The sequence below is a fragment of the Shewanella sp. ULN5 genome, from assembly GCF_030731885.1.
GTDB classification, from domain to species: Bacteria; Pseudomonadota; Gammaproteobacteria; order Enterobacterales; family Shewanellaceae; genus Shewanella; species Shewanella holmiensis.
In genome coordinates this window covers 57,672-115,342 of record NZ_JAPJEE010000008.1, presented here as the reverse complement: position 1 = coordinate 115,342, position 57,671 = coordinate 57,672, and the positions used below count along the sequence as shown (strand labels likewise).

At 40.7% G+C, this 57,671-nt stretch carries 54 protein-coding genes and 1 pseudogene (2 of these 55 cut by a window edge); 16 read left to right on the top strand and 39 right to left on the bottom strand.

What is annotated here, in order from left to right; all coding sequences use genetic code 11:
- From rseP to rpsB, 8 genes are all read right to left on the bottom strand, one after another.
- On the bottom strand, positions 1–662 hold the beginning of the coding sequence (rseP, locus tag ORI98_RS09835; RefSeq protein ID WP_306135101.1) for a sigma E protease regulator RseP. The gene continues 709 nt to the left of window position 1, outside the view; the window shows 662 of its 1,371 coding nt (coding positions 1–662); it begins with the start codon at positions 660–662; the stop codon falls past the left edge of the window.
- Positions 663–673: 11 nt separating this feature from the next.
- Positions 674–1,864 carry a 1-deoxy-D-xylulose-5-phosphate reductoisomerase gene (gene ispC, locus ORI98_RS09830; protein WP_306135100.1) on the bottom strand — a complete coding sequence of 397 codons (1,191 nt, stop codon included), beginning with the start codon at positions 1,862–1,864 and terminating at the stop codon, positions 674–676.
- Between the two features lie 5 nt (positions 1,865–1,869).
- A complete protein-coding gene (locus tag ORI98_RS09825; protein WP_306135099.1) occupies positions 1,870–2,727 on the bottom strand; it encodes a phosphatidate cytidylyltransferase in 858 nt (285 codons plus the stop codon).
- 19 nt (positions 2,728–2,746) lie between these two features.
- Positions 2,747–3,571 (bottom strand): isoprenyl transferase, encoded by an 825-nt coding sequence (locus ORI98_RS09820; RefSeq protein WP_261296840.1) that lies wholly within the window; start codon positions 3,569–3,571, stop codon positions 2,747–2,749.
- An 80-nt stretch (positions 3,572–3,651) separates the two neighbouring features.
- Entirely contained in the window at positions 3,652–4,194 is a 543-nt protein-coding gene (frr, locus tag ORI98_RS09815; protein WP_188840002.1) for a ribosome recycling factor, read from the bottom strand.
- Positions 4,195–4,339: 145 nt separating this feature from the next.
- Complete coding sequence (gene pyrH, locus ORI98_RS09810) at positions 4,340–5,071, bottom strand: UMP kinase (protein ID WP_188839379.1); 732 nt, start codon at positions 5,069–5,071, stop codon at positions 4,340–4,342.
- A gap of 69 nt (positions 5,072–5,140) precedes the next feature.
- Positions 5,141–5,992 (bottom strand): translation elongation factor Ts, encoded by an 852-nt coding sequence (gene tsf, locus ORI98_RS09805; RefSeq protein ID WP_261296841.1) that lies wholly within the window; start codon positions 5,990–5,992, stop codon positions 5,141–5,143.
- A 118-nt stretch (positions 5,993–6,110) separates the two neighbouring features.
- Complete coding sequence (gene rpsB, locus ORI98_RS09800) at positions 6,111–6,839, bottom strand: 30S ribosomal protein S2 (RefSeq protein ID WP_188839377.1); 729 nt, start codon at positions 6,837–6,839, stop codon at positions 6,111–6,113.
- Positions 6,840–7,191: 352 nt separating this feature from the next.
- On the opposite strand from rpsB, the gene map reads away from it, so the two are divergent.
- From map to dapD, 3 genes are read left to right on the top strand one after another with little or no spacing between them, the layout of a single operon-like run.
- On the top strand, positions 7,192–7,989 hold the full coding sequence (gene map / locus ORI98_RS09795; RefSeq protein ID WP_261296842.1) for a type I methionyl aminopeptidase: 798 nt from the start codon (positions 7,192–7,194) through the stop codon (positions 7,987–7,989).
- A gap of 24 nt (positions 7,990–8,013) precedes the next feature.
- On the top strand, positions 8,014–10,587 hold the full coding sequence (glnD, locus tag ORI98_RS09790) for a bifunctional uridylyltransferase/uridylyl-removing protein GlnD (RefSeq protein ID WP_261296843.1): 2,574 nt from the start codon (positions 8,014–8,016) through the stop codon (positions 10,585–10,587).
- Positions 10,588–10,611: 24 nt separating this feature from the next.
- Positions 10,612–11,436 (top strand): 2,3,4,5-tetrahydropyridine-2,6-dicarboxylate N-succinyltransferase, encoded by an 825-nt coding sequence (dapD, locus tag ORI98_RS09785; RefSeq protein WP_261296844.1) that lies wholly within the window; start codon positions 10,612–10,614, stop codon positions 11,434–11,436.
- Positions 11,437–11,833: 397 nt separating this feature from the next.
- Here the strand turns inward: dapD and ORI98_RS09780 are convergent, their stop codons facing one another.
- The 6 genes and pseudogenes from ORI98_RS09780 to ORI98_RS09755 all read right to left on the bottom strand — a co-directional run bounded on the left by ORI98_RS09780 (position 11,834) and on the right by ORI98_RS09755 (position 18,061).
- Complete coding sequence (locus ORI98_RS09780) at positions 11,834–13,753, bottom strand: HD domain-containing phosphohydrolase (RefSeq protein ID WP_306135098.1); 1,920 nt, start codon at positions 13,751–13,753, stop codon at positions 11,834–11,836.
- A gap of 120 nt (positions 13,754–13,873) precedes the next feature.
- Positions 13,874–14,755, bottom strand: coding sequence for a formyltetrahydrofolate deformylase (gene purU, locus ORI98_RS09775; RefSeq protein ID WP_261296846.1), 882 nt, complete (start codon positions 14,753–14,755; stop codon positions 13,874–13,876).
- 153 nt (positions 14,756–14,908) lie between these two features.
- A pseudogene (locus ORI98_RS09770) lies at positions 14,909–16,219 on the bottom strand (PTS transporter subunit EIIC).
- Between the two features lie 128 nt (positions 16,220–16,347).
- The gene (locus ORI98_RS09765) at positions 16,348–16,809 is read right to left on the bottom strand and encodes a flavodoxin (RefSeq protein WP_261296847.1); all 462 of its coding nucleotides are present in this window, start codon (positions 16,807–16,809) and stop codon (positions 16,348–16,350) included.
- A gap of 92 nt (positions 16,810–16,901) precedes the next feature.
- Positions 16,902–17,738, bottom strand: a complete 837-nt coding sequence (gene truC, locus ORI98_RS09760; RefSeq protein ID WP_306135097.1) for a tRNA pseudouridine(65) synthase TruC — start codon at positions 17,736–17,738, stop codon at positions 16,902–16,904.
- Between the two features lie 2 nt (positions 17,739–17,740).
- Positions 17,741–18,061, bottom strand: coding sequence for a YqcC family protein (locus ORI98_RS09755; protein ID WP_261296849.1), 321 nt, complete (start codon positions 18,059–18,061; stop codon positions 17,741–17,743).
- Between the two features lie 109 nt (positions 18,062–18,170).
- Between ORI98_RS09755 and ORI98_RS09750 the strand changes: the two genes are divergently transcribed.
- Positions 18,171–19,184 (top strand): DUF3549 family protein, encoded by a 1,014-nt coding sequence (locus tag ORI98_RS09750; protein WP_261296850.1) that lies wholly within the window; start codon positions 18,171–18,173, stop codon positions 19,182–19,184.
- On the top strand, positions 19,181–19,567 hold the full coding sequence (locus tag ORI98_RS09745; protein WP_261296851.1) for a DUF3301 domain-containing protein: 387 nt from the start codon (positions 19,181–19,183) through the stop codon (positions 19,565–19,567). The genes ORI98_RS09750 and ORI98_RS09745 overlap by 4 nt, the downstream gene beginning before the upstream one ends.
- Before the next feature lie 2,112 nt (positions 19,568–21,679).
- Here the strand turns inward: ORI98_RS09745 and ORI98_RS09740 are convergent.
- The 7 genes from ORI98_RS09740 to ORI98_RS09710 form a co-directional block, all read right to left on the bottom strand.
- Positions 21,680–22,009, bottom strand: coding sequence for a YbaB/EbfC family nucleoid-associated protein (locus tag ORI98_RS09740; protein WP_188843134.1), 330 nt, complete (start codon positions 22,007–22,009; stop codon positions 21,680–21,682).
- A gap of 183 nt (positions 22,010–22,192) precedes the next feature.
- Complete coding sequence (dnaX, locus tag ORI98_RS09735) at positions 22,193–25,024, bottom strand: DNA polymerase III subunit gamma/tau (protein ID WP_306135096.1); 2,832 nt, start codon at positions 25,022–25,024, stop codon at positions 22,193–22,195.
- A gap of 137 nt (positions 25,025–25,161) precedes the next feature.
- On the bottom strand, positions 25,162–25,713 hold the full coding sequence (apt, locus tag ORI98_RS09730; RefSeq protein ID WP_306135149.1) for an adenine phosphoribosyltransferase: 552 nt from the start codon (positions 25,711–25,713) through the stop codon (positions 25,162–25,164).
- A gap of 105 nt (positions 25,714–25,818) precedes the next feature.
- Positions 25,819–26,187 (bottom strand): YbaN family protein, encoded by a 369-nt coding sequence (locus ORI98_RS09725; RefSeq protein WP_306135095.1) that lies wholly within the window; start codon positions 26,185–26,187, stop codon positions 25,819–25,821.
- Between the two features lie 369 nt (positions 26,188–26,556).
- Positions 26,557–27,309, bottom strand: coding sequence for a DUF2063 domain-containing protein (locus ORI98_RS09720; RefSeq protein WP_306135094.1), 753 nt, complete (start codon positions 27,307–27,309; stop codon positions 26,557–26,559).
- A complete protein-coding gene (locus ORI98_RS09715) occupies positions 27,309–28,166 on the bottom strand; it encodes a DUF692 domain-containing protein (protein WP_306135093.1) in 858 nt (285 codons plus the stop codon). The genes ORI98_RS09720 and ORI98_RS09715 overlap by 1 nt, the downstream gene beginning before the upstream one ends.
- 204 nt (positions 28,167–28,370) lie before the next feature.
- Positions 28,371–28,817, bottom strand: coding sequence for a hypothetical protein (locus ORI98_RS09710; RefSeq protein ID WP_306135092.1), 447 nt, complete (start codon positions 28,815–28,817; stop codon positions 28,371–28,373).
- A gap of 289 nt (positions 28,818–29,106) precedes the next feature.
- On the opposite strand from ORI98_RS09710, the gene ORI98_RS09705 reads away from it, so the two are divergent.
- Entirely contained in the window at positions 29,107–30,051 is a 945-nt protein-coding gene (locus tag ORI98_RS09705) for a tRNA-dihydrouridine synthase (protein ID WP_306135091.1), read from the top strand.
- 190 nt (positions 30,052–30,241) lie between these two features.
- A complete protein-coding gene (locus ORI98_RS09700) occupies positions 30,242–30,610 on the top strand; it encodes a TraR/DksA C4-type zinc finger protein (protein ID WP_306135090.1) in 369 nt (122 codons plus the stop codon).
- 103 nt (positions 30,611–30,713) lie between these two features.
- On the opposite strand, the gene ORI98_RS09695 is transcribed toward ORI98_RS09700, so the two are convergent.
- The 12 genes from ORI98_RS09695 to trmJ form a co-directional block, all read right to left on the bottom strand.
- Positions 30,714–33,470, bottom strand: coding sequence for a TonB-dependent receptor (locus ORI98_RS09695; protein WP_306135089.1), 2,757 nt, complete (start codon positions 33,468–33,470; stop codon positions 30,714–30,716).
- A 363-nt stretch (positions 33,471–33,833) separates the two neighbouring features.
- Entirely contained in the window at positions 33,834–36,692 is a 2,859-nt protein-coding gene (locus tag ORI98_RS09690) for a TonB-dependent receptor domain-containing protein (protein ID WP_306135088.1), read from the bottom strand.
- 1,180 nt (positions 36,693–37,872) lie between these two features.
- On the bottom strand, positions 37,873–38,304 hold the full coding sequence (gene ndk, locus ORI98_RS09685) for a nucleoside-diphosphate kinase (protein ID WP_188843114.1): 432 nt from the start codon (positions 38,302–38,304) through the stop codon (positions 37,873–37,875).
- Positions 38,305–38,850: 546 nt separating this feature from the next.
- Complete coding sequence (fdx, locus tag ORI98_RS09680; RefSeq protein ID WP_188843112.1) at positions 38,851–39,186, bottom strand: ISC system 2Fe-2S type ferredoxin; 336 nt, start codon at positions 39,184–39,186, stop codon at positions 38,851–38,853.
- An 8-nt stretch (positions 39,187–39,194) separates the two neighbouring features.
- Positions 39,195–41,054 (bottom strand): Fe-S protein assembly chaperone HscA, encoded by a 1,860-nt coding sequence (hscA, locus tag ORI98_RS09675; RefSeq protein ID WP_306135087.1) that lies wholly within the window; start codon positions 41,052–41,054, stop codon positions 39,195–39,197.
- Between the two features lie 103 nt (positions 41,055–41,157).
- Positions 41,158–41,682 carry a co-chaperone HscB gene (gene hscB, locus ORI98_RS09670; protein ID WP_306135086.1) on the bottom strand — a complete coding sequence of 175 codons (525 nt, stop codon included), beginning with the start codon at positions 41,680–41,682 and terminating at the stop codon, positions 41,158–41,160.
- A gap of 46 nt (positions 41,683–41,728) precedes the next feature.
- A complete protein-coding gene (gene iscA / locus ORI98_RS09665) occupies positions 41,729–42,052 on the bottom strand; it encodes an iron-sulfur cluster assembly protein IscA (RefSeq protein WP_261296864.1) in 324 nt (107 codons plus the stop codon).
- Between the two features lie 15 nt (positions 42,053–42,067).
- Entirely contained in the window at positions 42,068–42,451 is a 384-nt protein-coding gene (gene iscU / locus ORI98_RS09660) for a Fe-S cluster assembly scaffold IscU (RefSeq protein ID WP_188843104.1), read from the bottom strand.
- Positions 42,452–42,507: 56 nt separating this feature from the next.
- Positions 42,508–43,722, bottom strand: a complete 1,215-nt coding sequence (locus tag ORI98_RS09655; protein ID WP_306135085.1) for an IscS subfamily cysteine desulfurase — start codon at positions 43,720–43,722, stop codon at positions 42,508–42,510.
- 97 nt (positions 43,723–43,819) lie between these two features.
- Positions 43,820–44,281, bottom strand: a complete 462-nt coding sequence (iscR, locus tag ORI98_RS09650) for a Fe-S cluster assembly transcriptional regulator IscR (RefSeq protein ID WP_188843100.1) — start codon at positions 44,279–44,281, stop codon at positions 43,820–43,822.
- A gap of 280 nt (positions 44,282–44,561) precedes the next feature.
- Entirely contained in the window at positions 44,562–45,383 is an 822-nt protein-coding gene (gene cysE / locus ORI98_RS09645) for a serine O-acetyltransferase (RefSeq protein WP_261296867.1), read from the bottom strand.
- 19 nt (positions 45,384–45,402) lie between these two features.
- Positions 45,403–46,122, bottom strand: coding sequence for a tRNA (cytosine(32)/uridine(32)-2'-O)-methyltransferase TrmJ (gene trmJ, locus ORI98_RS09640; protein WP_261296868.1), 720 nt, complete (start codon positions 46,120–46,122; stop codon positions 45,403–45,405).
- 148 nt (positions 46,123–46,270) lie between these two features.
- Here trmJ and suhB point away from each other — a divergent pair, with 148 nt between their 5' ends.
- The 6 genes from suhB to ORI98_RS09610 all read left to right on the top strand — a co-directional run bounded on the left by suhB (position 46,271) and on the right by ORI98_RS09610 (position 49,637).
- Positions 46,271–47,074: an inositol-1-monophosphatase gene (gene suhB, locus ORI98_RS09635; RefSeq protein WP_261296869.1), complete on the top strand. Its 804-nt coding sequence runs from the start codon at positions 46,271–46,273 to the stop codon at positions 47,072–47,074.
- Positions 47,075–47,207: 133 nt separating this feature from the next.
- Entirely contained in the window at positions 47,208–47,612 is a 405-nt protein-coding gene (locus ORI98_RS09630) for a phosphate-starvation-inducible protein PsiE (protein ID WP_261296870.1), read from the top strand.
- 130 nt (positions 47,613–47,742) lie between these two features.
- Positions 47,743–48,045 (top strand): PilZ domain-containing protein, encoded by a 303-nt coding sequence (locus ORI98_RS09625; RefSeq protein WP_261296871.1) that lies wholly within the window; start codon positions 47,743–47,745, stop codon positions 48,043–48,045.
- A gap of 140 nt (positions 48,046–48,185) precedes the next feature.
- Positions 48,186–48,854 (top strand): AAA family ATPase, encoded by a 669-nt coding sequence (locus ORI98_RS09620; protein WP_306135084.1) that lies wholly within the window; start codon positions 48,186–48,188, stop codon positions 48,852–48,854.
- On the top strand, positions 48,841–49,182 hold the full coding sequence (locus ORI98_RS09615) for a replication protein RepA (RefSeq protein ID WP_306135083.1): 342 nt from the start codon (positions 48,841–48,843) through the stop codon (positions 49,180–49,182). The genes ORI98_RS09620 and ORI98_RS09615 overlap by 14 nt, the downstream gene beginning before the upstream one ends.
- Before the next feature lie 77 nt (positions 49,183–49,259).
- Entirely contained in the window at positions 49,260–49,637 is a 378-nt protein-coding gene (locus ORI98_RS09610) for a VF530 family protein (protein ID WP_261296874.1), read from the top strand.
- Between the two features lie 425 nt (positions 49,638–50,062).
- Here the strand turns inward: ORI98_RS09610 and ORI98_RS09605 are convergent, their stop codons facing one another.
- From ORI98_RS09605 to ORI98_RS09595, 3 genes are all read right to left on the bottom strand, one after another.
- Positions 50,063–50,953, bottom strand: a complete 891-nt coding sequence (locus ORI98_RS09605; RefSeq protein WP_261296875.1) for a hypothetical protein — start codon at positions 50,951–50,953, stop codon at positions 50,063–50,065.
- Positions 50,937–51,551 carry a GTP cyclohydrolase II gene (ribA, locus tag ORI98_RS09600; RefSeq protein WP_261296876.1) on the bottom strand — a complete coding sequence of 205 codons (615 nt, stop codon included), beginning with the start codon at positions 51,549–51,551 and terminating at the stop codon, positions 50,937–50,939. Before ribA ends, ORI98_RS09605 begins: the two co-directional genes overlap by 17 nt.
- Positions 51,552–51,683: 132 nt before the next feature.
- Complete coding sequence (locus ORI98_RS09595; protein ID WP_261296877.1) at positions 51,684–52,040, bottom strand: YibL family ribosome-associated protein; 357 nt, start codon at positions 52,038–52,040, stop codon at positions 51,684–51,686.
- Positions 52,041–52,274: 234 nt separating this feature from the next.
- On the opposite strand from ORI98_RS09595, the gene ORI98_RS09590 reads away from it, so the two are divergent.
- Entirely contained in the window at positions 52,275–52,754 is a 480-nt protein-coding gene (locus ORI98_RS09590; protein ID WP_371931146.1) for a hypothetical protein, read from the top strand.
- Positions 52,702–52,995 carry a hypothetical protein gene (locus tag ORI98_RS18145; RefSeq protein WP_371931149.1) on the top strand — a complete coding sequence of 98 codons (294 nt, stop codon included), beginning with the start codon at positions 52,702–52,704 and terminating at the stop codon, positions 52,993–52,995. Before ORI98_RS09590 ends, ORI98_RS18145 begins: the two co-directional genes overlap by 53 nt.
- A gap of 208 nt (positions 52,996–53,203) precedes the next feature.
- On the opposite strand, the gene nrdG is transcribed toward ORI98_RS18145, so the two are convergent.
- From nrdG to rssA, 3 genes are all read right to left on the bottom strand, one after another.
- A complete protein-coding gene (gene nrdG, locus ORI98_RS09585; protein WP_306135082.1) occupies positions 53,204–53,686 on the bottom strand; it encodes an anaerobic ribonucleoside-triphosphate reductase-activating protein in 483 nt (160 codons plus the stop codon).
- Positions 53,686–55,803: an anaerobic ribonucleoside-triphosphate reductase gene (gene nrdD, locus ORI98_RS09580; RefSeq protein WP_306135081.1), complete on the bottom strand. Its 2,118-nt coding sequence runs from the start codon at positions 55,801–55,803 to the stop codon at positions 53,686–53,688. The genes nrdG and nrdD overlap by 1 nt, the downstream gene beginning before the upstream one ends.
- Before the next feature lie 223 nt (positions 55,804–56,026).
- Complete coding sequence (rssA, locus tag ORI98_RS09575) at positions 56,027–56,992, bottom strand: patatin-like phospholipase RssA (protein WP_261296882.1); 966 nt, start codon at positions 56,990–56,992, stop codon at positions 56,027–56,029.
- Between the two features lie 426 nt (positions 56,993–57,418).
- Here rssA and ORI98_RS09570 point away from each other — a divergent pair, with 426 nt between their 5' ends.
- Positions 57,419–57,671 carry the 5' portion of a DEAD/DEAH box helicase gene (locus tag ORI98_RS09570; protein ID WP_261296883.1) on the top strand. Its footprint extends 1,103 nt past the window's final position, so the window shows 253 of its 1,356 coding nt (coding positions 1–253); its start codon is at positions 57,419–57,421; its stop codon lies off the right edge, out of view.

Here is a 57,671-nt window from a genome sequence, read left to right as displayed (position 1 = left end):
CCTAAACCTAGCGCGGTGATCGGTGATTCTTTTTCAGGATCAAATCTCCACTCACGGGTGTCGAGTTGATAAGTTTTACCTTTATCATCAATACCGTCCATTCTTGACAATGGCGCCAAAGTCACATCAACACTGTCATTACCAATATGTCCAACCAAGGCTAAATTAACCTCTTCCCAGTTGCGAACATCTTGACCTGAAATAGCGATAATTTGCTGTGGTTCCGATAACTGAATCACAGCTGCGGGCGAATTAACTTTAGTTGAATCTATAACGGGTTTAATCGACGGAACACCGATTAAATACATGGCATATAAAGCAACAATCGCAAAGGCAAAGTTAGCTAATGGCCCTGCAGCAACAATGGCAATACGCTGCCAAACTGTTTTACGATTAAACGCTTGATTTAGCATATCGGCAGGTACATCTTCAACCCGCTCATCAAGCATCTTTACAAAGCCACCCAAAGGGATCATGGCAACCACATATTCGGTACCATCTTGACCGACTTTACGCCAAATAGCTTTGCCAAAGCCAATGGAAAATTTTTCGACTTTAACGCCACACTTTCGTGCAACCCAAAAATGACCATACTCATGGACGGTAATTAAAATACCAAGAGCAATAATAAATGAACCTAAATTCCACAAAAAATCGAACATTTTACTCCTAGTTACACTAACGCTTTAATTTTAGATAAAGCCAATCGGCGTGCTTCGCTGTCTAAAGCAATAATATCTTCTATCGTCTTTAAAGCTGACGGATTGAACGATACAAGGCATTGTTCATTGACGACAGCAATATCGGTAAATTTAATTATTCCCTGTAAAAAAGCGTCAACGGCAATTTCATTAGCCGCATTTAATACCGTGGTAGCTTCTTGCCCTTGTTGGCACGCCTCTATCGCTAACTTTAAACACGGAAAACGATCAAAATCAGGTTTTAAAAAGCTTAACTCTCCGACTTTGAAAAAGTCTAAAGGTTCAACACCAGCTAAAATTCTTTGTGGATAGCTCATACAATGGGCTATTGGCGTACGCATATCGGGATTACCCATCTGCGCGAGAACCGAACCATCTTTGTATTGCACCATGGAATGAATAACACTTTGAGGGTGAATAACCACTTTAAGCTGCTCAGGCATGGTATTAAATAGCCAACGCGCTTCGATGTATTCTAAGCCCTTATTCATCATCGATGCTGAATCAACAGATATTTTTCTGCCCATTGACCAATTCGGATGCTTACAAGCCTGATCGGGTGTCACACTTGGTAAAATAGATAGGTCAGTCGTTAAAAAAGGACCGCCCGAACCTGTTAATAGGATATGCGAAATGCCTTCAGCAGCCATATCGCAAAAACCTAAGTTATTTTGAACGGCTTGAGGCATGCATTGAAAAATCGCGTTATGCTCGCTATCGACGGGGAGTATCGTCGCTCCCGATGCCTTTGCGGTTTGCATAAACAGTTCACCAGACATCACTAAGGCTTCTTTATTGGCCAGTAGTACTCTTTTACCAGCCTTAACAGCGGCAAATGTAGGCACTAACCCGGCAGCGCCTACAATGGCAGCCATAACAGTATCAACGTCACTGTGGGTAACTAAAGCCGTTAATTCCTCAGGGGTTGAGGTAACGATAGTTTTACAAGATGAGGGTAACGCACGCTTAAGTTTCAGCGCAGCTTGTTGATCAACCATATGAGCAAACACAGGTTGATGTGTCTCGCATAAACCGAGCATTTTATCAACGCTAGCATTTGCAACAAGCGCATAAACAGCATATTTATCTGGATTTTGAGTGACCACACTCAGGGTGCTTGCGCCAATTGATCCTGTGGCGCCTAGGATAACCATGTTTTGCATTGGCATCACATCCACATGGCAATATAGATTAACGTAAACACAGGAAACGCAGCTGTTAAGCTGTCGATTCGATCAAGTATGCCACCGTGTCCTGGTAAAATGGTGCCTGAATCTTTAATAACCGCAACGCGTTTAAACATACTTTCAGATAAATCGCCAAATGCTGATGCCAAGGCTGTAATTAGGGTGACAACAACCAACAAGCCTAACTCTTGTTGAGGAGAAACATACATCACCCCAGCAACAATTAACAGGGTTGTCAGTAACCCACCCGCTAATCCTTCTAGCGTTTTAGCTGGGCTGACGTTAGGCATTAATTTATGTTTGCCAAGCGTTCTACCAGCAAAATAAGCGCCAGTATCTGTTGCCCAAACGATTAACATCACAATCAGCACTAATATTCCACCAAAATACGGATCGGCTTGGCTACTTAATGATTTAAGGGTAATTAAAGATACAAAACAAGGGATTAAGGTTAACTGGCCAAACATCGATTTTAGCATATGGCTATTGCGCCATAGTGCTGCGCTCTTAGGGAAACTAAATACCAGCAAAGTGCTAACAACCCACCACACGACACCAATGCTAATAATCGCTAAAAACATCGGTTGCAAATGCCCTTTGAACCATAAGCTGTCTGCTGGAAATAACACGTTAATCGCAATCAACAATACGGTTACTGTGATGGTAAAAGACCATTGAGTGATATTGCACTCTTTATCGATAAAGCATCCCCACTCTTTCGCTGCAATGGCAAAAATAGGGACTAAACACCATGCAAAATACACAGAAGGAACCCAAAATATACCGACTAACACAAGTGGGATTAAACAAAGTGCTGTTATTATTCGTTGTTTTAGCAAAAAAATAATCCTCTTAAGATTAAAGCGCCCGTATTTCTTCTATTTGACTCCCAGTCAAACCGAAACGGCGCTGACGGCTGGCAAAAGTTGCCAGTGCATGATGAAAAGCCTTCTCATCAAAATCAGGCCAAAGTGTTTCTGTGAACACTAACTCAGCATAGGCGGCCTGCCATAAAATAAAGTTACTAATGCGGTAATCACCGCCCGTTCTTATCATTAAATCAACTTCGCTTTGATTTTGCATGCTCAAATGTTGATTTAATGCCTCTTCGGTCATCTGACTGCTGCTGATTTCGCCACTTTCGACTTTTTCAGCTAATTTTTGAGCAGCCTGGATGATATCCCAACGTCCGCCGTAGTTAGCAGCAACATTAAGAATTAACCCTGTGTTATCTTGTGTCTTGTCTTGAGCCTGGGCGATTTGAGCTTGTAAACGTGCTGAGAATCGACTGATGTCGCCAATAATATTGAGCTTAACTTGATTTTTATCTAAGCGCTTAATTTCACGTTGTAACACACTGAAAAAAAGCTCCATCAACAAATTAACTTCTTTATCTGGTCTGCGCCAATTCTCACTCGAAAATGCAAACAGCGTTAAAGAGGCAATACCTAATTGGCTTGCTGCACTCACTATGCGTCTAACAGCTTTAACACCTGCTTTATGACCTACCACTCGAGGCATACTCTTATTCTGAGCCCAACGACCATTGCCATCCATAATGATAGCCACATGCTTGGGCAAAGACTGCCTAACGATATCCGATAATTGTCCAGGTAAGACTTCAGACGTCACTAACTCAGAAGAAGTTGTAACACCTGATCCATAATCATTTGTAGATGACATCAACAACGACCCTATAAAAAACAAACGCCGTGTAGTATACCCTTACACGGCGTATTAACTCTAGCGTTGAACGCTGAAGTTTAGACTTCCATTAACTCTTTTTCTTTTGCAGCTAATAGCTGATCAACATTTTTAATTGCTGCATCAGTAAATTTTTGTACGCTATCTTCACTACGACGTACATCGTCTTCAGTGCATTCTTTGGCTTTTTCTAACTTTTTAACTTCGGTAATAGCATCACGACGCACATTACGGATGGCAACACGGCCGTTTTCAGCTTCATTACGGACAACTTTAATGAAGTCTTTACGACGTTCTTCAGTTAATGCCGGTAACGGAATACGCATTGAAGTGCCCGCTGTCATTGGGTTCAAACCAAGATCAGATGACATAATGGCTTTCTCAACAGCTTGAACTAAAGTTTGATCAAATACCGTTACGTTCAATGTACGAGAATCTTCAATACCAATGTTAGCCACTTGCTTAAGTGGAGTCATTGCACCATAGTAAGAAACTTGAATTGAATCTAATAAACTTGGGTGTGCACGACCGGTACGCACTTTAGCCATTTGATTTTTAGTTGCATCTACACATTTACCCATACGCTCTTGCGCATCTAACATAATTGTTTCAATCACAATAATTTCCTTTTTAACCAATATTCATTGAGTTCGAGCCGATAGATAAAGAATTGTACAGACAATGGATCAGCTCAAACAATATTTGCAGTTTATTTTACGACACACAGTAACAGATGTGATAGCGCAATTATTTCTGGCTGCTAATAATTGTACCTTCACTTTCGCCCATAATAACACGGCGTAAAGCACCTGGCTTATTCATGTTGAATACTAAAATTGGGATGTTATGGTCACGGGCCATAGTAAAGGCTGCAAGATCCATTACTTTTAATTCAGACTCTAAAACTTCATTAAAGCTTAGGGTATCGTATTTAACCGCTTCAGGGTTTTTCATTGGATCGGCAGAATAAACACCGTCTACTTTAGTACCTTTTAATACCACTTCCGCTTCGATTTCAATACCACGCAGACATGCTGCAGAGTCAGTCGTACAAAATGGATTACCTGTACCAGCGGCAAATATCACTACTCGACCAGATTTTAGTAAGCTAATAGCTTCAGCCCAATTATAATCGTCACACACCCCTTTTAATGGGATAGCTGACATCAGGCGCGCATTAACATAGGCACGGTGCAATGCATCTCTCATGGCTAAGCCATTCATGACAGTTGCTAGCATACCCATGTGATCGCCCACCACACGGTTCATGCCAGCTTGTGCTAGCCCTTCACCACGAAATAGATTACCACCACCAATTACCACACCAACTTGAATACCCAGTTCAACAAGTTCTTTCACTTCTTGAGCCATGCGATCAAGTACTTTTGGGTCGATGCCGAAGCCTTCTTCGCCCATTAATGCTTCACCGCTTAATTTAAGCAGAATACGTCTAAATGCAGGTTTTGGATTGGTGCTCATAATTTTTATCCTGATTATAACAAGACCGCAGCGATTGCTGCGGTCTTAGGGTATATAGAGAAAAAGCGATTACGCCTTTTTAGTAGCAGCGATTTGAGCTGCAACTTCAGCAGCAAAATCTTCTTCTTTCTTCTCGATACCTTCACCCACTTCTAAACGAATGAAGTTAGATACTGTCGCTTTTTTCTCTTTAAGAATTTCGCCAACAGTTTTCTTTGGTTCCATGATGAAAGCTTGACCAGTAAGAGAAATCTCACCAGTGAACTTCTTCATACGACCAACAACCATTTTCTCAGCGATTTCAGCAGGCTTGCCTTCATTCATCGCGATTTCGATTTGAAGAGCTTGCTCTCTTTCTACAAGTTCAGCAGGTACGTCTTCAGGGTTTACGAACTCAGGCTTAGAAGCAGCAACATGCATAGCGATGTGCTTTAACGTTTCTTCGTCAGCTTCACCGGCAACAACAACACCGATGCGCTCACCGTGACGGTAAGACGCTAGGTTAGCCCCATCGATATACTCAACGCGACGAACATTGATGTTTTCACCGATTTTGGTTACTAGTGCAACACGCGTTTCTTCAAACTGTGCTTTTAAGTCTTCGATAGTCACTTTAGATGCTGCAGCAACATCTAAAACAGCATTAGCGAAACCTAAGAAGTTAGAATCTTTAGCAACGAAGTCAGTTTGACAGTTAACTTCTAAAAGCGCAGCGAAACCTTCACCGTTCTTAATTAGAATTGTACCGTCAGCAGCGATGTTACCGGCTTTCTTAGCCGCTTTAGCCGCGCCGCTTTTACGCATGTTATCAATCGCTAGTTCGATGTCACCGTTAGTTTCAGTCAGTGCATTCTTACAGTCCATCATGCCAGCGCCAGTGCGGTCACGAAGTTCTTTAACTTGGGCAGCAGTAATTGCCATTGTTAAATCCTCTATTTAAATTCGTCTAATATTGCATTTGTAAAACAGGGGCCCAAAGGCCCCTGTTTACCAATTATCTTATTGGCAAATAAGGGGGGATGAAAAACATCACGCCTTATTAAACAGCTTCTACGAAACCGTCTTGTTCAGCTTGAACAGCTAAATCTTGACCACGGCCAGAGTTGGCAGCAGCAGCAACAGATGAAGTGTACAAACGAATTGCACGCATCGCATCGTCGTTACCAGGAACGATGTAGTTAACACCGTCTGGAGCAGAGTTAGTATCAACAACTGCAACAACTGGGATACCTAGGTTGTTAGCTTCTTTGATTGCGATATGCTCATGGTCAGCACCGATAACGAATAATACGTCTGGTAAACCGCCCATGTTCTTAATTCCGCCTAAAGACTTTTCTAACTTGTCTAATTCGCGTGAACGCATTAAAGCTTCTTTCTTAGTAAGCTTGTCGAAAGTACCGTCAACAGACTGGCTTTCTAGTTCTTTAAGACGCTTGATTGACTGACGAACAGTTTTCCAGTTTGTTAACATACCGCCTAACCAGCGGTGATCAACATAGTACTGGTCACAAGAAATTGCAGCTTCTTTGATAGCTTCGCCAGCAGCGCGCTTAGTACCAACAAATAATACTTTACCTTTCTTAGAAGCAACGTTGCTAATGAAAGCTAAAGCTTCGTTGAACATTGGTACAGTGTGCTCAAGGTTGATGATGTGTACACCGTTGCGAGCACCGAAGATGAAAGGCTTCATCTTTGGGTTCCAGTAACGTGTTTGGTGACCGAAGTGAACACCAGCTTGAAGCATGTCGCGCATTGAAACAGTAGTCATTGTATATACCTTAATGTAAGGGGTTAGACCTCCACGCATCCCATGTTTCGACTCTTCTTAGCCATTATGGCGTTAAGAGCACCCCGAAAAATGTGTCGATACGTGTGTGATTTAGTATTTAAGTTAATTGCCATGTATAATAGCCGCAAATTCTGACAGTTTGTTGAAACATTGAACAATTAAAGCACAACGAAGTGATTTTTTATTCAGTGAGATAAAACAAACCAAGAAACACGAACTCACACATAACGGCGCGCTTTATACCATAAACAGCGATCAAACACAACTTTTTACGTGTAATTGATTAGTTTGAACGTGCCCATTTTGAACGTTAAAAACCAAGAGAAGATCCATGAGTATTGTCATTAAAAATGCCGACGAAATTGAAAAAATGCGCGCTGCAGGCAAGCTAGCAGCACAAGTACTGGAAATGATTGCACCGCATGTTGTAGCGGGGATCACAACGGATCAATTAAATACCATTTGTGCGCAATATACTGAAGAGCAAGGGGCCATATCAGCCCCGCTAAATTACCATGGTTTTCCCAAGTCTATTTGTACCTCGGTCAATGACACCATTTGCCATGGCATTCCATCAGATTACATACTCAAAGATGGTGACATTTTAAACATCGACATTACTGTAATCAAAGATGGTTATCACGGTGACACCTCAAAAATGTTTTTAATTGGTGATGTCAATCCTAAAGACAAACGCTTGTGTCGCATAGCTCAAGAAAGTCTCTACTTGGCGATTAAAAAGGTGAGACCTGGTGCAAAATTAGGCGAAATCGGTACAAGTATCGAAAAATTCATCAAAGCAAGTAAAACTGGACTTGATAAGTATTCTATCGTGCAAGATTATTGTGGTCATGGAATTGGTGCTGTTTTCCATGAAGAGCCTCAAGTGGTGCATTATAAAAATAATGACAAAACCGTGATTAAGCCGGGTATGTGTTTTACTATCGAACCTATGATTAATGCGGGCCGCCATACCACCATATTAGATAAAAATGATAACTGGACAGTGACAACCTCTGATGGCAAAAATTCAGCCCAATGGGAACACACTTTATTAGTCACTGAAACGGGTGTTGAAGTGTTAACGCTTCGTGATGAAGAAGACTTCCCAAGAATAATTAACTTTTAATCTATAAAACAATCAAGGATATCGATGAATACCGCGCTGGCAGCTAAAAATACCTTACTTGAACTTAACCAGCGCTTAGTTGAGCAATATAAAGCGAAGCACTCCATCGCTGATATAGTCAAACAACGTAGCGCATTCATCGATAACCTACTCCAAGAAGCTTGGATAGAATGTAAGCTAAACCTGTATCCTATGTCATTAATCGCTGTCGGTGGTTATGGACGTGGCGAGCTGCTCCCCTATTCTGATGTCGATTTACTGTTTTTAATTGAACAGGATGAAGTCTGCCAAAACACCCAAGCAAAGCTGAGTGAATTGATCACATACCTTTGGGATGCTGGGCTTGAAATCGGCCACAGTGTGCGCACTGTTTCGCAAACCATTGACCAAGGTCTAGCTGACATTACAATCGCAACCAATTTAATTGAAGCGCGGTTTTTATGCGGAAATACCCAACTTTTTGACGAATTATATCAACGTATTCGTCAAGATGATTTCTGGCCTTCTGCCGAGTTCTACAACGCAAAAAAAGAAGAACAAACCCTCCGCCACTCAAAAGCCAGTGCTTTTGACCTCGAACCCAACATAAAAACCTGCCCAGGTGGTTTAAGGGATATCCAAACCATTGCCTGGGTGGCGATGCGTCACTTTGATGCCGCTAATTTAACTGAACTGGTTGAGCATGATTTTCTTGAACCTTCTGAGTTAGAAGAGTTGCTGGAATGCCAAAACTACCTGTGGGAAATTCGATTTGCATTACATATTAGTGCTAATCGCAATGAAAACCGTTTGTTATTCGACTTACAACGCCAAGTTGCTAGCCTGCTAGGCTATGAAGATGCAACTCAACTGGCGGTTGAACAGATGATGAAACGCTATTATCGCACGGTCAGACGCATAATGGAGTTAAATCAAATGCTGTTGCAGTTGTTCAAACGCGCAACACTCGGGCAATTTAAAGCATTAGAGATCCAACCCATCAATGAGCGATATCAACGTCGCGGTTATTACATTGAAGTGCTCGATAATGAGTTATTTAATCAGCATCCAGAAGAAATATTAAATTTGTTTTTACATGCCGTTAAAAACTCTAATATTCAGTATATCTATGCTCCAACATTGCGATTACTTCGCAAAGCTCGTCGCAGCTTAACCGGTCCACTACAAGATAACCCAGATTGCCGCAAGGTATTTATGGATATTCTGAAGCATCCTCGTGGCATAGTCGCGTTTTCGATGATGCACAAACACGGCATTTTATCGTCTTACCTACCCGCTTGGCGAAGCATTGAAGGTCAAATGCAGTTTGACCTTTTTCATGCTTACACTGTCGATGAGCATACTCACAGATTATTGCTAAACATAGAAAGATTCGCTCAGGCCGAGCAAAAAGATGAGTTTCCATTAGGCGCTGTGCTTATTAACCAATTACCCAAAAAAGGGTTATTGGTTTTAGGCGCAATATTCCATGATATAGCGAAAGGCCGCGGTGGTGACCACAGCAAATTGGGCGCGAGCGATGCGATTGATTTTTGTAAATTACATGGGCTGAATGATCACGACGGTCGCCTAGTCGCTTGGTTAGTTGAAAACCATTTAGTCATGTCGGTAACCGCACAAAGACGTGACATTTCGGATCCGGATGTCGTCGCTGAGTTTGCTGACAAGGTGCATGATGCTATTCATTTAAGTTATTTATATTGCTTAACCGTTGCGGATATCTGTGCCACCAATGAAAAAACCTGGAATAACTGGAAAGGTTCATTATTAAGAGACTTATACTTTTCAACTCAACGCGTACTTGCTCGTGGTAAAGAAAAACCGGTTGATGAACAGGCTCGTGTAGAAGAAATCCAAGCAAAAGCCCAAAAAGAATTATTACGCCGAGGCATCAAAGATAAAGACATGCAATCTTTGTGGTGTCGATTTAAACCTGAATATTTTTTACGTCACCAGCCTAATCAGGTTGCGTGGCACACTGAGGCGATAATCAAACATGATCAGAATGAGCCCTTAGTTTTAATGTCAAAGCACATGACACGTGGCGGCACTGAATTATTTGTATACAGCCAAGACAGGCCTAAGCTATTTGCTACCGTAATGACGGTTTTAGATAACAAAAATATAAACGTACATGATGCAAATATCATGACGTCAATTGATAATTATGCACTAGACACTTTTGTCATTTTAGAACAAGATGGCGAGCCTATCGTGCAACTGTCACGAATACATAGCATCAAAAAAGCGCTTGAAAAAGCCTTAGCCAGTGAAAATCCTAAATTGCCCAAGTTCAGAAAGCTTGCGCGAATTATGAAGCCGTTTAACGTGCCAACACAGGTGAGCTTTTTACCCAGTATTCGTCAAGACACCAGCATGATGGAGCTAATAGCCCTTGATACACCAGGTCTTTTAGCAAAAGTAGGTGATATTCTTTACCGCTGTGAAGTTACCTTGTTAGCAGCCAAGATCACTACTATCGGCGAGCGTGCAGAAGATTTTTTCATCTTGCAAACACAAGATGGTCAATCACTCAATGAAGCACAACAACAGCATTTATCTTCATCGCTGCATTTAGCGTTGAACCAAATTAGTTAATTAATATGATATTGGGAGAGTTCCATGGAGGCATTACGCCAACGCATTGAGGCGGCATTTGAAGCACGTCAAACTATCACCCCTAGCACAGTTGAACCAAGTATTCGTGCTGACGTAGAGACAGTGATAAGCATGCTTGATAAAGGTCAAGCACGTGTTGCTGAGAAAATTGATGGCGAGTGGCATGTCCACCAGTGGCTAAAAAAAGCCGTTTTGTTGTCTTTTCGCATTTTCGACAACGGTGTAATTGAAGGTGGTGACACCAAATACTTTGATAAAGTACCGCAAAAATTTGCTGATTATGACGAAGCACGTTTTAAAGAAGAAGCGATTCGTGTCGTCCCGCCAGCAACGGTTCGTAAAGGCTCATTTATCGGTAAAAATACCGTACTAATGCCATCTTACGTTAATTTAGGTGCTTATGTAGACGAAGGAACCATGGTTGATACGTGGGCAACCGTTGGTTCATGCGCGCAAATTGGTAAAAATGTGCATCTATCTGGCGGTGTGGGTATTGGCGGTGTGTTAGAGCCATTACAAGCCGGCCCAACGATTATTGAAGATAACTGCTTTATTGGTGCGCGCAGTGAAATCGTTGAAGGCGTCATTGTCGAAGAAGGCAGTGTGATTTCAATGGGTGTTTACATCGGTCAAAGCACACGTATTTTTGATCGTGAAACCGGCGAAGTGCATTATGGTCGCGTACCTGCAGGGTCTGTTGTGGTATCGGGCAACTTACCGTCAAAATGTGGTACTTATAGCTTGTACGCTGCAATCATCGTTAAAAAGGTTGATGCTAAAACACGTGGTAAAGTCGGTATTAACGAATTATTACGCATTGTTGATTAATCAAGATTGAACTTAGTTGAAAAGGCTCTTAGGAGCCTTTTTTATTAGCCAATTTGTAACTTATTCCTTTATTAAATCATTGTTATACAAATTAATAGATGAATAAAGACAGACAGATAATCTACATTGAAAATACAGTTAAGCTTAAAATTTATACTGAAAAAAACCAGACTTACGCATAAACAGCTCGCTTCCTGCATTTAAAAAAATGCCCAGCCCTAGACAAACAACTTTCTGATAAAAACTTATTATCAACAACCGCAATTTAACAAACATTACTTAATAATAAAAATATCGAAATGGCTTGAACTATTCACTATTCAAAAATGTCACGCCAACTTTAAAAGTTTAACTTAATGTTTAAATGCAGAACCTTAACTATCTACTTAATGGTTTTTTAACTTTGCATAGAACGCTCTTCATCTAACTCATTCATCAATGCATTCGCTAAAATCTTCCACGTTACGATACCAATCACCTGATTATCGAGATTTTGTACCACAAGATAATCAATTGCATGTTTTTCCATGAGGACTTTCGCATCTTTCAAAATAGTGTTTTCAGCAATAATATTAATTTTATGCTCCATTATTTGATGAGCACGTTTATTAAGTAAACTTCTGTCGGCCGCACGCTCTGCGGCTGTATTTATAAATGGGCTATGCCAAAAAGCCAGAATGTTTTTATCAATAACACCAATGGGTAAACGATTTTGTTCCGATAAAACAACGGCAACATTCATTTTCGCTTTTAACAGCATAGACTCTACATGCTCAAGCGTATGATATTCTTCTATAATAACAGCAGGATCTAAATTAAGACTTCCCACGTACTCTGCGGTTTTAAGGTCATGGATAGCTAAAATATCTAAACAAGCATCTACGACATTTTCATCAAAAATTTTACCTCGGCCATCCATTAATACATCATTTAACGCTTCCATTCCCATTGAGGGACGATATGGTCTATGACTTAAAATCGAATCAGCAACATCCGCAACAGCAATAATTTTAGCTTCGATAATAATATCTTTACCTTTTAAGCCATCAGGGTAACCAGAGCCATCCAATCGCTCATGGTGCTGTAAAATCATCTGCTTAATCGGCCAAGGAAACTCGACCTCATCCACAATTAATGCTCCTTGTAATGGATGCTGTTTGACTAATTCGTACTCCGTCGGTGTGAGTCTTGATGGTTTAGCTAAAATTTGGCTAGGAATAGCAAGCTTACCAATGTCATGGATCAAAGCACCAAGCTTTAATCCCTCTAATTGATCAGTTGGCAAACCTAACTTTTCCCCCATTAAATAGCTTAATTGCGCGACTGATTTTTGATGGCCCGCGGTGTAAGCATCTTTTAGCTCTAAGGCTTCAGAGATTGCGCCAATTAATTGCACCAAGATTTGGGTCATTTTCTCTTTTTGATCTTTTATAATGACCGACTGTTTCATCATGGTATTCATGGTGCGAGGCAGCTCAACACAATGCCATAAAATAGTGGCGTATATGCTCAAGGATTTGGCATCGACATTGGTAAACGGTTTATCTCGGTTGCCAACGCCAATTATACCAACCAGTTTTTTACGGTATCGAATTGGCACGCATAAATGGTTTTTAAATGCAAAGTAACCGTCTTTTTGCAGCTTCACTGAATTGTCTAACGGTTCGTTATGAATGGTGGCTTGCTTAGTATGAATCGTTTCTGCCCAGATACCCGATTCAGCCAAATAAATTTGATTATCAGGAATGGCAAAGTACAGTTTCACTTTATCAGTCCAAGCTGTACGAAGAATTTTATTATGTTTTTCATCATAAATATGAAGATAGCCTACTTGACTGTGGGTTAACGCAAGCCCCTGTTGTAAAGCCGTTTTAAATATCATATCTGGTTTAGCTGTCATCACAGCTTCTATCTGCTGCAACCAATCATCACTTGATTGTATCGCCAAGTTATAATCAGGGTGCAACTCCATCAGCCACTGTTCATCTAAACTTAGCCTGGTAAACACAATACACCACTGATCATCCGTACCTTCAATTGCAGCAATTGAGGCTTGTAATGCATGACCATGCGTATCAATAAAATGCAGTAATTGCTCTGAGTCCCTGCACTGTAAGTCGATAAGATCGACATCCATATTGGGAAACGTCGCGCTCATCGGCTGTTTTACGATAGCTGCAATAGGTTTTTTGACTTGCGAATATAATGTCTCACTTAAACGGATGATTTCAAGGCGATCATTAAAAATCGCCCAAGATAAGTTGAAACCTTTTGGTAGTTCACCATGCTTCAAAAAGAAGTCTTGTCTTTGGCGCATTTAATACCGTTCCTTGTTATTATCAACTTATATTAATATTAGTCCAAACAAATGATTTTGCTAGTAATTAAATTTTAATATGGTACCTGATGTTCAACAAACACTATGACTTAACTAAGATTAAAACACCACGGTTTTATTACCATAAACCACAACCTGTTCATTCAACACCAGTTGTAGCGCTTTACTCAATACGCTTTTTTCCACATCACGCCCCTGATGAGCGAGCTCTTCAGCGCTGTAACTATGATCGACAGAAATGACATCCTGTTTAATGATAGGTCCTTCATCTAAACAGTTATTCACAAAATGGGCTGTGGCGCCAATAATTTTTACGCCTCGATCCCATGCTTGTTTATAGGGGGAAGCGCCGATAAAAGCAGGCAAAAATGAATGATGAATATTAATGATACGATCGGGAAATTGTGCAACAAATTCTGGTGTTAACACTCGCATGTACTTAGCAAGTACTAAATAATCAGCCTCATAGGGCTTGATTACATTAAGCATAGCTTGCTCATGTTCTTCACGGTTTAATCCATCATGGCTAATAAAATGAAAAGGTATATCGAATTTTTCTGTTAAATTTTGTAATACATCATAATTACCAACCACAGCGGCTATTTCAACATCCAAGCCTCCGTAATAGGATTTCATCAATAAATCACCCAAACAATGAGCTTCTTTAGTGACCATAATCACCACTCGTTTTTTACCTGCATCTACTAATTTAAAGTGATGTTTGCTAGGTAACACAGCTTGTAGTGCACTAATAAAATCAGCTTCATTGATATCACCATCTAGCACAGTGCGCATAAAGAAACGACCTTGAGCATGATCGACAAACTCATTATTTTTAATCACATTCAGATGATGTTCAAAACACACGCCTGATATTTTGGCGATAAGCCCCTGCTCATCAGCACAATCTATAATGAGGATTCTTCTTGTTACCTTAGTGTGAACAGATTTTTCAGCGACTGGGGGGGATAATGGCACCATGGTTAAACTCCTAAAATACACCGTTAGTTGAGTCTGCCACTAATTGCTGCGATTTTGGTAATTTTTATCCTAAAACTAAATTAAATTTCAGAATTAATATCAATTAATTCATGATTTGACATTAAAAGTGACGAATAATTATTAAAATGATGTTTAGCGACATGAATCGATGTATTTTTGTAAAAGTTGTCTTAAGGTTTCGGCTTTGGTTCCATAGACAACTTGTACGCCCAGATCAATTACTACCACTCCTTTGGCTCCCAAACGTAATAAACGTGCCTTATCAACCAAATAAGCATCGTTAACACTCACCCGAAGCCGAGTTAAGCAAGCGCATAATTCAACGATGTATTCGACCCTCTAAGGCCTGCAACCATACCTAGCAGACTTTCTCGTTGTTGCGGGCTAGCATTTGTTAGGGTCAGTGTACCGGGTGTTTTCAAATTAAAACCGATAATACTTACACGAAATACACTGTAATATATGATGGCAGTAAAGGCCCAAATAGCATAAACCCAAAGGTATTAGTGGATTGCGGGTATAACAAACTGAAATCAACCAAACTATGGGAAAAGGCCACACTATGGTGCACATCCAATAAGATACAAATACTATAAGCCAGACCGGTTAAGAGTGCATCAACCACAAACAAAACTGGTGCTACAAACATAAAAGCAAACTCTATAGGTTCGGTCACCCCGTTAACCAACTCGCCATCGCAGCCGACAGCATAATGCCAGCAACTCTATTTCGTTCCGCAAAATCACCACAGCGCCAAATCGCAAACGCCGCTGCAGGTACCCCAACATTTTAATTAAATAGCCCCCCGCTAGATTACCCACCAAAGGATCGCCTGCTAAATAACGTGCAACCTCCCACGGATCAATTGACCGTCATGCAAAAAGTGACCAAACTCAAGGTAAAAAAGGGCATTCCAGATATGATGTAATCCCAAGGGAATAACTAAACCCTCAACTAAACCATATAATCCAAAAGCAATGGCAGGATCTTGATAAAAGGCCCAATTTGACAACAATTCAATATTAGCAGCTAAAGGTGGCCAGATATAAGCAAGTCAGCTAGCCAATAGCATTGCAAGGGGTAGGATTAAAATTGGCGCACTTCGGTGACTTTCAAAAAGGAAAAAACGGCAGGCAAGGTTATCTTTTTACTCACATGAACGGCAAAACAAGTCATAGCCCCAACAAGCATTCCTCCTGCTATGCATGTATCTATGGTATCAATTCCCAAAATCGGCCTTGACGGTAAGAGGTATAAGGTACTCAAGACGTTCAGCGCTGTAATCGTTGCACCATACCCCAATACCGCCGTGATGGCGGCGACACCTTGATCTTTACAAAAACCAATTGCCACAGCCAACGTAAACAACAATGGCATCATAGCAAAAATATGATGGCCTACAGTTGAAAAGACGACATTAATGGATTCTGGGATAAAAAGCAGTGGATTTACACTTAGGCCCTACATAACACCCGCAGCGGGTAAAATGGCAACGGGGATCAGTAAAGAGTAGCTTAGTCGCAGAGCGAATTTAAACCACTGTAAGGATAGAAATTGAGTCAAAAGATAGCTTAATCCTTGTTTGCGCTTGCTGCGGCTTGCCAAGTTGTTAGCCATTTGATTGCTTCAAGTTCAGGTTCCATCGTTTCAGTCGCATCAATTTCAAGTCTTGGTGTTAAAGCTTGTGCTCCCAATTCGCTAAATAACTCATCAAACTGTTTTGCTGCGCCACAGAAAGTGTCATAACTAGAATCGCCGAGTCCTACAATACTGTATTTTAATTTCGGTAAGTATGGCGCCGTCGTTTTTAGTTGTGCAAACCAAGGCCATATGTCCTCTGGTATATCCCCCTGCCCTGTTGTCGAACACACAACAATAAGATATTCAGACTCATTTGGAACAAAACCTGTTAGTTCATGAGGTTGCTTTAATATCGCCTTAAAACCCAGGGCAGTTATTTTTTTCACTAGGGTTTCTGCTGTAAATTGAGCACTGCCATAAACCGTGCCAAAAACTAAATTAACATTAACCAAAATAATTTCCTTTATGCGTCTTTTGAACACTAAGCCATATCATTTAACATACTGTATAGGTTTGTTTTATTGCAAGTTTTTCTTTAGCTAATTTATATTAAGATTGCTGGCTCACTATCTATTTCATCCCAACCTAGCAAATCGAAAACAGTTAACCACTCAGGCTCTATCTCTGTTTCAATATGCATCGATTTTTTCGTTACAGGGTGAATAAAAGTTAAACTTTTAGCAATAAGCCATAAACGGTTAACTCCGAAATACTCACGGCCAAATTTATTTTGTTTACCATCGCCATGCGTTGTATCACCTATAATAGGATGGCGTAAATGTGCCATATGACGACGTAATTGATGTTTTCTGCCTGTTTTTGGTGTTAGCTTTATCAATCCAAATCGGCTTGTGGGATAACGACCAGAACTATAAGGAATTTCACTATTTAACAGCGGTTGGTATAACGTCACCGCATCTTGAGCAGGCTTATCTGTAGCGGCAAATTTGTCAGCAACATCATCAAGTTCAACTTTTAACGCGTAGTCCAACTCTCCTGCTTCGTGCATATTGCCTCTGACTAAAGCTAAATACTGCTTAGTGACCGTGTGTTGCTCGAATTGCTCGCATAAAATACGTGCACTTTCACTGCTTTTAGCGAATAGCAAAACACCTGATGTCGGACGATCTAAACGATGCACAGGAAAAACATGGCAACCGACAAGATCTCGAGTCAATTGCATGGCAAAAAAGCGCTCCTTTCGAGCCAAATAACTTCTGTGAACAAGTAAACCAGCAGGTTTATGGATAGCAACAATATGCTCGTCTTCAAATAAAATCTCTAAATGTGGAGGCAATTCTTGTTCTGCTTCGCACAGCGTATCGCTATCAAGTGGTTCAGCGCTATTATCTACATCATGGGGGAGATAAGTTTCATTCATGGTTACTGTTCCGTGCGCTGAGGATTGACAAGGAGTTGGTCAAATTTTATCAGCAGTTTAATAATTGACTGTTTATCTGGTTGGGTTTGCCATGTTTGTTCAGCCATTGGCGCAATAGCCATTTGGATTGGCAAAGGGCTATTGGTGGTGATTAACTGACGCATTTTAGGAATAAAAATATATTGCAGCCATTGTTCAAATGATAGGGCATCACATGCGAATGGAGCTGTACTGGCCATTGCTGCAGCTGACGGCGTGTGCGTAGACCATAACGAGCTGGCTTTAAGTTGCAACTCTAATTCGACTAAAAACGTCGAACTCATTTCATAAACCATAAAAATAACGACTCTAATGCGATGCTAAAGGTTGAATATGATAACATTAGCCACCATTAATACCCATAGATTGCCACGTGTTGTATAGCGAGTTACCATGACAGAAATCACCACCCTAAGCCAATTTCTGGCCACCGCTGGAACTCAATTCCAGGTTTATGATCTTGGAAGACGAGTCCAGAACATCGATATGATGGCTTTTCATCAAATTGAATCTTTGGTTTCCCCCTACCCTTATCCAATCCAAGGTCATGCTTTATTTGCTATTGTTTTCTGGCAAGAAAATCAGCAACCGTTTATTTGGTTTATAAAACTGCCTTTAGATGAACAAGGGTTATTATCCCCCGCACCAAGACAACAATTTATTAAAATGATATTAGAAGCACTGGGACGTGATCCTACTCAGGCTTTAACAGATGAACAACAGCAACAATTAGCTAACCATCCTTTTAGTTTTAAACCAAATCAACAAAAACTGGCTTTATTTAATGCATTGGTCAGAAAACAACTTGGTCAGCAAGCCTCAAGTCAATATGAATCGGCTGCTCAATACCTTAGCGGCCAAATCCCCGCAGAGCAATGGCAGCATATAGGCTTTCAAGGTCTGGCCGATGTTTGCGTCAGAATGGCATCATTTGAACACCAACAAGAAATCATTAACATTCTGCCAATCGCGCCAATTGAAGTACAAGCTGCTATTTGCGAATGCTTAGAACATCTGACATTAACGCAGCCTCTAGCGGACTCGGTATTTGCACTCTTCAAACAAGTACCTATTGAGTATAAAGGGGTATTTTTAAAGGCATTGGCTTCACACGCACTATTCAGTCAAGAGGCAATTGACACCCTCAGCAAGAATGACCAACTTGATGATGCTATGTTAATTACTATCGCTGCACGAAACTGGAATGCATTAAAAGATGACTCTACTCGCAAAATCTTTTTAGAAGCTCTGGCAAAACAATCACAATCCTTTTTCAATCAGGTTTTTGCTGATATTGTTGCTATACCCAGTCTTCGCAATGCGTTATTAACAGATTTACGTAACCCAGAACGTAGCGAACAACTTTCACTCGCCATTGGCGGTTTATTTAAGGCAGCAAGCCTATGATGTCTGACTTTTTATTGATAGTTGCTTTAGTCGTTATTGCAGCATTTTTCTGGCAATTGCGGAACATGGCTGAGGTCAGCCGAGTTATCGCTGAACAAGCCTGTGGTAAACAAAATGTGCAATTATTGGCAATTGCAATGGTATCAGCTCGTCCAAGCTTGGGGGGACATACTGGGTTGTGCTGGCGTGCTAAGTTTATGTTTGAATTTAGTACCGATGGCATGAATCAATACCGCGGGCATATCAATATGCATGGAAAAAAGGTTAACAAAATTGATTGGCCTATTTTTCCTGAACCAGAATGGCTTGATGCTCCAATGGCAAAAGGCAAGTTTGGTGGTTGTGGAACAAGTAATAGTTGCAATTCAGGTAAATGCCATTAATCATATTTGTAAGTTTTACATTTAAAAAATGCTATCTAAACAGATAGCATTTTTTTACTCAATAAAACACTCAATCAATGATATAACCCTATCAAATTGTCAGCTTAAGCAAGATACAAGTTTTTGAAATGTTTAAATCTAACGCTAACAGAGTATTTGTTGATAAATATCGCAGCATAAATGGCCCACTAGGATCTGTTTACTTCTCAAGTATTTTTTGTAGCGAATTGTTTGCCATTTATATATGGCAGAGGCTCTGCTGCTTAGTTATTCTTGTCGTCGTCAAGTAAAATGGCCAACAAACACTGTCCGAAAGATTCGACTAAAAACGCATTAAACTTTGTTGCGTGAATTTTACTTAGATAGCAAGTTGCACTTCATTATTCGCGCTTCATTCATTTCCATCTCGAAAAAACGTCACCAGCAAAGATCAACTGCCGCTAATTATTGATGACTAATGTGAACTTTTTGACTACTTAAGAGTTTAGGAGGTTATTTTTAAATAGCAGAGTTAAGGTGTTAAAATAGCTGGGCGTCTTCCTTCGCTGAATCAAAATCGCAAAAGAAAGGCCGCGACATTAAGTCACGGCCTTCTGTTCTCTTGTTAAGCTTTCCTGCTATTTTGCTTGCTCCCTGCACCATCCATGCGTATCAGCTGCTCCTGCACCTATCCTTGCTCTTTCCTTGAAAATCCTTGTACTTGCGTACTGTCCTTCTTACTCGATTATCCTTTGACCGAGCCTGCTCTGTCCTGAGCGTGTCCTTTTATCATCCTTGAAATCCTTTTTGATATTTCCCACCATCCTAGTGGGCAACTCATTCTAAGTATCAATCCTAGATACTTATCTCGCCTTGTCCATAAAACGAGTTATTATCCTTTTTAACAAACAATTGCAATCCTTTACAACACATCCTGTGCGCTTAAGCATCCTGCTTACACCACATCCTGTATATCGCTATCCATTTCTTAAGTTAATATTAATCCAAATATGTCAAACACAATAGGCACAAAACATCTATGCAACAAAAAAACAACAGGGCAAAACAACAGTAAAAAATAAAATATCGATAATAAACAGCAAATTAGCTTTATTCGTAAAGATAAAGTTGATTAACAAAGCCTATTTAACCTACAACCTTTGTGAGATATATCTCACAAAGGTTGTAGTAAAATGCGAATGTCGATTTTATTGTTCGCCAAATAAAAAGGCACAACCTGAAATCAGGTTGTGCCCATTTTAATCTTACGTCAGCTACCTTGCTAAATTAATGCTTCCTGCCCATCCTTGCGTGTAGCCATCCTGGCTTTCCTTTAATCCGTTATCTCTCAACAATCCTTTACTTACGTAAGTTGAGTTCAATCCTTTGTTCAGTCATCCTTATACTGAAAATTCAAATCCTTTGAATTGTCCTTTAGCATCCTGCTTTCCAATCCCTGATTCCTTGTGTCAGCTTTCGCTTTCACCCATCCTTGTTTCGGCTATCCATTTGCCGAGCTCATGCTCTATTTCCTTGAGCGTGTCCTTATTTCATCCATGATATTCAAAGTGTTAATTCAGTATTATTACTCTTCCCGAGCAAACCTATCCGTCTCTTTCACTTGATGTAATCATTGTATCGAAAAGATATTCAAATAAAATGCATAGAATTGTTCATTAATAAAAACAAGCTACCATAAAAAAAAACAAAACTTTAATTAACTGATTTTAATCACTAAATAAATTTAAAACTGACTTTGTAGCAAAACAATCACCATTAACACCTACAAGAGTGTAAGAGATTGCTCACACCATGGTGAGCACTTATAGCTTTATTGCTTTAAATATAATTGAGAGCTCCCACTCTATCTGACGAAACATCAATCTTAGGTAAATAATTAAAATTTAAGGCATTTTAGGAAACTAGCTGATTGGAGTGTGAAATAAGGTCGCGGACACATTACAAAATAACTTAACTCGAAAAGAACTAAATCCCAATGAGAAATACAGACGGGGTACCAAATGCAAAAAAGCCCAAGTGAAAAACTTGGGCTTTAATTTACCGCTATTTTGTCCGATTTCAGCCTGACATTTAACAGGGTTAAATGATGAGCAAAATCAGACTATCAGGTAATTAGAACGGCATTTTCATGCCCGGAGGTAGTTGCATACCGCCAGTGACTTCTGCCATTTTTGTTTTTTGGTTTTCTTCTACACGACGCGCCGCATCATTGCAGGCTGCTGCAATCAAATCTTCCAGCATCTCTTTGTCATCTTCCATTAAGCTTGGATCAATTTCAACACGACGCACATTGTGTGTACCTGTCATTGTCACTTTCACTAAGCCTGCGCCAGATTCGCCAGTCATTTCCATACGAGCGATTTCTTCTTGAACTTTAGCCATCTTGTCTTGCATCATTTGGGCTTGCTTCATCAAGTTGCCCATGCCGCCTTTTCCAAACATAATCGATTCTCTTTCTCTATTAAATAATGGGTTTTAGCAAGTTGCCAAATTGGGCTAATCTTACTGAAATTATATCGATTAGCAAACTGGTAAATGTAAATTTGCGAGGCTGCTAACCTATTGAAGCCATATAGGCTAATTCTTTTACTGTCGATGGCGATGAATAATCAACAGAATAAATATTTAATCCAACAATGCAGGAATAAGCTGCGCCACATTAGTTAACTGCTCTTGTGGATAAACAACCGAGTCATCATCTAATTGTGCAGCAAGTTCATTTATCATCCATTGCACATGCTCATCCGCTAATATTGACTGTTTAGCCTGTTGTACTAATTCTTTATGAAAGCGTTTACGTAACTCAAGTGGGGTTTCGCGACTAGCATCTTGGCCTATGTCGACAATCACCTGAATATCCTGTTCCAAAAAGGCTGACAAACCAGCCTGCAGTTGCTCAATAGCAATATCGGCACATAAATGTTTTTGATCCGGTTTTAACGTTAATGTTATGGGATTGGACACCGACTGACATAAAGAGTTCACTCCGAGTTGACGCACTCGTCCGCCGACTTTGACTTGCGCCATAATTTGATACCAATGCAGATCAACCTCATTCCCGGTAATCTCGTGGCCAATTGCACTAAGCTCAGTAATATTAGCTTTTGAATAAACTTGGTTATCACCTTGCTCAATTAACCCTGTCGCTTCAGCCTCTTCCACTTCATGACTAATTAATGTTGGAGTAGCTATATGACTCGCAACAGCCAATTCCGCAGGGGCAATTTCAGCAGTCGCTACCTGTTGAACTGCATTTAATGCTAATTCTTCTGCAGATGGCGCTTCCCAAGGGGGTCTGTCATATGCACCAGAAAACTGTTTTTCTGTTGATACATCTTGCTCGATTATCGAACTTGAATGCTGCGCGCTATCTTTTACCCTTGGTGGTTGAGCTGTATGACTTTTCTCATCCGATGTAACATCAACCGTATTCACTCCGCCTAATTTGGCCTGCGAAGCGCTAATTTTAGCTTGCTGCTTATCGGCAGCCTTTTTATTTGACGCATCAGCTTCATCTTGCGCTTTATGAGCACTAACCTCAGCTAATAATGTATCCCGGCTTGCTAATACCAAATCTAAAATATCATCTAATGGATCAAATTCAGCTTCATCAGCGGGCTCAATTGTTGAAGTTAAATCTTGTGATGTTAAGGGCTCTGGATTTAACTGTGATGAATCATCTTTTACTGCCGATGTTGCTTGTAATGAGGTTTCAGACTGCTGATTATAAGCAAGATAATCTTCATAATCGGTATGATTATCCTCCTCATATTGAGCATAATCAGCGCCAATGTAGACGTCATCTTGTGCGGAAAAAGATGAAGAGTCTTCTGCTGTAGCTAAATTTATGTCAGCTTGAGGGGCGGTGACTTGAGGCGTGAGTGACTGTGTATCATTACCCTCATTTGGTTTATTAACCTCATTTGGTTTATTAACCTCAGTATTATCACTATCGACAGCCCGAGCCCTGACTGGATCAGCAAAACCCATACTTTCAGCCTGGTTAAGCAGCATTGCTTGTTGTGCAATTAACTCCGCTGAATCATCCTCGATATCAACAAAATCGTCAGTATTGTCAGCTTCACTATCAGTATCTGCTGCAGAATTGACCTCAGTGAATGCTAAAGATGACTCATTTGCTAGCTTAGATACAGATTCAGATTTAACAGCACTCGATGTAGAAATTTTTGGTTCAACCTCAGCGTCAAATGCATTACTCACAGCGTGTTTATGCCCTGCTATATCAACACTTATATCGTGAGTAACATCGTTAGTTGGAGACTTTGGGCGAGTCTCAATGACCTCTTGAGACTTTGCACCTAAGGGTGGTAACTCTAGATTAACGGGGTTATCGGTAATCCAACGTTTAGTTTGCTTTTCCGGCACAAAAGCGACTGCTCTTAACAGTGCCATTTCTAAACCCGATTTAGGATCAGGTGCAAAAGGCAAATCTTTTCGTCCGGCTAATAGCATCTGATAATAAAGCTGAATTTGTTCGGCAGATATTTGCTGAGCAAAAGCCAATATTTGCTCGCTGTATAATGATGATTGCGCTGCAGCGGGGGCAAATTGAGTTAAGGTGATCTGATGCAGTAATTCTAATAAGCTGCGTAACACTTCCTGTGCATCTGCGCCAAAAGCTAACACCTTGGCAACCGTGGTCATCAAAGGTTCAATATCGGCATCACAAAGCGCTTTTAGCAGTGCGATAACCTGTTGCTGATCAATACTACCAAGCATTGATTGCACTTGCTGATGCATTACTTGACCAGAGCCAAAAGCTATCGCCTGATCGGTCAAGCTTAAAGCATCACGCATACTGCCGTTTGCGGCTTTAGCTAACAAGGCCAAAGCTTGGTTTTCAAATGGCAGTTGTTCTTGAGTTAATACAAATTCAAGTTGCTTAGCAATTTCATCTTGCGACAAGCTTTTTAAATTAAATTGTAAACACCGAGATAATACCGTAACGGGCAATTTTTGAGGATCAGTTGTTGCTAACAGAAACTTTACGTGCTCTGGCGGTTCTTCTAAGGTTTTTAATAACGCATTAAAACTACTGCGAGACAGCATGTGTACTTCATCGATAAGATACACTTTATAGCGCCCACGTGAAGGACGATATTGAACGTTATCCAATAACTCACGGGTATCATCTACTTTGGTTCGCGATGCTGCATCGACCTCAATTAAATCGACAAATCGACCTTGAGCAATTTCTTCACAACTTGAGCAAACTCCACAAGGCGTGGCCGTCACGCCCTGCTCGCAATTTAATCCTTTAGCAAACAAGCGCGCTAAACTGGTTTTACCCACACCGCGAGTACCAGTGAATAAATAGGCATGATGCAAACGTTGTTGGCTTAATGCATTGGTTAACGCTAATAACACATGCGCTTGACCGACCATTTGCTCAAATTTGGCAGGGCGCCATTTGCGGGCTAACACCTGATAAGACATGCAATTCCCCAAGCTAAACTGTTCGGGAATTTATCCCGCTAATTACGCCAAACAATAACATGCAAAACAGCTACAGGCTATTGTTTGGCAGCTATTAGCTGGCTTTATCAACAATTCTGGGTTGATAAATTATCGATTTACTCGCCTTCAAATTCACACAGGCTTAACACTTCGATGCCCATGGCTTTTAATCTGGTTTCTCCGCCAATTTCTGGCAATGAAATAACAAAAGCGGCATGTTCCACTTCCCCCCCTAATTGGCGGATAAGTTTTACGGTAGCTTCAATCGTGCCGCCGGTTGCAAGTAAATCATCAATCACTAACACTTTGTCGTTCGCATTAATGGCATCGATATGAATTTCTAATGTGTCTTTGCCATATTCAAGCTCATAGGTTTGGCTTATGGTGGCACGAGGTAATTTCCCCGGCTTACGTACTGGAACAAATCCAATACCAAGTTCAAGAGCTAACGGGGCGCCAAATAAGAAGCCACGAGCTTCAGTCCCAACCACTTTAGTGAAACCTTTTGATTGATAATGGGCGACCAATAAAGCAATTGTTGCTTTGTAAGCTTCAGCACTTTCTAAAAGACTGGTGACATCACGGAACATAATGCCTGCTTTTGGATAGTCCGGAATGGTTTTAATACTTTGCTTGATCAGCGCTAAACTGTCTTTATTCATCATAATGAAAACTCTGTAAATGGGGTTTCAATAAAAAAGTCCCTTTGGGGACTCGTTTAACAATTAACAGGATCTTAAGCCTGTTATGAATGGCATGCAACCATTGCGCTATTAATCTGTTAACTCTGGGATCTGCCACAAATAAATCAACAGACCGAATAACATGCCCAACAGCATTAGCTTGACCCAGATTAACGGCACCAAGGTAATACTGATGGCAAAACTGAGCGTGGTCATTATCATTGCGCGACGTTTTAAGCTTCTATTTAATGCACGTTTTGTTTGCCAATTGTTTAATGCTTCAGCAAACCAAGGGTGTGACATTAACCATTGATGTAAACGTTCACTTGATCGGGCAAAACAAAATGCCGCGAGTAAAATAAATGGCACTGTCGGTAATAAAGGAACCACTATTCCAATCACACCAAGTAACAAACTTAGCAAACCGACAATAAGATACAAGCCGCGCTTTATGACCATAATTCTTCGCCATCCTCAAAACAAAAAACCACTCTTTAATGAGTGGTTTGTCACACCTAGCTTATTGTAGCCTAGATTAACGCTTAGATTAAGCCTACAAATTTTAACCAAGATAATGATGCTGGCAGTGTTGGGATAAGTAAAACAAGAATAAAACCAATTAAGTAAAAGGCATTGAATGGATCTTTAAACGGCTCGTTCATGGAATGTCCTTGGGCAAAAATGCAGAGTATTGTTTAACTTGTGTTCGAGTTAACATAAAGCCGCGGTGCGCGCGAATAAAATGTGAACTTCATCACAACGCGCGCATTCTACTGCGATTGATTACGAATAAAAACCATAAATATTTTAAGGCTTATTTGCTATCAATTAACGCGTAGTCACGACTATGCCCTTTTCAACCATTTGCTTAAGCATCTGAACGCAGCCGTTTATCATAGTGTCAGGGTGCATATGCGGGTAAAACCCGATGAGCTCATGAATAATCTCGTCAAAGCCGATACTCGTTTGTTGTTGAGTACGCTGATCAATTAACGCTAAAACTTGTGCGGTGAGAGGATTTAATTGCAAGAATGACACTTCCTCTTCCACATCTCGATAAACACAAAAATACTGTGGCTGCGAAGGTGGTTCAATAGGCTGATAATCAACACTAATATGCTGCACGTCATACTGATATTGTGCCACTTTGGCACAAACAGATAGCTGCAATGGTCTTGATAATAATAATTCGGCATCTAACTTCTGTTGATGTTCACTTGATTGTTTAGTGGCGACAACTAACTCCAACCATTCATAGTGCGCTAACTCCAGTAAAAACTTAGGATCAGAGTCTTTCATTTCATATTGCTGTAAAAATGCCAAAAACTCCCCTGCTATTTCAACAAAGATTGGCGTGTGGCAGTTATGTTCAGCAAAAAATTGCTGTACTAAAGCTAACCAATCCTGCTCTTCATAGAGGCTTTTAAGCACAGGAAAGGCGCTTGAAACAAAACCATTCACATTATTAAAAAATAGCTCACGGTAAATCACCATTCGTCTTGGTTCAATACCATTGGGTAAGGGTTGGCTTGGATCACGGATGTAATCCATAAAGCCCTGCTGAATATCAGTAAACTTCATTAGGCTTTCCTTACTTTCAAAGCATCATTAGCATGTTGCTGATAGGCGTGGATTTGATTAATTTCACCCAATAGGATTTCAGTGGGCGGGATATTAAAGTCACGCTCTAATAGCGTGGGACGCACCCCGTGAATTTCATAGCAGCTTTGCAACAACGACCAGACGGGATCGATGATATCAGCACCATGGGTATCAACCATTAAATCGATATCTTCTTGATAATGTCCTGCGATATGCAAATAGGCGATTCGCTCTGTTGGCATAGAGGCCAAAAATTGCTGCGCATCATATTGATGATTAATAGAATTGACATAAATATTATTAACATCGAGTAACAGTTTACAGTCAGCTTCTGTCAGTACAGCATTCACAAAAGCTTGCTCTGTCATTTGGGCACCTGGAGCAGCATAAAATGACACATTTTCTAAAATGAACGGCCGCTCTAAAATATCTTCAACTTGTTTGATGCGTTTTGCGGTATGAATGACAGCTTCGTCAGTAAAGGGAATTGGCATTAAATCGTACATATGCCCTGTACCGGAACAATAACTTAAATGTTCTGAATACACCTCAATTTGGTGTAAGTCTAAAAATTGCTTTATGTTGTGTACAAAGTCAGTATCTAGCGGTGCTGAGCTGCCAATTGATAAAGATAAGCCATGACAAAAAAAAGGATGTTGTTCCGTAAGCTGTTTGAATTGACGTCCATATTTGCCACCTAGTGTCATCCAATTTTCAGGAGCCACTTCAAAAAACTCGATCTCTGGCGGCGTTAACTGACAAAACTCAGTTAGCATTTCTCGTCTCAACCCTAACCCTACCATTGCAGGTGATGGTGTTTTTTCTTTGATGGACATAAAAGACCCTTACAGCAAGCGAGTGATTTATCGATAATAATAGAAATATTAATTTTCAATTGATTATAAATAAGATAAGGCCTGAAAACAGGCCTTATTTTGAGAGCAATTAGACAGATTAAAAGCAAATTATCTTTTACCGCCGCTTTGACCCTCTTGAGATTTATCCAAGTTAGCTTAAGCTTTTTTGCCTTGCTCAGTTGCTTAGTTCATATCGCCGCCACACTTACCTTCGCCACATTTACCTTCTTTGGCTTTTTCAGCGCCTTTTTTCATGTCGCCGCCACACTTACCTTCGCCGCATTTACCTTCTTTGGCTTTTTCAGCGCCTTGTTTCATGTCGCCACCACACTTACCTTCGCCGCATTTGCCTTCTTTGGCTTTTTCAGCGCCTTGTTTCATGTCACCGCCACACTTACCTTCGCCGCATTTGCCTTCACCACACTTACCTTCTTTGGCTTTTTCTGCAGACTTTTTCATGTCGCCGCCACATTTACCCTCACCACATTTACCTTCGCCACCATCTAATTGGTAACCTTGGGTTAATTGCTCAAAACCAAATGGGTTTGCTTGTGCTTCTGTTGCAATGCCAGCACTCATTACTACTGCACCTAATGCAACTGCGAGGGTAGTTTGCTTAACTGAGTTCATATTTTGATTCCTTTTAAAAAATTGAATGATGACCAACATCATTGCTGGCTTACACATATAGACCCAGCAAAATAAATATAAATTTCAAAAAATTTAATATTTTTTTAACTAGGTTCACTTTAATCATTTCCAAGTGTGCTAGGAAAAAATCATGATAGTTAATAATAGAGTATATCTTGATGGTTTCAATACGTTTTTAGTTTTTAAATTGTTAGCAAGTAAAACTAACGCTGGCATCGTGTGTGTTTAAGTTTAAAATAGCGCCCTTTATTCAAGCTGAGAGAATGCTGTGCGACTTGTATTAGCGCCTATGGAAGGCGTAGTAGATGATTTGATGCGTGATATTTTATCCACTATTAACCCGTTTGATTTAGTCGTCACCGAGTTTGTTCGTGTGGTGGATCAACTGCTGCCTGAAAAGGTCTATTACAAACTCTGCCCTGAATTACACAACGATGGCTTAACCCCGAATGGCACCCCCGTGAGAGTACAATTACTCGGTCAAGAACCTAACTGGATGGCTGAAAATGCATTCAGGGCAGTAGAATTGGGTTCTCGTGGTGTGGATGCTAATTTTGGTTGCCCAGCTAAAATAGTCAATAGAAGTAAGGGAGGTGCTGTTTTATTACAGTACCCTGACAACATTCATAAGATCGTTAAAGCAATGCGCCAAGCTGTGCCTGAAGATCAACCCGTTACAGCCAAAATTCGTTTAGGCTATGAAGATAAATCACTCTTTATGGAAAATGCACTGGCAATTTATGAAGCTGGAGCAACAGAAATAGCGATTCATGCGCGCAGCAAAGTTGATGGCTACAAGCCGCCAGCCTATTGGGAATACATCACTGAAGTCAAAAAGCGTTTACCTATTCCAGTGATTGCCAACGGTGAAATTTGGAGCGAAGCTGATGCTAAGCGATGTATGGAAGTCACCGAATGTGACAACATTATGATTGGTCGCGGGGCAATTTCATTACCTAACTTAGGCGCATGTATTAAGCACGGCAACAAACCATATACTTGGGAACAAACCTTAAATTTATTATTGAGTTACACCCAAAAACAGGTTGATGATAAAAAGTCTGACTATTTGCCAGGCCGGATTAAGCAGTGGTTTACTTATTTAAATAGGCAATATCCAGAAGCCGATGCACTGTTTCGCGAGTTAAGAGTTTTTAAAACCGCGGATGAAATTGTATCTGTGCTTAATCATGCTCAGCAAAGTGCTCAATAACAGCAAAATTATCTCCCCTAGCAATCCTATTTAGCATTGTCAGTAGCTATATGTGTGGATTAACAAAAATTAATCCACATCAGCTATTTGAAGACTAAAATCTCACCGAGAATTGATCTTTATCATAACTCACTTTTTTTAAGCTCGTAGAATAACAAGTTATATTGATCATCTCTAATAAAGGTATGTGGTGAAAAATCAGGATATTCGAGCCCAATTGTCTCAAATTGAAGCTGAGCTAAGAGCTAAAATCAAGCTTGAACTTTTACAGCATCATATCGACAATCAACAACTCAATACGATTCAACAAATGGACTTATCTAACCTCATTGATTATTTGAGTGAAATCAAATTGACTGACACCTGTTTGTTCGAACGTTTAATGCGATTGGATGCTGCGATTTGTCAACTGGATCTTGGACTGTATGGTCTATGTTCTGATTGCGAATCCGAAATAGAAGCTTCACGCTTACAAGATGATCCAACAGAGCAGCGCTGCAGTGTTTGCGCATCACGTTATCAGCAAGAACATCGTCATGAGTTACGTTTAAATCATTAAAGCGCATCTTACCTTTTGTCGAGTTAGATTTAGTATTCGTCGCCAGCCCAATAAAAAACCTCCGCAAGCGGAGGTTTTTAGTTACTGTGGAAAATTAACTAAATTAGAACTTTACGTTTGCGCGAACAAAGAAGTAACGACCTAATACATCATACGTAAACGGATCGGTATTTGAATCGTTATTACCTGTATAGTAAGGAGGCTCTTCATCAAAAATGTTGTTGATACCAGCTGACATTCTAACAGTACTTGTCACATCATATGAGCCTGACAAGTCATGATAAACAATGCTATCTACAGATGGTGCATAACACTTAGTGGTATCGGCTTTACAAGCAAATGAATCCATACCATCGATATAACGTGCTTCGTAAGTTGCACTCCAATCGTCAGCAGATGCTGTTAAATTAAAGTTAGACTTGAATTTAGCATAAGCACCCACACCACCAGTAATATAACCACGGTAATCGACAGCTACACCATCAGGATCGAACTCTTCGTATGAAGATAAAATTGATGTATCTAAACCCGCTTTCCAACTTAAGTTTAATGCATCAAATACATACGCTACGTTAATGTCATAACCCGAAGTATTAGTGGCACCAATGTTTTGTAACCCGTTATCAAACTTAATACGACCAGTATTATCAATAGAGATATTAGACGATTGACACAATGCCGTTCCAGTATTAATTAATGAGCCATCAGCACCTAAACATTGATTAGCAACATAATTAGAGTCAACAGCCGTGATGGTATTAGTGATAGCAATATCATAATAATCTACAGTGAATGATAATCCCTCTACATAACTTGGTGAGTAAACTAAACCAACAGTAGTAATATCCGCTTCTTCAGGTGTGAGTAAAGGATTACCACCAACAGTCACTTCAGCTTGAGTCTGCTCTGTTGCGGGATGAACAACTTGATCAAATGAGGGTGATTTACCACCAAACAGCTCTCCAACAGTTGGAGCTCGGAAAGCGGTAGAGCGACCACCACGAACCATTAAGTCGTCATATAAACGCCAAGTTAACCCTAGCTTCCATGTAGTATCTTCACCAAAAGTGCTGTAGTTAAAGTAACGCATTGCCGCGCTCAGATCGACTTGTTGTGCCAATGGTAAATCAGCTAATAATGGAATGGCTAATTCAGCATATAATTCATCAACGCTGAACTCACCTGCTGTTGGTTCAACACGCGGGTCATTAGCTAACCCTTGAGATGTAAGTGAATCAGGAGTGTAATGAGCAGACTCTTTACGATGCTCATAACCTGCTGCGAAACCTAATTCACCTGCAGGTAAATCTACAATCCCACCAGATAAGGTTGCCGCAACAATATCTAACTCACTGCCACCACTGTTAAGTTCTGTGTAGATGAATGGCGCAATACTGTCGCCCTCCCAAGACTCTTGCAGGAATGGATCAAATTTACCTTCCAATACAGCATCGTTAATTGATCCTAAGTTATGTAAATTGGCTAAGGTATCTACAGAGTCATTCTTACCTTTGTTGTAAGATGCATCCCATGTCCAGCCATTGTCAAGCTCACCTTCAAGACCTACCACTATGCGGATGGTGTCAACGGTTTGGCTAAAATCTCGTGAACCAGACTCAACCATACGACGACCATAACTGACTTTTTCACCTTCCTGGATTTTACCAATTAGTTCTTTATTCATCCAAGATGAATCATATACCCATGGTGAACTGTTCCAAATTGGTTGTGGTGCCATTTGCTGTTCAGACCAACGTTTGGTGTACATAGCTTCCGAGAAAAACATAATGGTATCAGTTAGCTCATAGGTACCTGCAAAGCTTAAGTTCAAACGTTCCATAGGGGTAGATAAGAAACTGTCTTTAGCATAGTTATATTTATCTTCATTAGTAAAGTCATGATAAACACCATCACGACCACTCAAATCAGCTTCTGTAACATTTTCGTCAAAATAAGCAAATTTTGGCTTTCCTTTTCCATCGTCAACATATGAACCATAGTGACCAGAATCACCGATTGCATAAGCGCCTTCAGGGCCAGTTGCTGTGATACCATGGTTTCTGTCACCCCAAATATGACCACCTTGTGAGTATGAACTACCACCACAGTAAAGCTCTTTACTGCCTGCTGCACCTTTTTCAGCGATTGGACACTCGGAAAATCCACGATCAGCCTGACTAGCTTCACCACGTTTAGTGTATTGAGCATTAATAACCACGTTACCTTTGTCGAATGTGTTACCTAAAGTGAAGTCAAGGCTTGTTTCATCAGCATCTCCCTGGCCAGAAATACCGGTTTGTGCGTTTAACTCAAAACCATCAAAATCGCGTTTAAGGATAACGTTAACAACACCTGCAATAGCATCTGTTCCATATACAGCTGAAGCACCGTCTTTTAGCACTTCAACACGTTGGATCATTGAAACGGGAATCGTATTTAAGTCAACCGTTGATGCTGCACCTGTTCCCGATGCAATCATACGACGGCCGTTAACCAAAACAAGAGTACGGTTAGAACCTAAACCGCGTAAGTTAACACGAGCATTACCGCCTGAACCATTGTTTACCGCGGCGTTAGTCATTGCTCCACCTGATGAGGTCATTTTTTGTAAAACATCATCAATTGAAGTTGCGCCAGATGCGATAATTGAAGAAGCGTCGATAACACTTACAGGGCTTGCAGTTTCCATATCGGTACGCTTAATACGTGAACCCGTAACCGCAATGCGCTCAACTTTTTGAACTTGTTCTTCTGCAGCAATAGCAGATGTAGATATAAAACCTGAGGTAGCGACTGTTGTTGCAGCCGCAGCCAGTAAACCGCGACGAATAGCTTTGGCCGTTAATGAAACTGAACTCATAATTTTCTCCCTTAGACGTTAATTTATATAACGCAATGTTTTTTATTGTTTTAACAGTTAACCTCCAGTTAACCGCTTGACTTGATATTGTTAAATAAATGCAACATTCTCAACAGCAAAAACAAAATAAATACGCATAAAAAACATATTGATACAGACTGATTAATTGATATTTGAAAAAGCCCAACAGCACTCAGGCTTTGATAGGTAACGCAGTTGTAACGGAACACAAAACAACAGCACATTTAGCTCGATACACTTTGAAAAATATGAATGCTGAAGGTTAAATTTGGCGGGGTGACATTTTTACATAAAAAAACCGGCCTAATGGCCGGTTTTTGAGTTAACACCAAGTGTTAAAAATTAGAACTTAACGTTAGCACGAACGAAGAAGTAACGACCTAACACGTCATAAGTGTATGGATCTGTATTTGAATCGTTGTTACCTGTGAAGTACGGAGGCTCTTCATCAAAAATGTTGTTGATACCAGCTGACATGCGAACAGTGTTTGTAACATCATAAGAACCTGATAGGTCATGATAAATAATGCTATCTACAGATGGTGCATAACACTTAGTGGTATCTGCTTTACAAGCAAATGAATCCATACCATCGATATAACGTGCTTCGTATGTTGCGCTCCAGTCATCAGCTGAGGCTGTTAAATTGAAGTTAGACTTGAATTTAGCATAAGCACCCACACCGCCAGTAATATAACCACGGTAATTAACTGCGTTTCCATCTGGATCATATTCTTCATATGAAGAAAGAATTGATGAGTCTAAGCCCGCTTTCCAGCTTAAGTTCAATGCATCAAACACATAAGCTACGTTAATATCAAAACCAGAAGTATTGGTTTCACCAATGTTCTGTAAACCATTGTCAAACTTGATGCGGCCTGTTGAATCAATTTGGATGTTTGAAGATTGGCATAGCGACGTACCAGTGTTAATTGCATTACCGCCAGCATCTAAACATTGGTTAGCTACATAGTTTGCATCAACAGCAGTAATAGTATTAGTAATACCGATATCGAAATAGTCAACCGTGAAAGATAGACCTTCAACATAGCTTGGAGAGTAAACTAAACCAATAGTGGTGATATCTGCTTCTTCTGGTGTTAGTAATTGGTTACCACCAACGGTTACTTCAGCTTGTGATTGATCAGTAGCTGGGTGAACAATTTGGTTGAATGATGGAGACTTACCACCAAACAACTCACTAACAGTTGGTGCACGGAAGGCTGTAGAGCGACCACCACGAACCATTAGATCGTCATATAAACGCCAAGTTAAACCAAGTTTCCATGTAGTATCTTCACCAAAGGTACTGTAGTTGAAGTAACGCATTGCCGCGCTCATATCAACTTGTTGTGCCAAAGGCAAATCCGCTAATAGTGGAATGGCTAATTCAGCATATACTTCATCAACACTGAACTCACCGGCAGTAGGTTCAACACGAGGATCGTTTGCTAAACCTTGAGCGGTTAACGAATCAGGCGTGTAGTGAGCAGACTCTTTACGGTGTTCATAGCCTGCAGCAAAACCTAACTCACCTGCTGGTAAATCAACGATACCACCAGATAAAGTACCAGCAAGAATATCTAACTCACTGCCACCGCTGTTTAATTCAGTGTAAATGAATGGTGCAATGCTCGCACCTTCCCAAGAAGCTTGAGTAAATGGGTCAAATGTTTTAGCAACAACAGCATCGTTAATCGAACCGATGTTATGCAGATTAGCTAAGGTATCAACAGAATCATTCTTACCTTTGTTATAAGAAGCATCCCAAGTCCAGCCGTTATCAAGCTCACCCTCAAAACCAAGAACGATACGAATTGTATCTACGGTTTGACTGAAATCGCGAGATCCAGACTCAACCATACGACGACCGTAACTGACTTTTTCGCCTTCTTGAACTTTACCAATTAGCTCTTTATTCATCCAAGTTGAGTCATATGCCCATGGAGAGCTACTCCAAATTGGTTGCGGAGCCATTTGTTGTTCAGACCAACGCTTGGTATACATAGCCTCGGTAAAGAACATTGTTGAATCAGTCAGTTCATATGTGCCTGCAAAGCTTAAATTTAAACGCTCCATAGGGGTAGATAAGAAACTGTCTTTGGCGTAGTTGTATTTATCTTCGTTTTCAAACTCATGGTACTCACCACCACGACCACTTAGATCTGCAATTTGGCGGGAGCCCCAAGTATTATCTACACCAGAATCATAATACTGTGAATCAACATTAGTGATATTTTTCCATGTTTGGAATACGGTTTGATCTTTACCGTCATCATCCATCCATACTGAACCATCTTTATTTAAACGTTGAACATAGCGACCATAAAAACCATCGTCTCCGCGGCCAGTAACCGGATTACCTTTATCGTCGATGTTAGTTTTAGTCATATCATGGTTTTGATCGCCCCAAATATGACCACCTTGTGAGTACGAGCTACCACCACAATAAAGTGTTTTTGCGCCTGCAGCACCTTTCTCAGCAATTGGACACTCAGAGAAACCACGGTCAGCTTGGCTAGCTTCGCCACGCTTAGTGTATTGAGCATTGATAACCACGTTACCTTTGTCGAACGTGTTACCTAAAGTAAAGTCAATGCTTGTTTCATCAGCATCACCTTGACCAGAAATACCAGTTTGCGCGTTTAATTCTAAACCGTCAAAATCGCGCTTTAGAATAACGTTAACAACACCAGCGATAGCATCTGTTCCATAAACGGCTGAAGCGCCGTCTTTTAGTACTTCAACACGCTGGATCATTGAAACAGGAATGGTGTTTAAGTCAACAGTTGAAGCTGCGCCAGTTCCCGATGCGATCATACGACGACCGTTAACCAATACTAAAGTACGGTTTGAACCTAAGCCACGTAAGTTCATTGTAGCGTTACCGCCTGAACCGTTGTTAACTGCAGCGTTAGTCATTGCGCCGCCTGAAGATGTCATTTTTTGTAAAACATCATCAATTGAAGTTGCGCCAGATGCGATAATTGAAGAAGCATCAATAACACTTACAGGGCTTGCTGTTTCCATATCGGTACGTTTAATACGTGAACCGGTAACCGCAATACGCTCAACTTTTTGAACTTGCTCTTCCGCTGCAACAGCAGAAGCCGAAAATAGACTGACAGATGCAACGCTTGTAGCTGCAACTGCTAATAAACTGCTACGAATTGCTTTCGCAGTTAATGAAACTGAACTCATAATAAAACTCCCTGCAACTTAGTTTTAAAAACATCAAGTTGTTATATTTCTTATAATGTAATTAGCCATATGCTAAATACGGGAGGCATTATTAATGAATAAAAAACGATTAGTCAACAAAGGCAACATTTAGTAAACAATACGCTCATTAGTTTTCAGCACCCTAAAGCGCCAACTTGCAAGCAATTGATTACAAATGATTTATATTTAGATAGATTAATATACAACCTTATTGAAAAACAAATAAAAACATTAAAAAACCAAGCTAACAACAAATTTAAAACATAATTAACCACAATAAATAACGCGGTAACAATATTGAGACATTCAGGTCAGAGATCACATAATTCGTTCGCTTATAAAACAACCAAATTTAATGAAATAATTTTCAAAAGTTTCATTTTGTAACTTAAATATAAATTATGAATGTCGATAATTGGTTCATGTTATTCTTTTTTATTAACGCAGCCATTATTCAGTACTTAGCGTTCACTTTGATAAAATAAGTCAAAGAATAAACAACTACTTCAATAAATCACGACACCTTTTAGTTAGCCGACTAGTCCATTCGCTTGCGCATATATTTACATCATAATTGAGACAACAAAGCGATTTGGATAAAGGAGGGACTCTTCTGCATACTCAACACACATCGATAAAACACTAGATTAGTAAGCAAAACCTATCAAGCATGGACAGAACTGTTTGGTAAACAAAACAACAATTGCTAGTTTGCGCTCGAATAGATTGGTCTTTATAAAACGAAATCCCGCAGCAAGCCTATTGATTTTTGTACCCACTGCGAAGTTTTATGCCTGACCTGTTCAATACGACAAACCTTAAAGGAGCTAGCGCGATGACCCAAAATGAGGTTTCACAGCGCACCCAGGAGGTTAAATACAATGTTTAATCATTCCCGCAGTAACTTAACATTCACTCCGGCATATGTTTACACAGCGGTATCAGGGTTTTAGCATCGAAAAAAGTAAACCTTGAGCGTTAAATTCAAGATATTTAGTGAATAGGATATTTAGTAAATAGGATTTTGAGTAAAGGTTTGAAACCATAGCGCTTGAGATTGTAGATTAGAGACTTGAAAATGATAAACAACGAAAAAATGAGGTTTAATTTTGCGCAATAAAAAAGGCGCCTAAGCGCCTTTTATTCATTAGAGCAAAGATTAACGAGTGCGTGGGCACACTTCATCTGCGCTAAAGAAGTAAGCAATTTCACGTTCTGCAGAAGCTAAAGCGTCTGAACCGTGAACAGCATTTTCATCAATGCTTGCTGCGTAGTCTGCACGTAAAGTGCCACGAGCTGCATCAGCTGGGTTAGTTGCACCCATGATTTCGCGGTTAGCTAAAACTGCATTTTCGCCTTCTAAACATTGAACCATGATTGGACCAGATGTCATGAAAGAAACTAAAGCACCAAAGAAAGGACGAGCGCTGTGTTCAGCATAGAAGCCTTCAGCTTGTTCTTTAGTTAGGTGAACCATTTTAGAAGCGATGATCTTAAGACCAGCAGATTCAAAACGGTTGTAGATAGCACCAATGTGGTTTTTTGCAACTGCATCAGGCTTGATAATAGAAAAAGTGCGTTCGATCGCCATAACGTGCTTCCTTAATGTGAGCAAGTTTATAAAATTCGCGCGGATTATACGTAATTTAACCGCATAAGCATAGCCTTATACGTAATAAACCTGAACTCTAGATAACAACTTGCTTTCTAGAGGCTATTTTTACTGATAACTTTGTTAAATTTGTTTGCAATAGGCCAGCTATTGACGCACAAATTTGCCTTGTTCTAAGAAAAAATATCTCTCTAGAATACATGGATTAGATATATGTTATTTAATTTCATATATTTAGCTAATCTCTTATCCAGAGTTCAGGTTAATAAGTTTTGTCTAGCTGGCAAACCGCTATCGCTTGCATAACAAGGTTATGTGTCAACTAAGTTCAAAAATGAAGCGTTCACAGCGCATAATGTTAACCATAGCGAATAAAGCCAGCATCTGATTAGTTGGACAAATAACGGCATTAACAAGTCATCGAAAAGAATGGGCTCACAGTGATGACAAGCCAATTTAGGACTGGAAATAAAAAAGCAGGACAAATGTCCTGCTTTAAAAACATCTCAATGGTAACGAGAGGGGTTAGCCTTCACTGACCATATTGATAGTGTATTTAGGAATATCAATCACCATGTCACAATCGACCACTTTGGCCTGACAAGATAAACGACTTTCAGGCTCAAGCCCCCATGCTTTATCTAGCATATCGTCTTCAAGCTCATCGCTTTCTTCAAGCTGATTAAAGCCTTCGCGTACCACAACATGACATGTTGTACATGCACAAGACTTTTCACAAGCATGCTCAATATGAATGCCGTTACGTAAAGCAACATTCAAAATGGTCTCACCAACTTCAGCTTCCAGCACCGCCCCATCAGGACATAATTCAGCGTGGGGTAAAAATACTAACTGTGGCATGTTGTCACCTATATATTGTCAACAGAACGGCCCTTTAATGCCGCCTTAATTGAGTTATCCATACGTCTTGCCGCAAAATCTTGGGTTTGGGCATCTAAATCGTTGATCGCTTTTTCAATTGCATCAACATCATCTTTCTCGGCGGTTGCGGCTAATTTTGCAATAGCCGTTTGTAACTGAGCATGTTCATTTGCTGCAAGTAATCCGCTATCTTTTTGTAAAGCCGCGGTTAAAGACTCAATCACTCTTGCAGCTTCAACTTTCTGTTCCGCTAGCATTCGGCGAGTGATATCTTCTTTTGCATGCTTCATTGAGTCTTTTAACATGGTCGCAATTTCAGTATCTGACAAGCCGAAAGATGGCTTAACTTGAATACTGGTTTGCACCTCGGTTGACTTTTCCATGGCGGTCACGCTCAGCAAGCCATCCGCATCCACTTGAAATGTCACTCTAATGTGCGCTGCACCGGCGGCTAATGCCGGGATCCCCTGCAGGGTAAAACGGGCGAGAGAACGACAATCATCAACTAATTCACGCTCACCTTGGACGACATGAAAAGCCATCGCGGTTTGACCGTCTTTAAAGGTGGTAAATTCTTGTGCTCGTGCTACAGGAATAGTGGTGTTGCGGGTAACCACTTTCTCTACTAAGCCGCCCATGGTCTCAATCCCTAATGATAACGGGATAACATCCAATAATAACAAATCAGACTCAGGTTTATTCCCCACTAGAATATCCGCTTGGATTGCTGCGCCAATGGCGACGACACGATCTGGGTCGATTGACGTTAATGGGGCCTTTTTAAAGAAGGCTTCAACTTGCTCTCGTACCATAGGCACACGCGTTGAACCACCAACCATAACGGTTTCAATGACTTCATCAGTGGTCACCCCCGCATCACGTAATGTACGACGACAACTGCTGATGGTTTTTTTCACTAAAGCTGAAATGAGCGTATCAAAATCAGGCTTTGTCACATCGCAGCTAAGCAGCTTGCCTTGATAGTCTAAGCTGGCAGTAACAGCGCTGTGACTGGTCAGTAATTCTTTTACGCGACGCGCTTCAATTTGTAATCTACGCGCTTCTTGAGCTGATAAATTGATTAATTGCCAAGCTTGCTTAAAATGTTCCACTAATAACTGGTCAAAATCATCGCCACCTAAAGCAGAATCGCCGCCCGTAGCCAGTACTTCAAAGACACCACGATTGAGTCGCAGTACCGAAATATCAAATGTGCCGCCACCTAAATCATAGATAGCGATGACGCCTTCTTGTTTGGTATCAAGTCCATAGGCGATTGCAGCAGCGGTTGGCTCGTTAAGCAAACGCAATACTTTGACACCTAACAACTCTGCAGCATCTTTGGTCCCTTGACGTTGTGCATCGTCAAAATAGGCAGGAACGGTAATCACCACTCCCTGTAACTCACCACCTAAGGTTTTTTCTGCGCGAGCCACCAGAGGTTTTAAAATTTCGGCAGAAACTTGAACAGGGTTAACTTTGCCTTGCTGGGTCACAAAAACGGGTAAACCATTTTCGCTTGCTTCCAATTGGTAGGCTAACTGAGTATCGCGGGCTTGAATATCGCTTAAACTGCGGCCCATGAATCGCTTTACCGATACGATGGTATTTTTCGGGTCAGTTGCAGATTGAGCTTGAGCACTGTCACCCACAAAAATCGATTCTTTGGCATAGTGCACCACTGAAGGTAGAGAGTGTTGACCATTCTCATCCGCTAATGTTGTTGCCTGGCCACTTCTTACCGCTGCGACAAGTGAATTTGTGGTCCCTAAATCAATACCCACCGCTAAACGGTGCTGATGAGGTGCGGCGCTTTGGCCAGGTTCTGCAATTTGCAACAGTGCCATAGTGTTCCAACTTTGTTGTAAATAAGCCTTTAGGCTTATCAAAAAATACGGAGACGAAGTAGATTAATCAAGACTTAATTCTAAGGCTGAATTCTACCTTAAATTAGTCAAGTAGTGCATCTTCGATACGAGCAAGTTCTTCGTTTAATTTTGCCATAAACTTTAACTTACGAATTTGATCTGCCGCTTGCTTATTATCATCTTCAGCAGCTGTAATGAGCAATTGACTCAAAAGGGTAAATAATGATTTTTCATAACTAGCAAAGGAATCATACAGTGCATCGACAGCATCTTGAGGTTCGGCGGCATCATTAATGTCTTCTAACATTTCCCGCCATTCCATTTGCTGCATCAAAAAACCGCTATCTTTAATGGTGGTGGTTTCATGACTAAGATCGATGCCGCGCAATGAAAGCATGTGCTCCGCGCGTCGTAATGGACTTTTGAGGGTTTGATAGCCGTCGTTAACTTGGGCTGTACGTTGAACAGATAATAATTTTTGCTGCTCTGAAGCATGAGCAAATTTATCGGGGTGCACCGCCCGTTGCAGATCGCGATAGCGTTCTGCAAGGTTGGCGGTGTCAATATCGAAGGCTGGAACGAGGTCAAACAATTCGAAGTAATTCATTCAATAACATTCATACTTACATGTTTAAAACACAGTGATGGGTGAGTTACACGGTGAAGCTTTCACCGCAACCACATTCACCTTTGGCGTTAGGGTTATTAAACTGAAAACCTTCATTTAGGCCTTCTTTAATAAAATCTAACTCGATACCTTGTAAGTAAATAAAACTTTTAGCATCAATGATGATATTCACACCATCAATGGTGTATAGCTCATCATCGTCATTCAAGTCATCTACAAACTCAAGCACGTAAGCCATTCCTGAACAGCCAGATGTTCTCAACCCAAGGCGTAAACCAAGACCTTTTCCACGATTTGCAAGAAAAGATCTTACTCTGTCAGCCGCTGCTGGGGTCATTGAAATTGCCATCTTTAACTCCAGGGATTACTTAGATTGTTTGGACTTGTACTCTTCAATTGCCGCTTTGATAGCATCTTCAGCTAAAATAGAGCAATGAATTTTTACCGGTGGTAATGCAAGTTCTTCAGCAATGTCAGCGTTTTTAATGCTAGCAGCTTCTTCAACTGTTTTACCTTTAACCCACTCAGTAACCAATGAGCTAGATGCAATCGCACTACCACAACCATAGGTTTTGAATTTCGCATCTTCAATAATGCCGTTAGCACCAATTTTAAGTTGCAGCTTCATTACGTCGCCACATGCTGGTGCCCCAACCATACCCGTCACTACTGACGGGTCATTCTTATCGAAAGATCCCACGTTACGTGGATTTTCATAATGATCGATTACTTTTTCGCTATAAGCCATGATACTGCTCCAAAATCTCTGTCTGTTAACAAATAGGTGTTAATGGGCTATGCCCATTAATGATGTGCCCATTGAACTTGGTTCAAGTCGATACCATCTTTGAACATTTCCCAAAGTGGTGACATCTCACGTAATTTGTCGATTGATTCAGTGATTACTTTAATTGCATGCTCAATTTCTTCATCGGTAGTAAAACGACCAATTGAAAAACGAATTGAACTGTGTGCCATTTCATCGTTTAAACCTAATGCACGAAGCACATAGCTAGGCTCTAAACTGGCAGAGGTACAAGCTGAACCTGATGATACGGCTAAATCTTTCAATGCCATCATTAACGACTCGCCTTCAACAAAGTTGAAACTCACGTTAAAAATGCCACAATAACCTTGTTCAGCATCACCATTGATATAGGTTTCTTCAATGTGATTGATACCGGCCCAAAGTTTGTCGCGTAAACGACGAATACGTGATCCATCTTGCTGCATATCTTGCTTAGCGATAGCCGCGGCTTCACCCAAGCCAACAATCTGATGAGTCGCTAAAGTACCACTGCGCATGCCACGTTCATGACCACCACCGTGCATTTGAGATTCAAGACGGATACGTGGTTTACGACGCACATATAAAGCACCAATACCTTTAGGCCCATACATTTTATGAGCAGAAATAGAAATCAAATCGACTTTGGTTTCTTGTACGTCTAATGGCAATTTACCTGCACTTTGTGCAGCATCCATATGGAAGAAAATACCTTTAGCGCGGCATAACTCGCCGATGCTGTTGATATCTTGCACTACGCCAATTTCGTTATTCACATGCATAATGCTGACAAGGATCGTATCGTCGCGCATTGCTGCTTCAAGGCGAGAAACAGGGATAATACCATTGGCATCCGGTTCTAAATAAGTCACTTCATAACCTTCACGCTCTAACTGACGACACGTGTCTAACGTGGCTTTATGTTCAGTTTTGCTGGTAATGATGTGCTTGCCTTTCTTGTGGTAGAAATGAGCAATACCTTTAATAGCAAGGTTAGATGATTCAGTTGCACCTGAAGTAAAAACAATTTCACGGTGATCAGCGTTAATCAAGTCAGCAACTTGATTACGGGCAATATCAATTGCCTCTTCAGCTTGCCAACCATAACGATGTGAACGAGATGCTGGATTTCCAAACACTCCGTCCATAGTCATATGTTGAACCATTTTCTCTGCGACACGCGGATCTACAGGGGTTGTTGCGGCATAATCTAGATAGATAGGAAGCTTCATAACACACTCCGTACTTAGCAGTCTCAGTTGAGGCTACATACAACGTACAAATAATAATTATATTTAAATCAACATCATTTAATTTAAAAACCTAAGCTTATAAACTAACACGATGTTCCTTCTGCATTTCATCTTGCTTTATAGAGATAAATTGCACATCCCTTTTGTTCATCAAACCAGCAAGTGAAATACCATTTAAAAACTCTGAAATTTGTTTACTTAAATCGCCCCATAACGAATGGGTTAAACAACGCGTACCACTTTGGCAGTTACCTTGTCCCTGGCAACGAGTGGCATCAACTGACTCATCAACTGCATGGACAACCATGCCAACTGAAATGTCATTGGCCTCTAAACCTAAACGATATCCGCCACCGGGTCCTCGTACACTGGACACCAAACCATGTTTGCGTAATTTTGCGAAGAGTTGTTCAAGGTAAGACAGCGATATGCCCTGTCTTTCTGATATATCAGCTAAAGGCACTGGCCCTGAGGCAGAATGTATAGCAACATCTAACATTGCTGTAACTGCATAGCGGCCTTTTGATGTAAGTTTCATAACCTGTTACTGCTCCTCAAAAGTATGGAGCAATTTCAACATACCCGAGTGTTTTAGTCAAGTATTAATCCTACTAAATAAGTCAAGTATTGGTATAAAGAACGTCTAAAACAGCATAAATTTAGCTGACGTATTTAACCTTTTTATGGCTTAAAATTCAATGTAAATAAGGGAATAATTCCCCTATTTAGCATGAATTTATGATCTGAATAGTATTTAGGTATTGATCTAAACACTGAAACCTGAATATTGAGAAAGCCAGCTAACAAAAGCTAAGCGCTTAAATGCTGGGATCAAACTCAGTGATTTCGAGTTGACGCTTTTTTGCCGCGGCTTGTTCTGCTTCATTAAAATCATCTACATTTAACTCAGGTAATTTATCTGTACAGACCTCGCCTCCCATTGTTTGAATGGCTTGACATAACTCTTGCACCTTTGAGTCCATTAAATGCATATGATCAAGCATCTGCCCAATAGCATTTGCTACCGGATCGGGATTATCAGGTGAAACGGCATAAGCATCAAAGCCATACTTTTTGGCCATTTCGGTGCGACGCTCAACTTTCTCTTTGGATTGCTTGCTTGGCGTAGCCACGACTCGACCAGGAATACCAACAACTGTGTGGTCGGCCTCAACATCTTTAACCACCACCGAGTTTGAGCCAACACGAGCACCATCATGCATGGTAATAGGCCCAAGTATTTTGGCGCCTGCACCAATCACCACATTGTTACCTAACGTAGGATGCCGTTTGCCAGCTTGCCAAGTCGTACCACCTAAAGTAACTGAATGATATAAGGTGCAATCATCGCCAATTTCAGCTGTCTCACCAATTACCACACCCATACCATGGTCGATAAAGAAACGCCTGCCAATAGTGGCTCCCGGATGAATTTCAACACCCGTTAACCAGCGGGAGAATGTAGACAAACATCGAGCAGTTAAACGCCAATTTCCTCGCCAAAATTTATGGCTGATACGATGCAACCAAATGGCATGCATACCAGGATAATTAAGTAAAATTTCAATTGTACTATTTGCCGCAGGATCACGGTGATAGATAGATTCAATGTCTTCTTTTAATCTCGATCTCACGCCCATGTGAACTCCCTACTCACCACTATTTTTTGTCTATTTTTTTGTCTATCGAGGTTAATATACCGCGTAATATATTCATCTCTTGTGCTTCAACGCGCGCACGGCTGAACAAGCGGCGTAATTTTATCATGACGTTACCGGGGTGGTTTTTAATCACAAAACCTGTTTCAGATAACGTCGATTCTAAATGCACAAAGAAACGCTCTAAATCTTCTGCTAGAGGATACTCTTCCTCAGGAGCAGGTTGCTCACCCAAGGCTAAATGCGCCACCCGAGTTTCATAACAAATAATTTGCACTGCTTGAGCTAAATTAAGTGAGCTATATTCTGGATTAGCAGGAATGGCCACATGATAAGTACACTTTTGCAGTTCTTCATTACTTAAACCATGATTCTCACGGCCAAAAACAATTGCAACTGGCCCTTTGATACTTTCAAGAGATAACTTTTCACCCGCCTGGCGAGGGTCAAGCATCGGCCAATCTAATGTACGACTACGTGCACTCGTTGCGATCACTAAACTACAATCAGCAATCGCTTCTTCTAATGAATTAACCGTAGTAAGATTTTTTAAAATATCAGATGCACCTGCAGCCAATGCAATTGATTGCCCATCGGGTTCAACTCTTGGTTCTGCGAGGTATAAATTAGACAAGCCCATGGTTTTCATCGCGCGTGCAGTTGAGCCGATATTTCCAGGGTGAGACGTGCCAACAAGCACAACACGAATATTACTTAGCATGACATTACTTTCGTTCAAAAAATATTGAATGCATGTTAACACAAGCGCCGTTTATACCGTTATATGAAAATCTGCATTTGATATAACTATTGAATAGGGTATAATGCGGCCGCTATTTTACTCGTTCTTTAAAATCCAGGGGATTGCTATGCATCCGATGATGACTATTGCCACACGCGCTGCGCGCGCTGCTGGCCAAACAATTATGCGCGCCTATACTGAACTCGACCGTGTTGAGGTAAGTACCAAAGGAATTAATGACTTTGTTACTAGTGTAGACAAGGAAGCAGAAGCAACTATCACATATCAAATTCGTAAGTCATACCCAGATCACACGATCGTGGGTGAAGAAGACGGTGAAAACCGTGGACAGAATAAAGATTATGTATGGATAGTCGATCCTTTGGATGGTACTAACAACTTCGTACGTGGTATTCCTCATTTCGCGGTTTCAATTGCCTTACAACATAAAGGTGTGACTGAAATCGCTGTAATTTACGATCCTGTCCGTGAAGAGCTATTTTCAGCTGTCCGCGGTAAAGGCGCAAAAGTTAACGATTTCCGCATGCGCGTGACTAGCGTAAATGAATTAGACAGCACCATGATTGGTACTGGATTTCCATTTAAAGCTCGTCAGCACACTGAAACTTACATGAAAATCTTAGCTGAAGTTTTCCCACAATGTGCTGATTTACGTCGCGCCGGTTCTGCAGCATTAGATTTAGCCTACGTAGCTGCTGGCCGCTTAGATGGTTTCTTCGAAATCGGTTTAAAGCCTTGGGACATAGCTGCTGGCGACTTAATTTGTCGTGAAGCTGGCGGTACAGTTACTGATTTTACTGGCGGTCATAATTACCTAGTCTCAGGTAACATTGTTGCTGGAACGCCAAAAGTGACATCTCAATTAGTTAAAATCATGCGCCCTTTATTAAATGAAGGCTTAAAGCGTTAATCGCTTCGTATTATTAACTAAATAAAAACCGCTAACTTATTTAGCGGTTTTTTTATGTCTGTGATTTAGATCGCTGGGCAAATTGCTCACTTTCCTTAATAATGTTGACTTACTCACAAATATTAGAGCCATTATGCATAGAGTTAAACATGCCAGTATTCAATCATTAAAGTCGATTGAATACTTAGTCCTTTTCATCATCGCTTTAGCGACTATTTTTGCTATTGGCGAAGAAATTTTACATATGTTCGCCATTAGAACCGTCGAACTTGCAGATCTGTTATTACTATTCATTTACCTCGAAGTTTTGGCGATGGTAGTTAATTACATAGAATCAGGTAAATTACCCATCCGCATGCCACTCTATATCGCGATTGTGGCATTAGCTCGATATCTCATTTTAGATATGAAAGGTATGGACGATTGGCGTATTTTAGCCATTTCATTTTCTACCATCGTACTTGCTACTACGGTAATCGTTATTAGATGGGGGCAATTAAAAATGCCATATCCAAAAAACCAAGACTACGACAGCTAATCTTAAAAATAAGCTAACTACAAACGCCAAACATTTTGTTTGGCGTTTTTGCTTTAAATAAGCATTTGGTATTGCTTAAAAAAGCCAATATGCTAAAACTAAAGTATCGTGTCCCATATGGAGAGTTAAAATGGACCAAGAGCCAACAGGTTTTGAAGAAAAGCGCACATCACTGCGTGTCGACATGGAAGCAGAAAGAGTCAAGTTACACTGGATCAGTAAAACGGGTGAAAGCCATGATGACGCAGCAGTGTGCATAGACCTAGCGCGTAAAGGTGTATTATTTGATTACTGTAAGGCTTTTGAAGTAGGTGAATTAGTAGCTATGACGTTTAATGAGGGGACCGATAAACAAAATACAATTAAAGGACAAGTTTGCCGTTGCACTAAAAGTAATGACCAAAGCTACCATATTGCATTGCAATTACTGTAATGATTTACGGAGAATAAACACTTTGTTGAACCAAAGTGGCGTCTGTAATTAGCCAGAATCAAAATATGGCCTATACTCATTTTAACCAGTTAAACTTATCGCTTTGGCGTATTGAATTTGAACAGTAAAGGGAGAAGAGTATGATACTGCTCGTAGGCGGTGAAAAAGGCGGCAGCGGAAAAAGTTGCTTAGCGCAAAACCTTGCCGTTTATATTACTCAAAAATTCAATGCTAATGTGTTGATGGTTGATTGTGATCCACAGCGCACAACATCAGACTGGATCCAGGCACGAAACAATGACCCAAATCTAGCTCCCATCAACTGTATTCAGCTATATGGCAAAATTCGTAATGATTTACTGAGCCTAGATGAAAGGTTTGATTACGTCATTGTTGATTGTGGCGGCCAAGACAACCTAGCAATGCGAGCAGCAATGTCGGTTGCCACCTATGTTGTCATTCCATTAAGACCGAAGCGTCGCGACCTAAAAACATTACCGCATATGGAAGATATGCTCAGTACTTGTAAAATGGTCAATCCCAAAATGGTTGCCACCATTGTGATTACGCAGTGCCCTGCTTTACCCTCCCAATTCAAGCGTATTTTAGAAGCTAAAGAAGTCGTTGAATCTTTCAACCTTCGCGCGCTTAACTCTGTTACCTTCTGTCGTAACATTTATGATGACAGTGAAGAAAGTGGATCTTCGGTTTTAGAAATCGAACCTGATGGCAAAGCAGCTCTTGAAATTAGAGCGATTGCTGATGAATTATTCGCAATACCACCAGAAAATAGTTATGAGTTTAACTGACCTTAAACGTAAAAAACCGAAGCTGCATAGAGAATCAGTTTCGGTTGATGACTTTATTGAAGATGCCAATAACTATGCTTTTGGCAAAAAAACTGTGGTGGGTGACGACTCCCCTGCGCAACAATCAACGCAGGCCTTTTTGAAAGGGCTCGATAAAAAAAGCGTCAAAATATATCGTCATGCGACTTTTACCCTTACGGAAAAAAGTATCAGTCAATTAGATGAGTTATCCAAAAATGCTGGCATGGCTAAATCCAAATTATTACGGATATTAATTGATGACTTTTACCACTTATCCGCCAGCAATCAACAAAAGCGCTTAAAGTAGTAATACACGCTCACTTTACCCCACCTTTTTAGGTATAATTACAACAGACTATTATTTCATACGGCTACACAATTATTATGACCCAGCAAAACAATCCACTTCATGGCATTAAATTGGAAACTATTATTACCTATTTAGTGGATAAATATGGCTGGGAAGATTTAGCCCTAAGAATTAATATCCGGTGTTTTAAAGACAACCCAAGTATTAAATCAAGCCTAACGTTTTTACGCAAAACACAATGGGCCAGAGACAAAGTCGAATACTTATATTTAAAGAGCAATAAACTGCCTTTACCAATCAGGCCAGACCGTGATGAGCAGGCAAAAAAATCGAGAACACAATCTTCGACTGCAACAAAAAAGCGCCCCCTCACTACAAGCATGAAGGCTATTGATGCAAACACATCATCAGACACAAGTCCTATCAATTCGCAGATATGGGGAAAAAGTTAAGCCCCATTACCGTGGACTTAGCATGGATGATACGCTAGCTTTCGTTGGGCCAGATACGGCCAATCGGAAGCGTTAGGATGTTTTTGTATTAGGCGAAAATGGGTGAAGCAGACTGCATATAAAGTGTAATCCGAGATCGAACCCCATCGAAAACATGCACTTTTCAGCATTTTTAGTCTAGGGCAATGCGGGGGCCAAAGGACTTCTTTTGCAGAAAAACGTGTGTTTTGCCACTTTGGTCTGATGTGAGTGAAGCGCCAGGATGTTAATTTGATTAAAAGGCTAGCAAGTTTTGACACCGAAATGTGCTCGCCCTAATCCGTTTATCCGAAAAAGTGCCAAACTTTACTATAAACAGACATTAAGATTAATTCACTGAGCAAAAATAAATTGTTTAGTAGAAACTCTGTTTATAAAGGAACCCATTACAACGGAAATTCGAAAATAAGTCGCCAAACTTGTAAGCCACCTCCTGCCTGGTAACTTAACCCCAAACGATCAAATTTCAATCCATCCCAACCAAAAACATCATAACCTATAGGTCTAGAAAACTTAAACGTTGCCCCTACTTCATAAGAGTGGCTTGTCAGCACATCTTTTCCCGTCGGATTAACGAATTTTATTTTATCAAAATACCAATGTGCTCCAACAAATAATCTGGGCTCGACTTCTTTATCTTGCCATTGCCACTTAGTGCCCAAGCCAAAGTCGAATCCACTTTTCAAAACTGAATAACTCTCAGCACGATTATTCAGGCTACTACGATAACCTGCATAGTAGATTCTATTAACCCAAATTGGGCTATAGGTTTGATTATCAATTTTATAAATCGAAGATACACCTGTAGAAAAAATACCCACATTACTTTCGTTCGAAAAATTATAGCCGTAACCTAAATCTATGTAGCTTTCTATGGTCAGCTTTTCATCAACAAACCAATGATATTCTATCCCTGGAGTGATAGTCATAGTACCGACATTGTCGGGTAAATCACCACCAGGTAAATCATTAAATGTGTAGTCAAAAAAACCTAATGAGACCGGCAGGCGTAATTTCACTAAATGATCATCGGCTTCATCAAGCGTAAATGCTAATGGCACATTCACCACAGCGGCACTTTGACCAGATGTGCGATAGATGCCGCTGCCAAGATAATTGGCAAAGGCATAGTGAGATGCATCAGGCGCGAGTTTACTCACTTCAGAAAAGGCAGGTAAGCTGCAGCAAAAAGCCATAGCAAAGGCTATGGCTTTAGGTAAGGCCACTTGAAAATGTCGAGCTATGGCGTTTATAAAAACGTTAGCTTTGCTCGTCATTAAAATGGTACTCAGACATCATATGGCCAAGCTCTGTTGACTTGGTTTTCAAGTAAGCTTCATTGTAACGATTTTTACCCACTTGCAATGGAACTCTATCAACAACCTCAATTCCCTCTTGTTGCATGGCTTTCACTTTTCGAGGGTTATTGGTCATCAAACGAACACGAGTGACGTTAATTTGTTCGAGCATGGGCTTAATCATATCGTATTGGCGCATATCAGCTTTAAAACCTAAGCGTTCGTTAGCCTCAACCGTATTAGCACCAGCATCTTGCAACTCATAAGCTCGAATTTTATTGAGTAATCCAATACCACGACCTTCTTGACGTAAGTATAAGATAAACCCTTGCCCTAATTCGGCAATATTTTGCATGGCCGTCTGCAATTGAAAACCACAATCACAGCGTAAACTGAATAAAGCATCACCGGTTAAACATTCTGAGTGGATACGACCTAAAATAGCATCGTCTGCATTTAATTCGCCAAACGTTAATGCTACATGCTCTTTGCCGGTTTCTGTATCTTCAAAACCGTGCATAGCAAAAACACCCCAAGGGGTAGGTAATTGAGAAGTGGCGATATATTTTATCGACATGAAATAGACCTTACGACAATACTCATTCCCTGAGCTCTATAATATGAGACCGTATTTCCAGAGACTAAATTGCCTTAGAATGGTCGTCGGTTACTCGAAAGTAACCAACTACACTAAAAATTTGAATTGGTATTAAAACTTACTCGGAGCAAAACCCGTTACAGTTTGAATACCCATTTCGCGACCTAATGCGGTCATTGGGTGCACAACAACTAATCCTTTAACTGACTTTTTCAACTTACCCATATCAGCCTGTTCGGCTTTAGTCAGCTCACGCTTGAAAGGTAAGTTTTTAACTTCCCCACCCGCTTTATTTAGCTCACGAGTTTGTTGACCTTTAACGTTAGCAATACGTTTAGTCATTGCGGTGATTTCTTTTTTGAACTGCAGAATGACAACCGCGTCGCCACGCTGCTCAGCCGCCGCTAATTTGCGACGAAATTTATCAAGCTTATCATTCAGTGTTTGCAGTTCTTGCTTTAAATTCATTACTTTACCTTTAAACTAATCAGACAATTGCCATGCGGATTAAATAGACACTATTCAATATGAAACCAGATCGCAATTTAAGGTGGGAATTATATACCCAAAGTGAGCTAATTTGCGAACATCAATCAAAGGTTTGTGCATAATAGCAATAGAATAAATACCACTTCAGCTGGTATTGAGGTTGCCTTTAGCGATATGCTGATTTTATTCCACTATAAATAAGCCCCCCCCAACATGCCGCAATCTCTTTTTAGCGAGTTTCAGGTCAGTCCTAACACGAAAATTAAAAATCGATTTGTAAAAGCGGCAATGGAAGAAAACCTCGCTAATGCCCAACAATTACCCGACGAAAAGCTCTTCAAACTTTACCAACAGTGGGCTGATGGTGGTGTGGGTCTTATCATTACAGGTAATGTGATGATTGATAAATGGGCGATGACCGGACCCGGTGGTGTCGCACTAGAACAAACCACCCCGTTAGCGCCTTTTAAAAAATGGGCAAAAATAGCCAAAAGCAATAACACGAAAGTTTGGATGCAGCTCAATCATCCTGGACGACAAGTCTTCAAAGCTATGGGAGGTAAAAACCTCGCACCTTCAGCTATTGCGCTCAATCTTGGTAAGCACTCAAATTTATTTTCTATCCCAAAAGCGATGATTGATGAGGAAATCGAAGACATCATTTATCGCTTCGGACAAACCAGATATCATTAATGTGTGGTATAAAACACCAGAATTTAGGCTTAACACTCCGGCGATTAATTGGTCAAACAAAACCTTAACAGCACTGGCGACGATGGCCATTATCAAACGGCAACTAAGACGCATGAGTCAAGGGCTAAAGCCTAAACTAACCGACTCACCATTTTTGAGTTTACTCATCGAGCAAATAAAAAACCGCCGCAGAACCAAAGTCTATCGTAGTCAGTTAAAAGAAAAGAGTGAATGTCGTTAATGCGAGATAACAAGCATCAGCAACATGCAAACCATTAGATGCAAAATCAGTGAATGGCGTTATGGTGTTTGGAATAGCCGTTGGGCTGATTTATGAAGATAACACTAAAAACTATAGTGTGTGTAATATACTCATATTATGAGTATTAAATAATATTTAAATGAATAATGGAGCCAACATTGTCAATGCCTAGACTGTTTAATTTACATCAATGGGATGCTGAAGATTTTGGAAAAGTATGAATAATTTGATTTGCGCTGCCCCGCCACTTCAATGACGGATCAGCCAAAGCCTGTTCAAACTTGCCATCAATCAAGACATCAACCAAGGCCACTATCGCAGCTTGTTCTACAGATAACTCGTCCATTTGATAACCTGTCCATAACCAAATGTCTTTTCCGATACACTCTTTTTTGACTCGATGAATCAATTGCAGCACGGCTGAAACATTGGCAGGATGGAGAGGATCGCCACCACTTAGCGATAAACCTCGGCGACGAATGCGAGTATCATTTAAATCAGCAATAATCTTGTCTTCTAACTGCTGGGTAAATTGATAACCCGCATCTACACGCCAGGTAGACTGGTTATAACAGCCCTTGCAAGCATGATTGCAGCCGCTAACGAACAAGGTACATCGTGTGCCCTCGCCGTTAACAACATCAATACTGTGATAAGCGCTATAAAACATTAGATGTGTTTCACCCGACGTTTAACCTCTTCCTGCTTACCATAGTTAAACGGTCTCGCATCTGGACTGCCAAGATATCCACACACACGGCGAGTTACGGAAACTCGGCTTGGCTCGTGGTTACCACATTTGGGGCAAACAAAGCCTTTACTGGTACAATTAAATTCCCCTAAAAATCCGCAATCATAACATTCATCAATAGGGGTGTTAGTGCCGTAATAAGGCACACGGCTATAACTGTAGTCCCAAACATCTTCAAGAGCATCAATGTTATGTTGCATATTTGGATATTCACCGTAGCAGATAAACCCGCCATTGGTTATTTCAGGATAAGGTTGTTCAAAATCAATTTTATCAAACGGATTCACTTTCTTTTCAACATCTAAATGGAAACTATTGGTGTAGTAGCCTTTATCGGTTACCCCTTTTATCAGCCCGAACTCTTTAGCATCTAAATTACAGAAACGGCTACATAGGTTTTCACTCGGGGTACTGTACAGACTAAAGCCGTAGCCAGACTCTTGCTTCCATAGTTCGGTTTTTTGTTTTAAAAACGCCACAATCGCGATCGCTTTTTCACGTAAAAGTTCATCATCGAATACATGAGTTTCAGTGCCATAAAGCGCATTAATGGTTTCGTGCAAGCCAATATAGCCTAATGAAATAGATGAGCGGCCGTGTTTGAAGATTTCACTGATATCATCATCCGCCTTTAAGCGAACACCACAAGCGCCTTCCATATACAAAATCGGTGCAACACGGGCTTTCACCCCTACTAAGCGGGCAATACGTGTATCTAAAGCGCTTTTAGCAACCACTAATCGTTTTTCCAGCAGAGCATAAAACTGGCTTTCATCGCCTTTGGCTTCTATTGCGATGCGCGGCAGGTTTACACTTACCACACCTAAATTGTTGCGTCCTTCATGTACAAGTTCACCATCTTGTTCAAATGTGCCTAAAAAGGAACGACACCCCATAGGGGTTTTAAAGGAACCCGTCACTTTTTCAACTTGTTCATAATTCAAAATGTCAGGGTACATGCGCATACTGGCACAGGCTAGCGCTTGGCGTTTAATATCATAATTTACATCAGCAGCTTTATGGTTTACGCCATTTTTAATGGCAAAAACTAATTTGGGAAATACCGCCGTTTTACGATTTTTACCTAAGCCGGCCATCCGCACAGTTAAGATAGATTGCTGAATTAAGCGCGACTCCCAACTGACCCCGAGACCAAAGCCAAAAGTAACAAAAGGCGTTTGACCATTAGCCGTGTGCAAGGTGTTGACTTCATATTCAAGCGATTGAAATGCATCATGACATTCTTTTTCAGTTTGTGCAGAAGCAAAGGCTTCGGCGTCATCAATACACCATTTTTTACCTATTAGTAGATGTTTTTGATAACTTTTCTGAACAAAAGGAGCTAAGACTTCATCAATGCGATTAATGGTCGTGCCGCCGTAAATATGGCTAGCTACCTGGGCAATAATTTGAGCAGTTACGGCTGTCGCCGTTGAAATCGATTTTGGGGTTTCGATTTCAGCATTACCCATTTTAAAGCCTTCAGTCAGCATGCCCGCTAGATCAATGAGCATGCAATTAAACATCGGGAAAAATGGCGCGTAGTCTAAGTCATGGTAATGTAACTCACCGCGTTCATGGGCAATGACCACATCTTTTGGCAATAGATGTGTTTTGGCATAATGTTTTGCCACAATGCCTGCAAGTAAATCACGCTGCGTCGGAATAACCTTAGCGTCTTTATTGGCATTTTCATTCAGTAGGCTGCTATCGCTTTGTTCAACTAAACCTCGTATCTCGCGATTTAGCTTACTTTTGGTTTCGCGACTGACATCACGGTCATGACGATATTCAATATAATGACGGGCAACAGATTTAAACGGGCCAGACATTAAGATATTTTCAACCGCATCTTGCAGTTGATGAATATCCACTTCCGCCTGTCCTATAAACTGCTTTTCGACTACCGCGGCTAAAGTATGTGCATAATCGCTGTCTGATTGCCCTGCAGAGTCCATTGCTGCGATAACAGCTGCTTCAATTCGACTTGCATCAAATACTGTACGGCAACCGTCCCGTTTAATAACAACCAACATGATTTATTCTCCTTTAGCGCCGCGTAAACTACATATCGACATAAAAAACACACATAACACTATATGTTGTGTATTAAGCGCTAACTAATCATCAGGCGCATTGATCTGGATCATCATTATTTACGCTAAAGGAAAGCAAGATAAATTTGTGCGACTCACTCCAGCGATCATAGTTTTGCCACTTGACCGCTGAAGTAAAACTGACTATTACACGGATGATAAATTAATTTTTAATCGATGCATTGATTAAATGCGCGATATCTTCAACTGCTTTTCTGCCCGCTGCAATGGCTTCTTCGGCGCGGTGAAATTCCATCGTACCTATATCTGTCACGTCTGGAATAATACAAATATCTGGCGGGTCACCCATCAGCCGCGCCCGTTTATGTCTTTGCTCTAAAATATCCATAGATTGAGACATCACTGCCAACATCCCGGGGTGAGACTTACTGCCCATTGCAAACTTGTCGGTTAGACTGGCTATATAATCTTTGCCCTTCCCCAGCAAATCCATAAATCCAGATTCTTGTTGTTCAGTTTGAGCCACTGATTTTTCAACCACTGGCGATTTTTCACTATTAATTTGCTGCGGCAATATCTGTAGCTGGGTGCGCCGATAACCGTTCAAATCGACCGCAATCACAATATCAACGTCAAGTGCCCTGCACAAAGACACCGGCACAGGGTTTACCACAGCGCCATCCACCAACCATCTGCCAGCTTGCTGAACTGGAGGTAAAAATCCTGGCATTGAACAGGAGGCCCGAACTGCATGCCTTAATGGACCTTGCCTAAACCAAATTTCTTGGCCAGTATACAAATCGGTGGCAACTGCAGCAAAAGGTTTGGCTAAACTTTCGATATCGATAGCACCAATGCGTGCAGACATCACATCAAACACTTTCTCGCCGCTAATTAAACCGCCTTTTCGCCAACTGATATCCATTAAACTAATAATGTCCCAACTTGAAAAGCCACATACCCAATTTTTTAATTCCGCTAGGTTATCATTAGCATATGCAGCACCAACAAGTGCGCCAACAGAACAACCAGCAACTTTGTCAGGATAAACGCCCAGTTCAGCCAGCCCTTCTAGCACGCCAATATGTGCCCAGCCTTTCGCAGCACCACTTCCTAAGGCAAGCCCTACTCTTGGCTTTGTTTTGGGTGAATGATGAATCGCTACCATGTATTTAAATTCCTTTGGGATGACGTTAGCTTAAATGTAGGATTTTATTATCAAACATCTGAATTCCAACATCTTGTATAATAATGCTCAAACGATTGATTATGGTTCACTCAATCGACCTGACAATTATCAGCGCTTATGTTAAAACGCATGGAAAAACGCTAACTTAAACCATGTTTGAAACAATTCGCGCAAATGAGAGATAACCTTAATATCAATCTTAAAAGTGAATTAAATCTTAAATAAACGCCCAGCGCCGTTTTTTGTTATCACCGGCAATCCTCGCCATAAAAAGTCATTCCACTCCCAATTGACTAGAACTCTGCTTTTCAAATCAATTCATAGCATAAACAAGCAAGCTGTTATTGGCTATAGCCAGTATATACAGCTATAATGTCGGGCTATTATTTTTTAGGGGATCCACCTTTGCAGTTTTCTGATTTTTCGCTTGATAAACGCTTGTTAGACAGTTTGAAGCACATGGGTATCACTACCCCCACAGAGATCCAAGAACAAGCCTTACCTATTGCCCTTGCGGGTAAAGATTTGATGGCGTCATCGAAAACTGGCTCGGGGAAAACCTTAGCATTTTTATTGCCAGCAATGCAGCGGATCATTTCGACCAGAGCGCTGTCGAAAAAAGACCCTCGGGTACTCATTTTGTTGCCTACGCGTGAAC

Excerpts from the sequence above, each read along its gene's own strand:
- ispC (WP_306135100.1), bottom strand. The coding sequence starts at position 1,864 with ATGCAAAACATGGTTATCCTAGGCGCCACAGGATCAATTGGCGCAAGC.
- ORI98_RS09820 (WP_261296840.1), bottom strand. The coding sequence starts at position 3,571 with ATGTCATCTACAAATGATTATGGATCAGGTGTTACAACTTCTTCTGAG.
- frr (WP_188840002.1), bottom strand. The coding sequence starts at position 4,194 with ATGTTAGATGCGCAAGAGCGTATGGGTAAATGTGTAGATGCAACTAAA.
- pyrH (WP_188839379.1), bottom strand. The coding sequence starts at position 5,071 with ATGAGCACCAATCCAAAACCTGCATTTAGACGTATTCTGCTTAAATTA.
- tsf (WP_261296841.1), bottom strand. The coding sequence starts at position 5,992 with ATGGCAATTACTGCTGCCCAAGTTAAAGAACTTCGTGACCGCACTGGC.
- rpsB (WP_188839377.1), bottom strand. The coding sequence starts at position 6,839 with ATGACTACTGTTTCAATGCGCGACATGCTTCAAGCTGGTGTTCACTTC.
- map (WP_261296842.1), top strand. The coding sequence starts at position 7,192 with ATGAGTATTGTCATTAAAAATGCCGACGAAATTGAAAAAATGCGCGCT.
- glnD (WP_261296843.1), top strand. The coding sequence starts at position 8,014 with ATGAATACCGCGCTGGCAGCTAAAAATACCTTACTTGAACTTAACCAG.
- dapD (WP_261296844.1), top strand. The coding sequence starts at position 10,612 with ATGGAGGCATTACGCCAACGCATTGAGGCGGCATTTGAAGCACGTCAA.
- ORI98_RS09780 (WP_306135098.1), bottom strand. The coding sequence starts at position 13,753 with ATGCGCCAAAGACAAGACTTCTTTTTGAAGCATGGTGAACTACCAAAA.
- purU (WP_261296846.1), bottom strand. The coding sequence starts at position 14,755 with ATGGTGCCATTATCCCCCCCAGTCGCTGAAAAATCTGTTCACACTAAG.
- truC (WP_306135097.1), bottom strand. The coding sequence starts at position 17,738 with ATGAATGAAACTTATCTCCCCCATGATGTAGATAATAGCGCTGAACCA.
- ORI98_RS09755 (WP_261296849.1), bottom strand. The coding sequence starts at position 18,061 with ATGAGTTCGACGTTTTTAGTCGAATTAGAGTTGCAACTTAAAGCCAGC.
- ORI98_RS09750 (WP_261296850.1), top strand. The coding sequence starts at position 18,171 with ATGACAGAAATCACCACCCTAAGCCAATTTCTGGCCACCGCTGGAACT.
- ORI98_RS09745 (WP_261296851.1), top strand. The coding sequence starts at position 19,181 with ATGATGTCTGACTTTTTATTGATAGTTGCTTTAGTCGTTATTGCAGCA.
- ORI98_RS09740 (WP_188843134.1), bottom strand. The coding sequence starts at position 22,009 with ATGTTTGGAAAAGGCGGCATGGGCAACTTGATGAAGCAAGCCCAAATG.
- dnaX (WP_306135096.1), bottom strand. The coding sequence starts at position 25,024 with ATGTCTTATCAGGTGTTAGCCCGCAAATGGCGCCCTGCCAAATTTGAG.
- ORI98_RS09725 (WP_306135095.1), bottom strand. The coding sequence starts at position 26,187 with ATGGTCATAAAGCGCGGCTTGTATCTTATTGTCGGTTTGCTAAGTTTG.
- ORI98_RS09720 (WP_306135094.1), bottom strand. The coding sequence starts at position 27,309 with ATGAAGTTTACTGATATTCAGCAGGGCTTTATGGATTACATCCGTGAT.
- ORI98_RS09715 (WP_306135093.1), bottom strand. The coding sequence starts at position 28,166 with ATGTCCATCAAAGAAAAAACACCATCACCTGCAATGGTAGGGTTAGGG.
- ORI98_RS09710 (WP_306135092.1), bottom strand. The coding sequence starts at position 28,817 with ATGAACTCAGTTAAGCAAACTACCCTCGCAGTTGCATTAGGTGCAGTA.
- ORI98_RS09695 (WP_306135089.1), bottom strand. The coding sequence starts at position 33,470 with ATGAGTTCAGTTTCATTAACGGCCAAAGCTATTCGTCGCGGTTTACTG.
- ORI98_RS09690 (WP_306135088.1), bottom strand. The coding sequence starts at position 36,692 with ATGAGTTCAGTTTCATTAACTGCGAAAGCAATTCGTAGCAGTTTATTA.
- ndk (WP_188843114.1), bottom strand. The coding sequence starts at position 38,304 with ATGGCGATCGAACGCACTTTTTCTATTATCAAGCCTGATGCAGTTGCA.
- fdx (WP_188843112.1), bottom strand. The coding sequence starts at position 39,186 with ATGCCACAGTTAGTATTTTTACCCCACGCTGAATTATGTCCTGATGGG.
- hscA (WP_306135087.1), bottom strand. The coding sequence starts at position 41,054 with ATGGCACTGTTGCAAATTGCAGAACCTGGCCAAAGCGCCGCACCTCAT.
- hscB (WP_306135086.1), bottom strand. The coding sequence starts at position 41,682 with ATGAATTACTTCGAATTGTTTGACCTCGTTCCAGCCTTCGATATTGAC.
- iscA (WP_261296864.1), bottom strand. The coding sequence starts at position 42,052 with ATGGCAATTTCAATGACCCCAGCAGCGGCTGACAGAGTAAGATCTTTT.
- iscU (WP_188843104.1), bottom strand. The coding sequence starts at position 42,451 with ATGGCTTATAGCGAAAAAGTAATCGATCATTATGAAAATCCACGTAAC.
- ORI98_RS09655 (WP_306135085.1), bottom strand. The coding sequence starts at position 43,722 with ATGAAGCTTCCTATCTATCTAGATTATGCCGCAACAACCCCTGTAGAT.
- iscR (WP_188843100.1), bottom strand. The coding sequence starts at position 44,281 with ATGAAACTTACATCAAAAGGCCGCTATGCAGTTACAGCAATGTTAGAT.
- cysE (WP_261296867.1), bottom strand. The coding sequence starts at position 45,383 with ATGGGCGTGAGATCGAGATTAAAAGAAGACATTGAATCTATCTATCAC.
- trmJ (WP_261296868.1), bottom strand. The coding sequence starts at position 46,122 with ATGCTAAGTAATATTCGTGTTGTGCTTGTTGGCACGTCTCACCCTGGA.
- suhB (WP_261296869.1), top strand. The coding sequence starts at position 46,271 with ATGCATCCGATGATGACTATTGCCACACGCGCTGCGCGCGCTGCTGGC.
- ORI98_RS09630 (WP_261296870.1), top strand. The coding sequence starts at position 47,208 with ATGCATAGAGTTAAACATGCCAGTATTCAATCATTAAAGTCGATTGAA.
- ORI98_RS09625 (WP_261296871.1), top strand. The coding sequence starts at position 47,743 with ATGGACCAAGAGCCAACAGGTTTTGAAGAAAAGCGCACATCACTGCGT.
- ORI98_RS09620 (WP_306135084.1), top strand. The coding sequence starts at position 48,186 with ATGATACTGCTCGTAGGCGGTGAAAAAGGCGGCAGCGGAAAAAGTTGC.
- ORI98_RS09615 (WP_306135083.1), top strand. The coding sequence starts at position 48,841 with ATGAGTTTAACTGACCTTAAACGTAAAAAACCGAAGCTGCATAGAGAA.
- ORI98_RS09610 (WP_261296874.1), top strand. The coding sequence starts at position 49,260 with ATGACCCAGCAAAACAATCCACTTCATGGCATTAAATTGGAAACTATT.
- ORI98_RS09605 (WP_261296875.1), bottom strand. The coding sequence starts at position 50,953 with ATGACGAGCAAAGCTAACGTTTTTATAAACGCCATAGCTCGACATTTT.
- ribA (WP_261296876.1), bottom strand. The coding sequence starts at position 51,551 with ATGTCGATAAAATATATCGCCACTTCTCAATTACCTACCCCTTGGGGT.
- ORI98_RS09595 (WP_261296877.1), bottom strand. The coding sequence starts at position 52,040 with ATGAATTTAAAGCAAGAACTGCAAACACTGAATGATAAGCTTGATAAA.
- ORI98_RS09590 (WP_371931146.1), top strand. The coding sequence starts at position 52,275 with ATGCCGCAATCTCTTTTTAGCGAGTTTCAGGTCAGTCCTAACACGAAA.
- ORI98_RS18145 (WP_371931149.1), top strand. The coding sequence starts at position 52,702 with ATGAGGAAATCGAAGACATCATTTATCGCTTCGGACAAACCAGATATC.
- nrdG (WP_306135082.1), bottom strand. The coding sequence starts at position 53,686 with ATGTTTTATAGCGCTTATCACAGTATTGATGTTGTTAACGGCGAGGGC.
- nrdD (WP_306135081.1), bottom strand. The coding sequence starts at position 55,803 with ATGTTGGTTGTTATTAAACGGGACGGTTGCCGTACAGTATTTGATGCA.
- rssA (WP_261296882.1), bottom strand. The coding sequence starts at position 56,992 with ATGGTAGCGATTCATCATTCACCCAAAACAAAGCCAAGAGTAGGGCTT.